Origin of the sequence: Enterococcus sp. 2STP (assembly GCF_032465635.1) — a bacterium.
Classification (GTDB): Bacteria; Bacillota; Bacilli; order Lactobacillales; family Enterococcaceae; genus Enterococcus_B; species Enterococcus_B lactis.
Genome location: NZ_JAWDJH010000037.1, coordinates 1 through 57,671, shown reverse-complemented (window position 1 = coordinate 57,671; position 57,671 = coordinate 1). Strand labels below are relative to the sequence as shown.

The following is a 57,671-nucleotide window of genomic DNA, read 5'->3' as shown; positions in this document are numbered from 1 at the left end:
TTGTTCTCATCCATTTTTTTCGATCCGCAATTTGGACATTTTTTCATCACTTAGCGATCGGCTCCTTTACTAGGTTTACGCTACCATTTAATCTATCATATTCTATACGTCACGCCAATAGCTTATTTTTAGGATTTACTTAAAAATAATGAATAAATTTTCTTCCTATAGAAAAAAAAGCTTGAGACCGCGTAGTCCCAAGCTTTTTTTCTTTTAAAATAAACCAAACCATTTGACTGATTTCTCTTCTGGTCAATAGTTCGTGCTTATTCTAAGAAGTCTTTTAATTGTTTCGAACGAGAAGGATGGCGTAATTTTCTCAATGCTTTAGCCTCGATCTGACGAATACGTTCCCGAGTAACACCAAATACTTTTCCTACTTCTTCCAGTGTTCTCGTACGTCCATCGTCTAGGCCAAAACGTAAGCGAAGGACATTCTCTTCCCGATCAGTCAATGTATCTAGTACATCTTCCAATTGTTCTTTTAGTAGTTCATATGCTGCGTGTTCTGCTGGACTTGTTGCTTCTTGGTCTTCGATGAAATCACCTAAATGAGAATCATCTTCTTCACCGATTGGCGTTTCAAGGGAAACAGGTTCCTGCGCGATTTTCAAGATTTCGCGGACTTTTTCTGTCGGAAGGTCCATTTCTGCACCGATTTCTTCCGGCGTAGGTTCTCTTCCAAGGTCTTGCAACAATTGACGCTGGATACGAATCAATTTATTGATTGTTTCTACCATGTGAACTGGAATACGGATCGTACGTGCTTGGTCGGCGATTGCACGAGTAATTGCTTGACGAATCCACCATGTAGCATAAGTAGAAAACTTGAATCCTTTGCGATAATCGAATTTTTCAACTGCCTTCATCAGCCCCATATTTCCTTCTTGGATCAAGTCAAGGAACTGCATGCCTCGCCCTACATAACGTTTAGCGATACTTACTACTAAACGAAGGTTTGCTTCTGCTAAACGCTGTTTTGCTTCTTGGTCGCCTTCTTCGATTTTCAATGCTAACGCTACTTCTTCTTCCGCAGTTAAAAGGGAGACACGGCCAATTTCTTTCAGATACATACGAACCGGGTCATTGATTTTTACACCGGTTGGCGCAGAGAGATCTTCTGTTTTTGCCTGTTCAGCTTTTTTCTCAGCACTTTTCAAGCTGTGAATTGATGGATCACCATTTTCATCCACCACACTGATACCTGCGTCTTCAATCTTTTGGATCAATTTGTCCATTTCATCTGCATTCAAAGTGAATGGTGTAGCAAGCTGATTGGATAAATCATCATATACAACTTGTCGTTTGGGTTTGTTTTCTTTGATGAAAGCTGCTACTGCTGCTTCATACTTTTTTTTATCTGTTCCATTTGCCATAAAAGAAGGCCCCCCTTGAGTAGCTATTTGGCTTGTTTTAACTGTTTCGTTAAATTGATGATTTCGATCGTCAATTCAAGCTCAAGCTGTTTGTTCCCAGTACGTCTGGCTTCTTGCTGCATTTGTTTTTTTAATGTTATTTCATCAGCTAAGCCAGATTTGCTGATCACATCTAGCAAGTCTTGGATTTCCCGTGGCGAACTTTCTTCTGCCACCGGTAGATATTCGATCTCCACCACCAACCGCCTTAAATTTTCATCTTGCAAAAAGTCTAAAAACTCTGCAAGGTTGAATTCATAATGTTGTGAGACATATGCATCGAATAAAAAATAAACTTCTGCATATGCGTCGTGGATAAACTGAAATTCTCGTTCTTTTAGAATATTGCGGACAGAAACTTCTTTAAATGCGCGGTACAACAGAATCTGCTCTGCCTTTTCTACCTGCGTCAACGGTCTCTTCTTCCGTGCAGTTTCTTGTCTCTTGGTCTGCGTATGTTGGTTTTCCTGAGGTTCTTGACGATTTTGCTGATTTGTTCTTCGGAGCTCACGCAATTGTTTTTGTATCGTCTCTCTGCTGACCTGAAACTCTGTGGACAGCTGCGATAAATACATATCTTGTTCAATTGGTGAAACGACTCGGCTAAGTTCAACTAATAATTCTTCAAGGTACTCGATTTTGTCTTTTTCATTCTCTAAATTTTTCCCTTGTTTCAAATAACGTGATTTAAAAGTAAAAACTGTTTCACGCCCATGAGCCACTAATTCTTGAAAAGATGCTTCCCCATACTTACGGAGATATTCATCAGGATCAAGCTTTTCTGGAACGACTACGACCGAAAGTCCTAAGCGACTATTTTGCCGAAGCAATTCAATCCCTCGATTGGTTGCTTCAAAACCTGCGTTATCTCCGTCATAACAAAAAACCAGTTCTTTCGTCAGTTTTTCCATTTGCTGGATCTGTTGAGCTGTCAGACTTGTTCCCATGGAAGCTAATCCAGTTTTGATACCAGCCTGCCATGCAGCAATCACATCCATAAAACCTTCGAACAACAAGATTTCTCCATTTTTTCGGATATCGCTTCTTGCTTTATCAAGATTAAATAAAACTTGTCTTTTATTAAACAATTCTGTTTCCGGACTGTTCAAATATTTGGGCTGATCTTTTTCCTGCCCTTTTTCAGGTGCAAGCCAGCGTCCTGAAAACCCGATTGTCTGGCCTTGAGGATTACGAAGGGGAAACATCACCCTTTGGTAAAAACGGTCCGACAGACGGCCATCATCATGTGTGACAAACAATCCAGAACGTTCTAACAATTCATTTGAGAATGATTCATTCTTGAAGACTTGCTGAAGAAACGAGCGTTCATTAGGCGCAAACCCGATATTGAATTCTTCAATCAATTCTAAAGACAACCCACGACTTTGCAAATATTCTAGGGCTGGCTGTCCCGCTTTTGTATGCAACAGCATGTGATGATAGATTTCCGCTGCTTTTTCATGAGCAGCAATCAATTTTCCTGTAGCAGATTCAGGATTTTGTACAGCTACCGTTCGCTGACGCCATTGATCTTCCAACGGAATCTGTTCGAAATCTGCTACTTTTATCACTGCTTCTGGAAAACTCAGTCCTTCTAGTTCTTGAAGAAAAGTAAACACGTTTCCGCCTTTGCCGCAACCAAAGCAATGAAAGATCTGCTTGTCTTCTGCAACAGAGAAGGATGGTGTGCGTTCTTCATGAAAAGGACACAGCCCTAAGTAGTTTTTACCAGACTTTTTCAATTGGACATATTGTCCAATCACCTCAACGATATTCGTTTGACTGCGTACCGTTTCGATAACTTCTTGAGGAATCCGTTGAGCCATTTTTCCACCCCCTGCTTTATTGATATCTTTTCGTTTTAACAAAAGATATTTCAGGAGAATAACCGGTAAAAAATCGCACTAACTGAAATCAGTGCGATTTTAAAGGACACAATTATACATGTTTGATTGTATCATATTTCAATTCTTTTTCAAGTATAACACATTTCTATTTAATTAAGCATCAATTTGCTACTCTTTTCAGTAGCTGATTTTGAATATCAGCCTTCCAGTACAATAATCGAAGGACAATATTTATGATCATGAACATAACGAAGTATCCTATGGTTTCTCCTAAACCTAAGTTTACTTCCAAAATTCCGTGGAACAGCATCGCAGCTACATATATCCCTACGATTGTCGTTACTGCTAAGAATATTCGCAACGGGTTGAAAGGATAACAAGCTTTTACAACTGCCATGCAGCTGATTCCAATTAGCAAGTAATACATCAACGTAGTGGTTTCACTACTTCCCCACGCGAACGTTTTTCCAAGTAGATACACTGCTATGATATTCACTACTACAAGCAAGGCATTCGGCAACGCGTTGATAAGTGCAGTAGGCAAGTAACGGTAAGTGATTTTGCGTTTATCTTGTTCAAATGATAAAAAGAAGGAAGGATACCCTTCAATCGCCAAATCAATCAGCGTAATCTGGATAGGGATAAATGGAAATCCAATAGCTGTAACGGCACAGATAATCGATAAAATAAAAGAATAAATCGTTTTGATGAAAAAGATACCGGAGACTTTCGTCACATTGTTGACTACCCGACGTCCTTCAAACAGGACTTCTGGCAATGTCGTAAAATCAGAGTCCAACAATACCAGATTAGCAATTTGACGTGTCGCTCCGTCACCTTCTGCCATGGCGATACTACAATCTGCTTCTCTTAATGCCAAAACATCATTTACGCCGTCACCTGTCATCGCAACCGTTCTGCCGCTATCTTTCAATTCATTTACCAGTAATTTCTTTTGCTGAGGACTCACTCGACCAAAAACGGTATATTGATGTGCAGCTTCTCGCACGTCCGATTCTTCAGTAACCTGAGAAAGGTCGATATACGCATCATAATTCGGTAATCCTGCACGTCTAGCAATATTGGAGACAGTAAATGGATTATCTCCAGAGATTACTTTCAGGTCAACGCCTTCCTCATGAAGATAAGCTAGTGTTTCTGGCGCATTTTTTCGGATTGGATCATCGATTTCAAACAGAGCAACTGGCTCAACAAACGCGGGGTTTTCTTCGTTTAATTGCTGATTTGGAGCAATCCCCAACATAAGTACGCGATAGCCATTCGCTTGAGCTGTTTTTAGACTATCTGGCAGCCGATCTTCTTCCACCAAGCGTTCAGGTGCTCCTACGTATACGACTCCTAATTCTGGAAACTCCATCGCACCCCATTTGCGATCAGAAGAAAATGCGACTTTGTTTGTTACATCATAACGATTAGAAAGCTCAAAATACTCTCTCATCGCCCGCATGGTGATGTTGTTATCACTGCTTTCTGCAAGATACGTTCCCATAATTTCTGGAATAGCTTTTTCATACAGCGGATGTAATGCTTCTACACGCTGGATACTCATTTTCCCTTCAGTAATGGTTCCTGTTTTATCCAAACATAATGTATCGACGTGAGCAAGTGTTTCAATGGAATACATGTCTTGAACAAGAATCCGTTTTTTTGCCAGTTTTGTTACACCTGTCGTTAACGCAATACTTATCAGCAATACTAATCCCTTTGGAAGCATCCCTAACAAAGCTGCTGCAGAGGCAATAACTGAAATCTTGATAGAAGCATCGCGAATGAACAGTGCCTCCAAAAATAGTATGATCCCTAAAGGAATAATCACGAAACTAGTGAACTTGGATACTTTACGAATCGAATCTACAAGTTCAGAATGAATAGCTTTGTGGGTTTTTGCCTCGCTAGTCAAGCGGACAGCATAATTATCTGCCCCTACTCGGATGACTTCAGCCATGACAGAACCACTTGTCAAAAAGCTCCCAGAAAGCAATTCAGCTCCAGCTTCTTTGACAATCAAGTCAGATTCACCTGTCAAAAGAGCTTCATTTGCTTCTGCCCGTCCTGATATGACCTGCAAATCGGCTGGTATCTGTTCTCCTGCTCCGATTTTTACCAAATCTCCTAATACCAGCTCTTTAGTAGAAATCGATTGTTCTTTACCGTCCCGAATCACTAGTACTTCTGATTGGGAAACAATCGATAATTTCCGTACAAGATTTCTTGCATGTATTTCTTGATAAATTCCAATAACGATATTCACGATAATAATTGCTAAATACGCCATGTTGGAATAAGCACCTACAAATAACAGGCAAATCCCGATACCGAAGTTCAGAAAATTGAATAACGTCAATATATTATCGCTGAATATTTGCTTTGTACTTTTTGATGCATCTTCCTGGTAGTCATTTTGCTGGCCAGAAGCCATTTTCTGAACTACTTCTTGCTGTGTAAGTCCATTCATTTTCTTTTTCTCCATTTTCCGCCAACTTTCAAAAATAATCACGTGTTTAAGTCTAGCGTGTTCCAAGATTAAAAACAACTTGTTTTTATAAAATTTATAGAAAAACACACGAATGATTCTTACGAAAAAGATGCTGATCTTTTTTGTATGAATCACCCGTGTGTTGTTTTTTTATTATCGAACTATCTTTACTTATATTGTTCTTCCAAACGGCTCATCCACCATCCTAGTGCTGTACCAGCTACAAAAAGAACAGGACAAGCTAGCACGCCAGCGACTCCCAATCCCGCGTAATCAGTAGGGATGATCATAATCGTTGAAGCAAAAACGACGCCTAAAATAAAATGGAATAGCTTACTGTATGCCTTTGAGAAAATATAATCCATGATTTTTGACAAGCCAAGGACACAAAGAATCCCACCAATTCCGATCGGCAAGATGACTTCAAACCGAACTTCTTTAAATCCGTCAGCCATCGCTTTGTACAATCCCATATATACCAAAAAATTAGAAGGACTCAATCCTGGGACAATCATCCCTAAACCAATCAATCCACCGGCGATCAGCCAAGTCCCAAAATTCTGATCGACTTGTCCATCAAATAATCGAGCACCGTATAATAAAAACAAATAAGCCAGAACAAAAGTAACAACCATGATGATTACATCAGAAGTATCTCGTCCTTTTTTTCCTGCTTCTTTCCATAACGCAGGAACAGTTCCGACGATACACCCAACAAAAAACCACAATATTGTTGTTTCATACGCCCCTAATAAAAAACTGACTAAAAAAGAAAGTAAAAAGATGCCTGTCACTCCGCCTAGACCAACAGGCAGGAAAAACAAAACATTTTCTTTGAAATTTTTTGTGATATGGGCTAGAAAAGAAATCAGTCGCTCATACATGCCAAAAACAGCTGCTAATGCACCACCGCTGACCCCCGGCAAGATAAATCCTGAACCGATAAACATTCCCTTCACAAACCGCAACATCCAATCTTTGGTTGTGTACCCCACTTTTTGATTTTCCATTTTTTGCCTTTTTTCCACTATTTGCGCACTCCTTCTTTCAACTCATTTTATTATGTTTGGATATTTCCTACTCGTTTATTTAAAGACTTTTTCGTAAGTCTCTATTATTTTTTCATTCATTTTGACAATATCAGGATAAAACATGTTACCTCCATTATGATAGAGATAGCCACCGTTGTAAAGCAAGGACTGGATCCGCCAATATCGGTACTGTTTTCCTTCTTCATTTCCTAAAAGTGGGCTTAACACATCTTTAGAATATGCTTCTGCTAGTTCTACTGTGTTTTCTCCGCCATGATTTTTTACATAGGCAATATAATCTTTCCCAAAATTATACGCTTGGACAGCGGTCCACAGATCACATCCTTGTTTTTTTGCTTCCATTATCATCTCCGCCAAATATTTGACCCCTTGATCAATACTGTCAGCTGGATTATCAATGATATCGGCTTCTCCATGCAAACTCTCTGAACTCTGCATGAGATCTGTGCCTTTTCCTTTTGATTCGGTCAAGATTATTGCCTTGATCAATTTTTCGTATGCTTCCATATGATAATTTTTTGCAGCTGTCGTTATTTCTATTTGATAGCTTTCCACCCGTTTTACTGAGCGATAAGTTCTTCCTCCTAAAAACAACACCGCACCAATGACCGTTAGAAGGATCATGTAAAAAAGAATACGGATAATAGATAATCGTTTTCGCTTCATTTCATCACCTAGTTATTTTGACATCTTTTTTATCTTACTATTTCTTTATCTTCTTGGCTATTTCTTCCTTAAATTCTGTGCACACCTTAAGAAAAAATGAATTTTCCTGTGTTTTTTATCATCTTACGAAAATGATCGTTGTTTTTCAGTAAAAACGATTGCCCAATGACTGTTATAATCGTTATACTTTACACAGTAGGTGATTATGTGAAAAAAGAAAAGAAATATGCAAAAATGTCAGACGGGAGCGAAATTTATTATGAAAAGAGTGGTCAAGGCTTCCCACTCTTTTTACTGCATGGCAATGATGGCAGCGGCCGCTTTTTTTCAGAACAGGTTCCCGTACTTGAACGCTACTATACCGTTTATCTAGTAGACAGCAGAGGACATGGCCGTTCAACAAATGAAGCATCTATATTGAATTTTCATTTGATGGCTGAGGATCTGAATACGATTATGTTGCTAGAAAAAATCAATCAGGCAGATTTTCTTGGATTTAGTGATGGCGCAAATCTGGCATTGGTATTTGCCAGCAGCTTTCCCCAAAAAGTTCATCGACTGATTTTAAATTCTGGAAACACGCTAGTTAAAGGCGTTCGTTTTTCTGCCAGAGTCATCAGCAATTTTCATTATGCATGGGTATGGTTGCTCTCTTTATTTCGCCCAAGCCTTCGCAAAAATCTGTTAGTTATTAAACTATTGCTGCATGATATCGGCCTTACAGAAAATGATTTAAAAAAAATCAACTCCCCAACTTTGATTATTGTAGGAAAAAAAGATGTGATCAAACTGAAACATTCTCTGTATATAGCTAAAACTATACCAAAAGCTTCTTTTGTACTTGTAAAAGAACAAGGACATGAATTAGCTAGAAAAGATCCTGAACGCTTCAACCGAGAAGTTCTTCAATTTCTTTCTGAAACATAATTATTAGGAATAGAAGGTGATTTATTTGTTAAAAACTACCATACAATGGCTGAAAAACCATCTAGGACTGTTCAAAACAATCTTTTTGATTTCTGTCATTGTCATTATTGTCGGTGAATTGATGTCCATCGGTAAGACTCTATCTATCCAGCAATTAGGAGAAACGTTTGCCACTATACCTATTTGGAAAAGCGGACTTATGCTGTTGATTGGTCTTGTCTCTGTGTTACCTATGATTGGTTATGATATTATTTTAAATCGGATGCTTGAACAAAAGCAGAATCCTCGTTACTTGTTTGAGACAAGCTGGCTGATCAATACAATCAACAATATTGCCGGTTTCGGCGGGTTTGTCAGTGTGGGGCTTCGCTCTGAGCTATATGGACAAAAGAAAGAGAGCAGAAACGTGATCCAGGCATTATCGAAAGTTTTCTTGTTTTTGATGGCTGGACTTTCTATTTACAGTCTGCTTTCTTTTTTACTTGTAGTCTTCACGCCAGTTGCTCCTTTTTTGAAGCAATATTGGATATGGCTAATTGGCGGCGGTCTGTATTTCCCTGTTGTCTTTTTATTCACTACTTTCAAAAAGAAAGGATTCCTTGGTGGTACCTCACTTAAAACGCAAGGACAGCTCTTGCTTGTTTCATTATTGGAATGGTCTGGTGTTCTGTTCAGTTTCCTTTCTGTTGGTTACCTAATGGAAATCCGAATCGATCTGTGGCAAACGATTCCGTTATTCATTGCTGCTTCAGTGATAGGGATTGTGTCTATGATTCCTGGCGAGATCGGCAGTTTCGATGTGATGATGATTATCGGATTATCTGCTATTGGTGTGCCAAGAGAAACAGTCGTTGTGTGGATCTTGCTTTATCGTCTGTTCTACTACATCATTCCGTTTTTGATTGGAATCGTCTTTTTCTTCAAAAATATCGGTTCCACTTTTGATCAACGTTATTCAGGGATCCCTAAGCAGTTAGCAACAGAAATCGCGCATAAAATCGTGGTTGTCCTCTTATACTTTTCTGGAATCATGTTGGTACTTTCTGCCACTATTCCGCAAGCTTTTACAGAGTTTCGCTGGCTTCATAGTTTGAACCCATTGAAATTCCACTTTATTATCCAATTTCCTAGTATATTATTAGGATTTCTTTTGATTGTTATGGGGAGAGGGATCGCTGCACGCGTAAAACGAGCCTATCTGCCTACAATTTTCTTGATCGCACTCGCTTTGTTTTATGTTTTATTAAGCGATTTTAGCTTCACACCGGTGATTTTCTTGTCTATTCTGCTTCTGATCATTCTTGCGTCCAAAAACGAACTGTTTCGGGAACAACTCATCTATTCGTGGGAATGGCGTACGATCGACGGAATCATTATCGGTGCATTGACATTGCTTTATATCGTTATTGGTGTATACAATCTGCCTGACTTTCCACATCGGCGTCACCATTTTATTTCCTTTTTCTTATTCCCTTCTGAAAAGATTTGGTTTTCAGGGTTGTTGGCCATTATCGCCGTTAGCTTCATGATCGTTCTATTTGTCCATTTTCTTCAAGGAGAAAAGAAACAGATTGGCGAAGCCTTTAATGAAGAAAAGGCACTGAAGATCCTCACAACTTATGGAGGAAACTCCGACAGTCAATTGATCTTCTTAAAAGACAAGCGGATGTTTGCCTACGAAAAAGACGGTGAACCAACTGTGCTTCTCCAATTCGCTTGCTTCAATAATAAATGCATCGTAATGGGCGATCCTTCTGGTAAGAAAGAAGATTTTCCAGAAGCAATTGAAGCTTTCATCGAAGAGACAGACCGATTATGTTATTTACCTGTTTTCTACGAAACAAGCGAAGAGATCGTTATGATTTTGCATGAATTCGGCTATGACTTCATTAAAATGGGGGAAGAAGCTTATGTAGACCTGAATAGTTTTACAACATCAGGGAAAAAAATGAAGGGCACTCGGGCTGTCTTGAACCGAATTGAACGAGAAGGATTTACATTTGATGTCTTACAACCGCCGTTTTCTGCTGAGCAAATGAGTATTTTCAAAAATATTTCTGATAATTGGTTGGGTTCACGAAAAGAAAAAGGTTTTTCTTTAGGCTTTTTCTCGGAAGATTATTTACAAAGAGCGCCTATTGCTGTAGTCAAAAATACTCAAGAAGAAATTGTCGCTTTTGCGACGATCATGCCTACTTACACGAACAACAAAGTAGGAACGATCGATTTGATGCGATATGATCCCAAAAAAGCCCCTTCCGGCAGTATGGATTTCTTGTTCCTGCATTTATTTGCTTATATGAAAGAAGAACATATCCAATGGTTCAATTTAGGGATGGCACCTCTTTCAAATGTTGGAACTTCCAGAAAGAGTTTTTTACAGGAAAGAATTGCTTACTTGGTTTACGAGTTTGGCTCTCATTTTTATTCTTTCCATGGATTAAGAGAATACAAAAGCAAGTACGCTACGAACTGGGTCTCACGCTACACCCTATATTCGCGAGATAGTTGGATTGCATATGTTATGATTGCTTTGCTGATTATTGATAATGCGCCAGTTGAGCAGACACAAGGTAGAATAAATGGTTTGAAAAAATGGATACGAAGAAAGTACTAAAAACTGCGTAGTTAGTAAGGAAACACTCACAATATAAATAAAAGAGACTGAACCAAAGCGTGAGGTACGGCTCCTGCCCTCTCTTATTGTACAATTGAAGAACAAAAAAAGCGGTCAAAACAAGATTTCTGTTTTGACCGCTTTTCATTTTAAACATTTTTCATTACCAAAATATTCGAGTCACGTTTCTTATGCTTCGATTTCTGTAACGATACCTGAACCTACTGTACGGCCACCTTCACGAATGGAGAAGGTCGTTCCGTTTTCAACAGCGATTGGGTGGATCAAGTCAACATCAATCGTCACATTGTCACCAGGCATGACCATTTCTGTATCTTCTGGTAACGTGATTGTTCCAGTAACGTCAGTTGTACGGAAGTAGAATTGTGGGCGGTAGTTGTTAAAGAATGGTGTATGACGTCCACCTTCTTCTTTTGTCAACACGTACACTTCAGCTTTGAATTTTGTATGTGGAGTAATGGAACCTGGTTTAGCAAGTACTTGTCCACGTTCGATATCGTCACGTTGGATACCACGTAACAGTACGCCTACGTTATCCCCAGCTTCCCCGTAATCTAACGTTTTACGGAACATTTCTACACCTGTGACAACTGCTTTTTGTGTTTCAGGTTTGATCCCTACGATCTCTACTTCATCACCGACACGAACAGCACCGCGGTCAATACGACCTGAGGCAACAGTTCCTCGTCCTGTAATGGAGAAAACATCTTCCACTGGTAATAGTAATGGTTTATCTGTATCACGTTCTGGTGTTGGGATATATTCATCCACTGTATCCATCAGTTCCATAATAGCAGCTTCAGCATCAGGATCGCCTTGCAATGCTTTTAATGCGGAACCTTTGATCACAGGAGTATCATCGCCTGGGAAACCATATTCGCTCAATAACTCGCGAACTTCCATTTCTACCAAATCGATCAATTCTTCATCATCGACTAAATCTACTTTGTTCAAGAAAACAATTAGGTATTTTACACCAACTTGACGTGACAACAAAATGTGTTCACGTGTTTGAGGCATCGGACCATCAGTTGCAGAAACGACTAAGATGGCACCATCCATTTGGGCTGCCCCTGTAATCATGTTTTTCACATAGTCCGCGTGTCCTGGTGCATCGATATGCGCATAGTGGCGTTTTTCTGTTTCATATTCTACGTGTGCGGTATTGATCGTAATCCCGCGTTCACGTTCTTCTGGAGCTGCATCAATACTAGCATAGTCTTGAGGATTTGCTAGGCCTTTTTTGCCTAATACTGTAGTGATCGCAGCAGTTAAAGTAGTTTTCCCATGGTCAACGTGTCCAATTGTACCAATATTAACGTGTGGTTTACTTCTGTCGTAATGTTCTTTTGCCATAATTTACAAACCTCCTAAATAATATAGATCACTGAAGGATTTCAGCTCTCACTTTTTTATTATAGTCCTTTTTTGAATAAATCAAAAAGAATACGTCCGGCTTACTTTTTGTAAGATTCGAACTAAGCTTATTATACGTCAAAATTGGTCAAAGTCAACTAAGAGCACTCGCCTGTCTTATACGCGAAAAAAGTACCTTTTATAAATAAAAAATTATGTTTTTGAGAAAAACTTCAAGCTCTTCTTTAACTTTCTTTTGAAGCAATAAGAACAAAATGAGGAAAAGTTTAAAATTCAGCTGTCGCCAACAACTTTCAATAGACGAAATCTTCTATTTCGTTAATAATAAGAAGAGAGGTGAAGTACATGAAAAAATTAATTGGCGTACTTGTCGTTTTAGGCATCTTTCTCGGCGGAAGTTTTGCAGCCTATCATTATTTTTACGGCGGCGAAGCCTATTATACAAAAATCACGACGAATGGCGAAATGTCAGCTTTCCGAACAGATAATGGAGAAAAATTTACGACTTATACCTACAAGCAAGCGGCTTATAACAAAGATGGAGAAAAAAAACAAGTGACGCTTCATGAAGTAAGAGAACATCCATTAAAGATGAATGCGTATCTCCAACTCAAAGTCAATCCTCGTAAAGGTGTATTAAGCTGGGAAGAAATAAAAGCTTCTGAAGTCCCTAAAAATGCGGCAGAAAAAATCGATCAATAATCGGTGGTCTTAAAATTTTATTAGATAAAAAGAGGCTGGGACACGAGCGTTTAACTCCAAGAAATAAGAAGAAATTCATGAAACTTGCTTTTCAAATTCTTGTGAATTTCAGCTTATTTCCGAAGGAGTTGCTTCTGCTTCCGCCGTTTATACGTGTTTAGAGCGTGAGACAAAAGTGTTCTTTACTTTTGTCTCACGCTCTTTTTTTGTTATATTCGTCTTTTCAGATCCTTCTCATGGACCATTCATTCAACTAAACATCGGTAGTTGAACATCTAATGTTCCAGTCACTTTTATAAACGATTCAATACTTCATCCACATTTTTGATCATCACAGATATCGTACCATCCGGATTATTCACAAATTCAATCAAATCTGGGTTGCGATATACATCGACTGGTACAATCAGTTCGATTCCGTTTGATAGTTTAAATTTTTGTTTTCCAAATTTTTTCTCAGAAATTTCTTGTACTTCTTTTACAGGGGGGGCTTCTGGGACAAACCCTTGCTCCTGTACTTCTTCTTTAAAAGCCAGTTTTGCCGTAATGTTTTCCTTGAAGACTTTTTCTGCGATCATCTCATGATCCAACCGTCCTTTTTCTTCTATCGTGTCATAGACAGCTTCTTTTAAATCAGCCATGATATCAAATTCTTCTGTCTCGAATTTTTTTCCGAGATGCTTGGCTACTTTTTGGATCACTTTTACGTTTTCCTCTAAAGAAGGTGCAGGAACACTTTCGATCACTCTTCCAGAAAAATAAAGCTCTTTTTTACCGGAAAACTCATATTTTTTTTCAATCAATTCGTAGGTCCAATCGGACAAGTTCACCGCGAAGGCTTCATCTGCTTTTTGTGTTTTCGCGCCTAGTATTGCTCGGTTCAAAATCAAACGGTTGTCAATCCCTACTTCGTCTGCTTCAACAAAATGCGTATAAGCCTCACGATAATTGACTTTCAATAAAGATAGGTACATCACTGTATCTAATTCATACAAAACAACAAATACATCTGCACTTGGCGCCTCTTCACTTTCTTGGTAAATATCGAACCATCGCTGAACGATTGCTTCACTTGCTTCCACAAAATTTTCTTGAGCGATTTTAAGTGATTCAACGATCATGCTTTCTTCTGCCAATTGTCCAGTTTTCGTTTGGGCAGAAGAGATTTTTTGGATTTTCTTTTGAAGAAAATCACGAATATATTCTTTTGTCAGATCCAGCTCTTTTTGTGAAAAGACCGGCGAACCCGTTTCTCTGTCAATAATATGCAGGATTGCTTTTTTTAAATAGATATCCATTTCCTCATTCCCTTCTGTCCTAGTTTACGGAAAAAAAATCAAAAATGCCAGAATCAAAATCATTTTCTTTTAAACAAAAATTTCAATAGTAGAAACAAAATGGATTCTTTTTTTTGGAAAATGCGCTAAACTTATAGATGAACGAATAAAAAAGGAGCTGAAAGTATGAATTCATTAACAAGCACGTATCGTCTATCAAATGGTTACGAAATTCCAATAGTAGGATTCGGCACATGGCAAACACCTGACGGGGATGTCGCTGTTTCCTCTGTTAAAGAAGCACTGGCTGCAGGTTATCGCCATATCGATACTGCCCAAGGATACAAGAATGAAGAAAGTGTCGGCCAAGCGATTAAGGAAAGTGGCATTCCTAGAGAAGAGATCTTCCTAACAACAAAGTTATGGAATGCCAATCACAGTTATGAACTTGTGATGTCTTCTTTTGAGGAATCATTAAAGAAACTCCAAACAGATTACGTAGATCTGTTCTTGATTCACTGGCCAAATCCAGTTGCTTTTCGTGATAATTGGGAACAAGCAAACGCAGATACATGGCGGGCATTTGAAGAACTGTATGAAGCAGGTAAAATCAAAGCAATTGGTGTCAGCAATTTCTTGCCCCACCATCTAGATACACTTGCTAAAACAGCAAAAATCATGCCAATGGTCAATCAAGTTTTCCTTGCACCAGGTGAATTACAGCCAGCTGTAGTTGAGTATGCAAAAAAACATGAGATGATCCTTGAAGCATACAGCCCATTAGGCACTGGGAAAATCTTCGATGTACCTGAAATGAAACAAATCGCTGAAGCGCATGACAAGACGATCGCACAAGTTGCTTTACGTTGGTCATTGCAACACGGATTCCTTCCTCTTCCTAAGTCAGTCACACCAAGCAGAATCAAAGAAAATACTGAACTGTTTGATTTTGAATTGACAGAAGAAGAAATGAAACAAATTGATCAGTTAGATGGTGTAGTTGGCAAGGCAAAAGACCCAGATACTACCCAATTCTAAGTCGAAAGGTGATTTTATGGATCCAATCGAACGCTTGAATTCTCTCTCGGAAGAAGTCATTCAGACTTTTCATTCCGATTTTGTCTTTTTGATCGATGCAGAGAAGATCCAACATTTTCCTGCAAGAAACTGGACACATAATCAAATTATCGAAGAGCTAAAAAAACGGTTCGATCATTCACTAATGGTCACAACTTGGCACGAACATGAAGTCATTTATTCACCTGAGTTACCTGTTTTTGCCTTGATACCGAAAAGATAAAAAGATTGGAACAGGTTATGTGAATAGATAACCTGTTCCTTTTTTTATTTTTCTTTCAAAAAATGGAAAAATAAGCAAATTTTTCTGTTGTAATTTGCGTATACGCAAGTTTTTTTGCATTACTCCTTTTCATTTGGCTTTTTTTTTCTTATAATCGAAAGGGTATGAGCGAAGGAGAGAACATATGAAGAAAAAACAGAAACAAAAATTATTAAATCAATTCCGTCCTTCATTGGATGGTGTAAGAGGACAGTTATTCCGTTCTCTAGAAGATGAAAGCTTGAGACGTTATGGTTTGCCATTACAAGTCATGCTTGATCCCAAAAACCGTCAAATCTTAACGATCGGATTAGCTGGAAAAACAAATGAAGATACACGAATCAACGTGCCTATCGATGATAATTTCAATACTGTATTAAAGCGGATCCGTTCGGGAGAAAACGGTATTTTCGAACGATTCCGTGACAATCTTCTTATTGAGATCGTATCTTACTGGAATGATCAACGATTGAAAAACGATGAACCAACTGCACAAACCGTTGCAACACCAGTGACAGAAGAAACAGTCAGTGTGCCAGAAGAAAAAGTGGAAGAACCAAAAGCGGACACAACTGAAAATACACGCTCAACTGATACGAATGCCGCTTTAAGTTTTGCTGATTTTTCAAAAGCTGTTGCTGAGTATCCTAAATTTTACACAGAACAAAATGAACAAGAAGTAGTTATTTATGAAAAAAATGCGGATGAACCTCGTAAGTTAGCAACTATTTCTATGACTGCTGAAAATGAATTTGTCATCGAAAAAGCACTTGAACGAAAATACAAAGTCAAATTGACTTTGATTCCTTTAATTGAACAATTTGCAGCGACAGCGATTACCGATAGATAAAAATTCTATTTGTCACAAAAGGCTGGAATCGAAGATTCCAGCCTTTTTAGTCATATAATAAATAGTTAATATTAAAAATATATATCCGAATATAACAATAGATTCGTGCTTTTTTCAATTTGTTTTTCTTGTCTATTGCATGTCCTCTCTGTGAATGACAAAGCGTTGTCTTTGCGCATGTTCCAAAGGTTGCATACGCAAAGGACGATTATCTAAATATATGTCGTTTTGCACAGTTAAGACTCGTTGGCTCCGAACACTTTGTAGATAATAAACATCCCCATTTACATGCTCTTCCCTAGCTGGTATCAATCGCCATCTTGCCCGAGTCAAGAAACCACCGATCATCTCTACGTCACGAGATGAGATATCTTCTGCTAGAAGATATCTTGGATTTGCCAGACTTCTTAGGATATATGATCTTGTCTGTTCATCATATTCGAAAATCCATTTTTGATTTGAATGACCTCGATTTCTAAATATGATCCCAGTATTGTTACTCTGATTCCAGTCTACTACTTTCCAAACATCTGCTTGACATTGAATAGAAGCGATATAGCCATGGTATTTGCCTCTGCTTTCAGTATCTTTTAATAAGCGATGATTGATGTCAATAATCGCATTGACGAGCTTTTCGCTTGGGTAATCGCTAGGAACGATTCCTATGTGTCTGATATTTCTATGTAATATACGACAATAGGTAAAAGGATTGGTTACTGCTGCCTACCCCTGTACGCCGCTCCAAAATCCGTTTGCACTTAAAAAATTGATATATTTAACACCATTCGTCCCTCTACTTTGATTTGCTCTATCAATTTGCTGCTCGACAGCCCATCGTTTATCATTTGGATTCACTGGATTCCAATAGTCTTGTATATCAAAACTTGACGGATATGGGATTCCGACATTATTTCCCAAGAAATTACGAAAAATGACGATTTTTCCTCGTGTCTCGCTAAGAGTCGGATTAGCGTTTCCATAATAAAAGTAATCTCTCCAGCGACTATCTTGTAAATATCGTGTATTAAGAATATGGTTGAATGTATGGTCATTTTCACTACTGTATTCTTGTTTCAATCTCATATAGACTACTTCTTCAGGATTGTCACGAAGAAAGGCCACTGTTTTATTAAGTACATCACCGAAATTCTGGTTTAGATAGTACCTGTCGTGATGCATCGTAAAAACACCATCAATGGCACGTGCACGTATATCTAAAAAACGTATTCCATTGTCAAGTTGCTTGCGGATGTCGATACTTTGTGTTCTCACATAATCACTGAGTCCTCCTCTATAAGTTGCTGTCGCTGAATTGTGTGTCCCTGGAATAGATAATTCTGATAGACGTACATCATCTCTTAACTGACTCATCCAATTCCGATTATATGTACGAGCTGTCCAAGATTCGGTAGTCATATTGGCATAAGAGATTGGGACTTTATAACCTAGTAAAAACACCCCAAAACAGATGCTCAGTAGTACGGTAAGTTTTTTCTTATTCATAAGTTCTCCATTCTTTTTTATTTTGTGCGCACACTTAATTATAGCTAGAAAAATATTCTAACAATGGACGCATTTTTCTCGTAAAAGAAAAAAAGGCAAGATCTGCAGTAAATAAAATAACTGCAAATCTTGCTTTCTTCCTCTAAAGATACTTTTTTATTTTTCTCGGATTTTTTCCAATAGCTGTATAGCTGTCTGCTGATTCATCTTTTCTGCTTCACGTAATTTTTGCGCAACTTGCTCGATTTCCTCACCAACTGCCCCAATTGAGATCGCTAATGAACGAGCTTGAAGCCCCATGTGTCCTTTTTGGATTCCTTCTGTAACTAATGCTCGCAAAGCAGCAAGATTTTGAGCTAACCCTACAGCAGCCATTACTTGCGCTAGTTCCTTGGCTGAATCGACATCTAGCATAGCTAAGGATACTTTAGCTTTTGGCAGGATATTAGAAGCTCCGCCCACTGTAGCCACAGCCAAAGGCACTGTTAACTTCCCAACTAGTTTATTTTCTTTAATCTGCCAGTCTGTTAATCCTTGGTATAATCCGTTTCTTGCCGCATAGGCATGGATCGAAGCACTTACCGCACGTGTATCATTTCCTGTAGCTGCTATTACAGCTTCTATACCATTCATGATTCCTTTATTATGCGTCGCTGCACGATACGGATCAAGCTTCGCGTATTCCCCTGCTTGCTGGATTTTTTTAGCAATTTGTTCACCAATTTCTTTACTTCTTCCTAAGCGTTCAAAGGGGATTTCACAACAGGCAGAAGCCAACGATTCTGTAGCAAAATTACTTAAAATACTGAATAGAATCTCCTCCTCAGGGAACCATTCCCGTAATTTGTTTGCTACGCTCTCAAGAATCGAGTTGATCATGTTGGCACCCATTGCATCTTTTACATCCACTAAAAAATCAATAGATAGGTAGGCATGGAAACTTCCCATAAATTCCCGTGTAGAGATATCTTGAACACCGCCCCCGCGTTTCACGATGGAAGGATAGCTTTCATTTGCACAAAGAATCAGTTCTTCTTTTCGATGATTCACTGCATTGATCACTGCTTGATACTCCGATTTTCCTGATAGAACGATTTGTCCGCGCATCAGCCGTTGAGGTGTTTCTGCACAGATATTTCCGCAGATTTTTGCGCCATTGCTTGCAGCTGCAATAACAGATGGTTCTTCTGTAGCCATCGGGATCCATTTTTTCTTGCCATTGATTTGGAAATTTTGTGCAATGCCCATTGGGATTTCCACTTCGCTCACTTGGTTTTCAATCATATGATCTGAGAGCTCTTCAGAAAGTGTTTGTTCCTCAAAAATCAGTGCATTTTCCTGTGTCAATACACCTTTTTCAACTAATTGACTGCGCCGTTCAGATGGCGTGAGCTGATAGAACTTTTTTTTTTGCAAATCCTCACGTGTTTGCTCCGTATTCGCTTCTAACAAGACTGCCAAGCCTAAACCTCCGCCAACACATAATGAAGCAATCCCGTATCTCTTCTGCTCACGAAGCAATCCGTAAGCTAACGTGGTCAAAATCCGTGCACCGCTTGCCCCAATTGGATGTCCTAATGCGATTGCTCCTCCATAGATATTGACCTTTTCTTCATCTAACTGTAGTTCTCGATTGACCACGATAGATGAAGCCGCAAATGCTTCATTGATTTCAAAAAGATCGATCGTTGGTAAAGCTATTCCTGCTTTATCTGTCAATTTTTGAATGGCTGTGATTGGAGCGATTCCCATGATGCTTGGATCAATACCAACTTCCGCTACTTCTTTGATGGTTGCCAAATAAGGCAGATTATTATTCTCTGCGTATTCTTTGGATGCAAGGATCACCACTGAGGCACCGTCATTCAATGGAGAAGCATTGCCTGCTGTTACTGTTCCTTCTTCCGAAAATACTGTACGTAATGTACCCAATTTTTCCAATGTACTATTTCCACGAACTGCTTCATCCTCAGATAACACGTCTTCAGCAGAAATCTTGAGCGGAATGATCTCCTCAGAAAACATGCCAGCTTCAACAGCTTGAGCTGCTTTCAATTGGGATGCCAAGGCATAACGATCCTGTTCTTCTCTGCTCACAGAAAATTGGGTTGCCACATTCTCTGCGGTTAATCCCATATGTGCATTTGAAAATGCGTCAGTCAATCCGTCGTTGACCATACTGGAAATTGGTTCGCCATATTCATTTGTTTCTGACTGATAGGGTTTCAGCATAGGTGCTTGTGACATACTCTCTGTTCCGCCTGCTACCACAAGCTCTGCTTCACCTAATTGGATCAGTTGACGTGCTAAAATCACTGCTTTCATACCAGATCCACAAACTTCATTGATTGTCATTGCAGGGACATCCACTGAGATACCGCTGTTCAAAGCAATTTGTCTAGCAACATTTTGACCATTACCAGCCTGCAGGACATTCCCGAATATTACTTGATCTATTTTATCTTTTTTCAGTTTTGTTTTATCTAATAATTCTTTGGTCACAAGTGTGCCTAATTCAACTGCAGTAAATGGACTTAAACTTCCGCGATACTTTCCTATCGGCGTTCTTGCAGCATCTATCATTACGACTTCTTTCAAGTAAGCCACCTCCTACAAAAATATACCATTCTTTGCTATAAAAACAAATAACTCTTGTTCCAGTTAGTTTTTTCTAAGATTAAATTTTAACAATCCTTAAATATTCGCTTTTTTATATTTCTTTTAATCTTTTTATGATACTTTAGTAAAGTAAGTTTTTTATCATGAGTAAAGAGGTGTTGAAATGAAAATAGGGATTGATCGTCTTTCCTTTTTTATTCCTAATTTATATTTAGATATGACAGAATTAGCAGAAAGCCGTGGAGATGACCCTGCAAAATATCATATCGGTATTGGTCAAGACCAAATGGCAGTCAATCGTGCGAATGAAGATATCATTACACTAGGGGCAAATGCTGCCAGCAAGATCGTGACAGAAAAAGACCGTGAGCAAATCGACATGGTCATCGTCGGAACAGAATCCGGGATTGACCATTCAAAAGCGAGTGCGGTAATTATCCACCATTTACTAAAAATCCAATCTTTTGCTCGTTCTTTTGAAGTAAAAGAAGCTTGCTACGGTGGCACCGCAGCTTTACACATGGCAAAAGAATATGTCAAAAATCATCCAGAACGAAAAGTACTAGTCATAGCAAGTGATATTGCTCGTTACGGCTTGGCAAGCGGGGGGGAAGTGACGCAAGGTGTCGGTGCTGTTGCGATGATGATCACTCAAAATCCGCGTATTTTATCGATTGAAGACGACAGCGTATTTCTGACAGAAGATATCTATGATTTCTGGCGTCCAGATTACAGTGAATTTCCTGTTGTCGATGGACCTTTATCTAATTCTACGTATATCGAATCGTTCCAAAAAGTTTGGAATCGACATAAAGAATTATCGGGTCGAGGACTCGAAGATTATCAAGCGATTGCTTTCCATATCCCATATACGAAGATGGGAAAAAAGGCATTGCAAAGCGTATTAGACCAAACAGATGAAGGGAATCAAGAACGGCTACTGGCTCGCTATGAAGAAAGCATTCGTTACAGCCGACGAATCGGTAATCTTTACACTGGTTCATTATACCTTGGACTAACTTCTCTACTGGAAAATTCGAAATCATTGCAGCCAGGAGACCGCATTGGTTTATTCAGCTACGGTTCTGGTGCAGTAAGTGAATTTTTTACAGGTTATCTGGAGGAAAACTATCAAGAATATCTCTTCGCGCAATCTCATCAAGAGATGCTGGATTCTCGAAAACGAATCTCTGTTGACGAATATGAAACGATTTTCAGCGAATCGCTTCCTGAACATGGAGAAAGCGCAGAATATACATCAGACGTACCTTTCTCGATTACAAAAATTGAAAATGATATTCGTTATTACAAAATATAATACACGCATAAAAAAGACCCTTTCACGAAATGTGAGGGGATCTTTTTTTGTCCTTGGACCAGAGAAGCAATCGATAGGTCAACCTAGTCGTACTGATGATTTCTTGTTTTTCACTGAATAGTTTGCGAATATATCTAGTCATAACAGGATCTTTTGCGTACTCTTCATAGTACATCTTCATCCACTCTTCAGTAATTGATTCCTGTGCAAAATAAGTAAAATCTTTTTTCTTTACTTTGAATCCTTTATCAATTAAATATGATTCAAATTGATCCATGATAAATGGGGTTGTATTAGGATCTTCTATCATTCCTAGTTGCTTTTCGATAGGATAAAAAACATCATCGATTGATTCCACTACTCTCATTATCACGCACCATTTGCTTGACTTTTTCATCAGTTTTTCTAATTGATTGGGATGTGTCAAAGCTGGGTTTGCTGCTGTAAAAACCACTTCATATGTCTCACTGGATTGGATAAATTCTTCTAATGATCGTTTGATAAAGGAAACATTTGATAAGTCAATTTTTTCTGCTTCTTTTTTTGCATTTGCTAACATTCCTGAAGAAAAATCAATCAAATCGTAGTGATTAACTTCTTTTGCTAAAGAAAGAAATCTGCCAGATCCTCCGGCAACGTCTGCTACTATTTCAGCAGGCAGGACTTTCTCCGACTTCAGATATTCTCTTACATCTTCTGCAATAGTTGTTTGTGATTCTTGCTGGATTTCATAATATTCTTCCGCAAAATCATCCCATTCTTTTTCATTCATTTGAATCCCTCTTACTTTTTGATTTTTGTTAGATATTTTCACTTTTCGGAATAAATAACTCTCCTCTTTTATCTATTATATCTCTTTTGATGAATAAAAAAATGTTTTGCTTTCCGTCTATTATAAATAAAAAAAGACTGTGACAAACGTCGTGTCACAGTCCCTTATTCCGAATAAACGGTGTTCAATCAGCTGACCTTCGGTATTAGCTCAACAAACGGCAAAATATGAGGAACTATTTTTCCGTTTGTTTCTCTAATACTCAGATCAGAACGCTGATTTCACAACCTCCTTGATTCGTTTTATTTATTTCCTTGTACTCGTACAATGATCAATTTCGTGATTTCCATCAAGATGATTGTCACAAGGGCGATTCCCATACATGTAAAGACTTCTGTCAATCCAAATGCTGATGGGATAGAGAAGACTTCTTTCAGTCCTGGAATCATTGTTAAGCAGTAAAGCGCGCTACATACAACTACAGCTAGTAAGACACTTCTGTTAGAGAAGAACCCTGCTTGGATAGCTGTTTGTGTATTTGAACGTGCTGGGAATGTTTGCAATGTCCGACACCAAATCAATGTTGAAAATGACATAGCTACACCGAATTCAGGTGAATGCTGCATACCAAGCCATTGAGCGAAGATAACAGCAATCCCAATCAGCACACCACGATACGTTACAGAAATCAATGTTTTGTCCGTAAAGATTCCTGAATTTGGATCTCTTGGCGGACGGTTCATCGTAGCGGGTTCTGCTTTTTCTGTACCTAATGCAATCGCTGGTAGTGAGTCATTGACTAAATTGATGAACAGCAGTTGTAATGCTGTAAATGGATTGGACCAGTCAGCAACTAAGGCAAAGATGATCGCAATGATCGCACCTAAGTTTCCGGCAAATAGATAAGAAATAGCTTTCTTGATATTATCAAACACGTTACGTCCTACTTCTACTGCGCTGACAATAGAAGCAAAGTTGTCATCCGTCAATACCATCGCTGCTGCATCTTTTGCCACATCTGTACCAGTTCCCATAGCAATCCCAATGTCTGCTTGTTTCAATGCTGGTGCATCATTTACGCCGTCACCTGTCATAGCGGAGATATGACCTTTATTTTGCCAAGCACGAACGATACGGATTTTATTTTCAGGAGAAACACGTGCATAAACGGTGACTTTTTCTAAAACTTCGTTTAGTTGCTCTTCTGTTAATTCATCTAATTCCGTTCCAGTCAGAGCTAAGTTTCCTTCTTCAAAAATCCCGATTTGTTTTGCGATAGCAACAGCTGTTGTTTTGTGATCACCAGTAATCATGATCGTTTTGATTCCTGCACTTCTTGCTTCTGTCACCGCTTGAGTGACTTCAGCACGTGGAGGATCGATCATAGCAAGCAAACCAACAAGGATCAAATCATCTTCATCTTCAAATGACAAATCAAAATTATCAAGTGGACGGTACGCAAAAGCTAGTACACGTAATGCTCGTGTTGAAAAAGCTTCATTTTGCTCTTGGAATTTTTTCATCAATTCATCCGTCATCGGAACAACTTCGCCATTCAGTAATACCTTTTTACTGCGTTGGAAGACGATATCTGGTCCCCCTTTGACAAATAAGTAATTTTCGTTATCGATCGTGTGTCCAGTAGACATCAATTTTCGATCTGAGTCAAAAGGAAGTTCTGCTTGTCTTGGGTAGTTGTTTCGAATTTCCTGATAAGGCTGGTTTAGTTTTTCACTAAAATCGATAAACGCTACTTCCGTAGGGTCGCCCAATTTAGTCCCATCTTCACTGATTGATGCATCATTCGCTAAGACACTGATTTCAATCAAACGACGTTCGTCAGCTGTCCACTTTGAAGGATCGTTTGTGAAATCTCCAGTATCGCCATTTCCTAAAAAGTAGTCAACAACTGTCATTTTGTTTTGTGTCAATGTACCCGTTTTATCTGTACAGATGATACTTGTCGAACCAAGTGTCTCAACTGCTGGAAGTTTTCGGATAATGGCATGACGTTTCGCCATTTTATTCGTTCCCAAAGATAACACGATTGTTACGATAGACTGTAATGCTTCTGGAATAGCAGCTACGGCTACGGCTACGGCAAACATCACTGCGCTGACGATATCTGCAGTCATATCTCCTGTACCTTCTCCAAGATAAATACGGAACAATTGGATACCTAAAATCAGTAGAGATAATGCCAAAATAGCCAGACTTAATTTTTTACTGAATTTATCCAGACCTCGTTGTAACGGAGTGACTTGCTCAGTTGTTGATTCCAAAAGACCAGCAACTTGTCCGATCTCCGTATTGTTCCCAGTTGAAGTCACTAAGAATTTACCGCGTCCGTAAGTTACGATCGTTCCACTGAATACCATATTCGTACGATCACCGATTGGAACAGTACTTGTGATATCCATTACTTCTTTTTCTGCGGAAGTCGACTCTCCTGTCAGCATGCCTTCATCTACTTTTAATGAACCCGCATCTAGTAATCGTCCATCAGCAGGTACATAATCGCCTGCGTCTAACAACACGATATCCCCTACGACAAGTTCGTTTGCCGGAATCGTTTTTTCTTTACCGTCACGAATCACTCGAGCATCAGGTGCTGAAAGATTTTTCAATGCCTCTAAAGAACCTTCTGCTTTTTTTGTTTGGATAACACTGATGATAGAATTCAACATCAACACTGCAAAAATAACTAAGAATTCGATGTAGTCTCCCATGACCATCTGAATCAGTGCGACAATCAGCAATACGATAACCATTGCATCTTTGAAGGTTTCTAAGAACAATTTCCAAGTTGGCTTCTTCGGCTTTTCTTTTAGCTGGTTCAAGCCATCTCTTTCTAATTTTTCCTTCGCTTGCGTGGTGCTCAATCCATCGGTTGAGCTCTGCGTTTGCTGCATCAACGAGTCGATCGTTTCTTTATAGACCGCTTGTTGTGCTTGTTCCTTGTTTTCCAAATTTCATCCCCCATTTTTTGATCTCGGTCCTAGTCCTGTCTGAAAAAAAAGAGACCTAAGACAAATACGCATTTGTCTTAGGTCTCACCATTTCATACAATACCAGAAAACCATTTGGTTAACTTACTGTTGATATTATCGCAACAAAATGTTGCCGGTTACTCCCCTAAGGAGATATTCAACTGTACTAATATCCTACCTTATTAAGCTACAAAAAGCAACTACTTTAGCCCGATTTACCTACATTTTCATGAAAAGAGTGAAAAGTATATTCACCTTGGTAGGCTTCTTTCTTCTATCATGCTATACTAATGTTATTGTATGTAAGGAGGAACATTTTTGTGGTATCTAGTATTATAACCGCCCTTTATCTATTGAATGCACTTATTGCTTTAGTGGCTATCTTGATCAAACCCCGAGATGTAGCAGCTATTTGGGCATGGCTCTTAGTATTATTTGCCCTTCCTGGGGTGGGTTTTGTATTATATTTATTTTTCGGACGTGGATTAACGGATAAGAAAAAATTCTATCTCCGACAAAGTGACTTGAAAGAATTAGAAAACTTTCAGTCTTTTAGAGGAGATACCATTGAACATTACGATCCTGACATGGGCGACAAAGACAAACAACAATTTGTCGACTTCTTCTCTTCATTAAATCGTATGCCGCTGACAAGAATGAATTCTGTCACTCTTCTCACAGACGGACAAAAAAAATTAGATTCACTGCTTCAAGATCTAAAAAAAGCCAAACATTCGATCCATATCGAATATTACGCATTTGTGACAGATACTATCGGTCAGCAAGTCTTACGCGTTTTAGAAGAAAAAGCCGCAGAAGGCGTAGAAGTTCGTATATTATATGATGCATTTGGCTCCCACGGCACAAAAGCAAAAGATTTCAATCGTCTAATCAAAAATGGTGGACATGTCCATACATTTGTTACCTCGCAAAAAGCATTGCTTCGTTTCCGATTGAACTACCATGATCACCGGAAAATCGTTGTGATCGATGGAAAGATCAGTTACACCGGTGGCTTCAACATTGCCAATCAATATGTAAATACGACAAAAAAATTCGGCTATTGGCGTGATACGCATATACGGATTTTCGGTGCCGCTTCTTCTTTGCTTCAACTTCGTTTTTTAACAGACTGGAACGTCTCAGTTCCTGAAGAAAAAAAGGTCGGCTATCATTTGAATTATTTCTTTAAAAAAGCCGATCGAGACGAATCCAAACTTGCTGATACGTCCATCCAGCTTGTCTCAAGCGGACCAAATAACGAACGCGAACAAATCAAGCTTTCGTTTATCAAATTGATTACTTCTGCTAAAAAACGTGTTTGGATACAGACACCTTACCTCGTTCCTGATGAAAGTGTCATTGCTGCTTTGAAAATCGCAACTGCTTCTGGTGTCGATGTGAAAATCATGATCCCCAATAAACCGGATCATCCTTTTATTTATCGAGCAACACAATATTATGCGCGTCAGCTCATCAAGGAAAACGTACAAATTCTTGTCTATGAGAATGGCTTCCTCCATGCAAAAACATTGATAATGGATGATGAAATCTGCATGGTAGGTTCAGCAAATCAAGATATTCGTAGCTACCGATTGAATTTTGAAACAAGTGCTGTCATCTACGATCCTGAGTTTTTAGAAGAACTTGCTACTCAGTTTAAAGAAGATGAGACACATTGTTCACCAATGACGACTGAAACAGTGAAGGAAATGTCTAATTGGCTGTTATTCAAGCAACAAATTTCTCGATTATTTTCTCCAATCTTATAATTTTTCCATTCAAGTAGAGAAAAGAGGCTGTGACAAAACGTGTCACAACCTCTTTTTCTGAATAAACGGTGTTCAATCAGCTGACCTTCGGTATTAGCTCAACAAACGGCAAAATATGAGGAACTATTTTTCCGTTTGTTTCTCTAATACTCAGGTCAGGACGCTGATTTCACAACCTCTTTCTTTTACTCTAATTCACCGGCTGCCCAATGATTGATTGGTCCATATTTATGCCCTACGTTTATTTCTTCACGAATCGCACGGTTTACATAGTCTTTTGCCAATCGGATCGCTTGTTCTACTGTTTTTCCTTTAGCTAATTCGGCTGCAATACATGCAGATAACGAATCGCCAGTTCCATTGATCCGGTCAGTAGGATAAAATGGCGCATTTAGCCAAAATGATTTTCCTGATTCAAGCAATACGTAGTCGTTGACTGTTTCTTGTTGCGCATCTTTTGCATGATGTCCTTTGATCATGACGTTTTTCGCACCCATCTCTTGCAGTTCTTTTGCTGCTTGCACAAAATCTTCTTCAGTTGCTAATGTCCGTCCAGTCAGCTTTTCTGCTTCGTAAAAATTAGGTGTCAGTACTTCGGCCAAAGGGACAAGTTTTTCTTTCAAGCTTTGCAAAGCAGATTCTTCTAGTAAAAGATTTCCATGTTTCGTTACGATCACGGGGTCCACGACTAATGGCCCAAAATCATATTTTTGATAATTTTTTACAACTGTCTCAATCAAATTTGAATCTGCTAGCATACCTGTTTTAGCTGCACGTATTTGAAAATCCTCTGCAATCAGTTCAAATTCTTTATCGATAAAATCGGTTGGCAAGGTCACACTTGCTCCGATTCCGTAAGAATTTCCTGCAACACATGCGGTCATGACAGAAACACCGTAAACACTTCTTGTAAAGAATGTATGCATATCTGCTTGCATCCCTGCGCTTCCATCGCTATCTGATCCTGCGATCGTCATTGCTTGTACATACTGCTCTTCCATTAAATCGATCCCTCCATTTTTATAAAAAATTTTTTTCATGATGCTGTTACTGTTTCTATCATATGTTTTTCAAAGTATCCCTCAGTAAATATACCACTACCTTTTCTTGGTAATCAAACTTATTTGAAAAAACATTTGTAATAAATCAGAAAATAGTTGTCATTTATTTGAACTAATTATTCTAATAACAAATACCTGCTATTCGTTTTGTATATATTTCAGTATCCTTCTTGTTTTCATATAACCAATGGCGCTATGATTTCCATATGATAAAAAATAAAGTCAGGTGAAAAAATGAAACTTGAGAATAAAAAAGTCATTTTGAAGAAAATCAAACGTCTCCCAGACCAAATAGAAAACTATACGATCTGTTCTTTCAAAAAAGACAGGAGTATAAAAGCTTATACGCAAAACACAGAAAAAGGAATAATCTATTTCCTAAATGAAGAAGGTTACGATACCCAAACCTTTATGTTTACTGAAAAAAAAGAATTTCATAAACAGATGAAAAAACTGATTGAAAAAGAATTTCCAAGAAGTCATAAACTCTATGTGCATCAGCAATTTTAACTTTTAACTATACGCTCTTAATTAAATATGCTCTGTAATAAAATAAAACTTTATAACAACTATAACAAAACAGAATACAAAACGACGGTTCTATAAGTTATAATCATAGTTGTTAGATGATTCATCTAGTAAAAACACCAGATTTCAAATTTCACACAATTGAAACTAGATGAATCATCAACCTTCTTCAAATTGTTAGAACCCTTTCCCGAGGAGCTGCAGCATAAGCAAGAAAAACAAACAGGAAGCCAAATGGCTGAGACATTCCTTCTATTAGTCTAGTTGTTTCTCGTCGCAAATTTAAGACTTTAGAAAGTTATTTCTATTGATGTTTGGGTTGTTTCACGCTTATACACAGCTCCTTACCTATTATTTATCTCAACAGATCGAACAAATTAATGGAAAATTTAAGGAGTTTTGTTATGCTTACGATCTATTCTTCTCGTACACATAGTTACCATCTGATGGCAAATTGGCTGAAAGACCACCAAATGCCTTACAGAGAACGAATTTTCACACCTAAACAGCCTTTAACCAGAAAAGAAATCTTTTATTTATTATCATTAACAGAAAACGGATTTGACGATCTATTAGCTAAACGCTCGATTGATTATAAAAATTTGAAAGATCAAATTGACCAATGTACGACCTCAGAACTTGTCGATTTAATCGTGTCTCATTTTACTTTGTTGCAACGTCCCATCATTACTGACGGAAAAAAATTATTAGTCGGGTTCAATGAAGATAGTATGCGTCTTTTTATCCCTGTACAATGGCGTAGAAGCCAGCTCAAATCTGTCTATAACGATTTCACGTGGGTAAGCGATCTAGACAATTCTATGGAATTAGATGATGAATTTTTAAATTATTATATATAAAAAGGACGGTGACAAAAAAGTGTCACCGTCCTTTTTTTCGAATAACTAGTGTTCCAGAAGTAGCTTCTACGAAAAATAAGCCGAAATTTCTTGAAGCTAATTCTTGAAGATAACTACTTCTGTCACAACCTCTGATTCATGGCGTTCAAATTTGTGCACACTTACCACGAATAAGTGCTTTGAGTGAACTGACGATAAGAATGACGAACAAGACTGCCATAAATAATCAAAAAGACACCCGTTCCTACTGTAACAAAAAATCCAGAGGCACCGATACTACCATCCATATACCACAAAATCGAAGCAAAAAGTGGGAAAAGTGAAAAAATACATAATCCGATTCCTGCAATCAACGAGAAGCCAAAACTTCGCTGATATGCTTCTTCTTTTTCTTTTGCTTCTGCTAATACTTTTTCAGGTATTTTTCTATTATACAAAAAGTGATTTAAGCGGGTGATTTTCATACCAGAAGCGATGAAAAAACCGACAGCTAATGCTATACCGAAAATCAGACAAGAAACACCCATGAATGCATAGCCTGTTGAACAGAAGAACAGAAATCCTGCAAAGGATAAACAAGTGAATAGGACACCTGACGCTACTTGAAGACTTGCTGCTCTGTATTCTTTCCAATAATTTTCTGCTTCGCTTAAATAAATCGAAGCTGGATTTGATTCCGTCTCGGGACTTGGATTTTCTTTTTTGACATCTAATTCTTCTAATAATTCGTCGATTGAACCAAATGTCGAGATGACTGTACCAATGGCCTCTTGTTCATTTTTCCCTTCTCCCATTAATTCATGATAATGATCTTCCATATTTGCCAACAGATCAGCTTTCAGCTTTTCTATCTCGTTACTTCGGGGTACTCCGATAAAAAGACTTTCTAAATAATTACGGATTGTATCCATTTACTTTCCCTCCAAAAATTGATCGACCACGTCTTTCGTCGTCAGCCACTCTTGCTTTTTTTCTTCTAAAAGATTACGTCCTATTTCAGTGATTTTATAATAGGTCCGTTTTTTTCCATGGGTCACTTCACCAGGGTACGAAACAATCAATTGATTCTTTTCTAAACGGGCAAAAACGGAGTAAAGTGTCGTCTCTTTGATTACATAGGAATCATTTGTCCTCTCACGGATCGTTTTAGAAATTTCGTATCCATAAGAATCGTTTTTGTTAAGGATCGATAAAATAATCGCATCATTGTATCCGCGTATTCCATCACTTGAAATCATGTTCTCTCCTCCATATTACTCCATCTGTCGTTGTAATCAGCATAGCATGATTACTTCATCAGGTAAAGTAATTTTTTGCAAAAAATAAAAAGGAACAGAAAGCAAGAGAAGCGTTATGCTTTTTTGCTTTCTGTTCCTTTAATTTATTTATTTTACAACCATGACGTTACATGATGCGTGGTTGACTACATAGGAAGTAGTGGAACCTACTAGCGCACGTTCTACCGCATTCAGACCTGTCGCCCCCATGACAATCAGATCGATTGGTTCTTTCGATTCATGGAAATTAGCAATCAGTGTCTTTGGATAACCGTAAAGAACATATGTCTCGATATCTGTCAGGCCTTTTTCGATTGCCAAGTTTCGATGTTCTTTCATCTGGTTTTCCGCAACCTCATCCAATTCTTCCTGTAGGCTTGTTGTAACAAATGCAAAATCACCAAAGTAATTGCCTGTTACTTCATTGACATACAGGATGTGCAACGTTGCTTGATTTCGTTTGGCAATCGTGATTGCCTCAAGAAATGCTTTTTCTGCCTTTTCAGAACCATCAATTGCTACTAAAATATTACGATAAGTGTCTACCATTGTAAACGCCTCCTTCACTGTTAGTGTAGCACGATTACAGTGTTAGGACAAACATTTTGTGAACGTTTTATCAAAAAATATCAGGCATCAAATCCGTTTTTTTCGGAGACCATTTTAAACCAGCGACCTGATTTTTTGATCGTGCGTTTGCCGTCTTGTGCCAAATCAACAGCGATAAAGCCATAGCGATTTTTGTAGGCATTTGTCCATGACCAGTTGTCCATACATGTCCACATGTGGTACCCCACACAATTCGTTCCTTCTTGGATTGCTTGATAGACATATTTCAAATGATCCGTCACAAATTCGATCCGATAATCATCTTCAATCATGCCTTCGCTGTTAACAAATCGTTCTTCTCCTTCGACCCCCATCCCATTTTCAGAAATATAGCATTTGATATTACCATAGTTTTCTCTTGTATTCGTTAAAATATCATAGATGCCTTTTTCGTAAATTTCCCATCCACGATATGGATTCATTTTTTTATTGGGCATGTCGTAATTATCAAAATAATCATCTGGCATGGGGCTATGTTCGTGATTGATCGGTGTTTCTTTTGCTTTGATCCGACGAGGCTGATAATAATTGATTCCTAACAGGTCAATCGTGTTTTCTCTGATGAGTTCTAAGTCTCCTTCATGAATGTCAGGCATTATACCCAATGTTTTGACAATCTCGATCAACTCTTGTGGAAACTCGCCTTTCACTGCAGGATCAAGGAATGATCTGTTGAAGAATGCATCCGCGATTTGTGCTGCTTTTACATCTTCTGGGTTCGTTTCATCTCTCGGATAACTTGGTGTCAGATTCAAGATGATTCCGATCTCACCATCATGACCGCCTTCATGGTAGGCTTTGATTGCCTTTGCACTTGCTAGATTCTCATGATAGCCTACTTGGACCGCTTCTTTCATATTGATATGATTTGGATAGTGGAATTGATACAAGTAGCCTCCTTCTACAGGTACGATTGGCTCATTATGAGTAAACCATTTTTTGACTAGGTCTCCAAACAATTCAAAACACGCGGCTGCATAAGAAACATAAGCGTCAACCGTTTCTCTTGATAACCATCCGCCTTTTTCTTGCAAGGACTGTGGCATATCAAAATGGTAAAGATTTACAAAAGGCTCGATACCATTGTTCAGCAATTCAGTAAAATAATCTCGATAAAAAGAAACAGCTTTTTGATTGATTTCACCTGTCCCTTCCGGAATCAAACGACTCCATTGGATAGATGTACGAAATGTGTTATGGCCAGTTTCTTTCATTAACTGAACATCTTCTTTGTATTTTGTGTAAACTTGCGAAGTTTTTTCAGGTCCTACTTGATCAAAGAATTTTTCAGGCTCTAATGCATACCAATGATCCCAAATATTTTCTCCTTTCCCGTCATTACTTACTCTTCCTTCTGTTTGCGGTCCGCTAGCAGCAGAACCCCACCAAAAATTTTCTGGAAATGTGTAGGTTTTCATTTTTTACTTCCTCTCTTTTCTTCTTGATATCGTAATCATAACGAACCTAAAAAAATAAATCAATACTTTTTATAAAAATGACTAGACATTTAAAATGTTCGGCGTTATACTTTGTATGTAATCGATTGCAAATAAATTCGAGGTGAATAAAAATGAACGGTTTTATGGACAAGCTTTCTGAGAAAATCATGCCCTTAGCTAATTTATTAGGGCAAAATCGTTACCTTACAGTTTTACGGGATGCGTTTATGCTTTCCTTCCCTTTAACGATGTTCGGTTCGATCGTTGTCGTTATCAATAACTTGCCTTTTTTCAGTGACGCAACAAAGGGAACTTTATCGAACTTATTCGGTAATGGGCAAAATGCAACAATGAGCATCATGTCGGTTTTTGTTACTTTTGGTATCGGCTATTATTTATCAAAATCTTATGACGTTGAAGGTATTTTCGGTGGTGCCGTGTCTTTTGCCAGCTTCTTGATTCTTACGCCTTTTGCAATGAAAACCGTTGGTGGTGAAGATGTAACTGGTGTTCTTTCACTTGATCGTCTTGGCGCAAAAGGAATGTTCATTGGAATGATCGCTGCTTTCTTAGCTGGAGAAATTTACTGCAGAATCACGAAACGCGGCTGGCAGATCAAGATGCCTGATGGAGTTCCACCTGCAGTAACAAAATCATTTGCCGCTTTGATCCCTGCTGTAGTGACACTAACTATTTTCTTAGTAATCAACGCTGTGATGACTGGTATTTTCAATGCTAACTTACATGATGTCGTTTATGAAGTGATCCAAAAACCATTAACTGGTTTGGGAAGTAGTTTACCTGCAACATTGATTGCTTTGTTCTTTGTCCAATTCTTATGGTTCTTCGGACTTCACGGACAAATCATCGTCAACTCTGTAATGGACCCGATTTGGAATACACTGATGCTTGATAACTTAGAAGCTTATCAACATGGAAAAGAATTACCACACATCATCACAAAACCATTCATGGAAACCTTCACTGTTGGTATTGGTGGCTCTGGAATGACTTTAGCTGTCGTTTTATTGATGGCCTTTGTTCTTAAAAAGAAACAGTATCGTGATGTTGGTCGATTAGCTTTAGCACCTGGTATTTTCAATGTAAATGAACCAGCGATCTTTGGTCTGCCGATCGTATTGAATGCAACAATCCTTATTCCTTGGGTCGTGGCGCCTCTAATCGTAACGACGTTCAATTATTTGGTAATGGCTGCTGGACTTGTCCCTGCACCAACTGGCGTCTCTGTTCCATGGACTGTGCCAATCATTGCAAGCGGTGTCTTAGCAACAAATTCATGGCTTGGCGGTATGCTGCAAGTCATCGACTTTGTCATCGTTGCCTTTATCTGGTACCCGTTCTTGAAAGTATTAGATAAACAACCAGATTTAGATATTGCTTGATGGATCATTAAGGGGATGTGACAAGAAACTTGTCATATCCTCTTTTTTCGAATAAACAATGTTCCAGATGCTACTTCGAGTTGTCGGAAGCATAATCTTTCGTTATACTTTAGAAGAGGTGAATAACGTGCCGAAATACGAAGAAATCGCAAATATTTTAAGGGAACGAATCCGTTCAAAAGAGTATCCTCCCGATAGTTTTTTGCCTAATCAAGTGGACTTGGTCAAAGAATTTGGTGCGAGCCGGATGACAATCAAAAAAGCCATCAATATCTTAGCGATGGAAGGACTTGTCTATTCGCAACGAGGATCAGGAACGAAAATCTTGAATCATCCATTCATGCAAAAAGACACATCGCCCGCTAACGAGTATGAAGGTTTGAGTCTCCAAATGAAACGCAGACATCGTTCTTTGAAAAGTCAAATCATTCATTTTGATGTTGAATTCCCTGATCAATATATCCAAGAACGATTGATGATCGATGCCGAGCAACCTGTCTACAATATTCACCGGTTAAGGATCTTAGATGGCGAGCCTTATGTTTTAGAGCATACCTTTATGCCAGTCCATCTTGTGCCGGGTTTAAAAAAAGAACATTTGTTAGCCTCTATCTATGATCATCTTCATCAAGAATTGAATGTCCATTTTGCAGGGGCTTATCGTGCTATTTCTGCAGATAAAAGTGATGAATATGATCAGCAATATTTGAACTGTGCAGAAAACGATCCTGTACTGGAAGTTCAGCAAGTCGTCTATCTCAAAGATGGCCAGCCGATTGAATATTCTTCCAGCCGAAACCGATTTGATGTTCGGAACTATTCTGTGCTGGATGTGCGTTCAACTTAACCAAAGAGGTTGTGAAAAAGTCGCTTAGTTTCGAGTAGTAAGAAAAATTTTGTGAAAATGGCTTTCCTCATTTTTGCATAAATTTGACTTACTACCGAGAAACTGGCTTTTGAACACCGTGAATCAGAGGTTGTGGAAAAGCCGCTTAGTTTCAAGTCGACTGATTGTCACAGATACAATCTTTTGAATAACATTTACTAAGTACTTTCAGAAGCTCGTTTCCATCTAATCATAAAAAGACTTATGACCACTCGCAATGATTCTAAAGTTAGCTTTTTAAAGCTAATTTTTTTGAAATCGATGCAACTAGTCGTAAGTCTTTTTATTTTATTGATCCGTTCCTCCTCTTTTCCATTCTAGATTCCTTCCTGATACTTTAGAAGACAAATTAATTGCAAAATAGAGATGCACCCTCTATACTATGTCTAAATCAACTACTTACTTTTTGTAAGTTAACAGGAGGAAATTTATCATGGATACACAAATCAGAGGAATTCACCACGTCACAGCAATGACATCTAGCGCAACAAAAATCTACCGCTTTTTTACAGATATTTTAGGAATGCGCTTAATCAAAAAAACCGTTAACCAAGATGACATCGAAACTTACCATCTTTACTTTACAGATGATACTGGTGCGCCAGGAACAGATATGACTTTCTTTGATTTCCCAAATCAGCCAAAAGGAAAAAAAGGAACAGATACGATCTCCCGTGCTTCTTTCCGTGTGCCAAGTGACGCTGCATTAGACTTTTGGTTAGAACGATTTGAAAAATATGACGTTACTCATTCAGCAATCAACGAACGTTTCGGCAAAAAATATATCGAATTTGAAGATTTCGATAATCAATATTATCAATTGATCTCTGACGAAGATAATCAAGGTGTAGCAGCTGGCATTCCTTGGAAAAACAGCAATGTACCGACAGAGTTTGCGATCACAGGACTTGGACCTGTCTTTGTCCGTGTCAGTCAATTAGAGCATATCCGCTTGATTCTTGAAAAAATCTTAGGGTTCAAAGAAACAGATCATTCAGGAGATTTCTACTTATTTGAAATCGGTGAAGGCGGAAATGGTGCAAGCATCATTATTGAACATCGGACAGACTTGCCAAAAGCAATCGAAGGATTTGGAAATATCCATCACTTAGCATTCCGTGTAGCAGACAAAGAAGCATTGGAATACTGGATTCAAGTAATCAATAAGATCGAATTGCCAAATTCTGGTTTCGTCGATCGTTTCTATTTCCAATCTGAGTACTTCCTAGCCGCTCATCACGTACTGTTTGAACTAGCAACTGATGGTCCTGGATTCCTTGAAGATGAACCAGCAGAATCAGCAGGAGAAAAACTATCTCTTCCTCCATTCTTAGAAGAACGTCGTGAAGCCATTGAAGCCTATGTCCGTCCTTTCGATACAAGTGATGCAAATAAAAAACGTGAATAATCTCTTCATGCTACTTCATTTGCATCTATAGAAACAGAAAAGAGGGAACAAAATGACCTACATTTTTGAAAAAGGAACAAGTGGCAAGCATTTGATCTTACTTCATGGCACAGGTGGCGACGAACATTCTTTACTAGATATCGCTCACTTTCTTGCACCAAACAGTACGTTGCTTTCTTTTCGTGGCACGGTCCAAGAAGATGGGATGAATCGTTTTTTCAAGCGTAATGGATTGAATCAATTCGACCTGGACAGTTTGGAAAAAGAAACAGATAAACTCCATGAAAAAATCAAAGAAATCAGCGAAAAAGAACAGATACCTTTAAGCGATTGGCTACTTGTCGGCTATTCAAATGGCGCAACCATCGCTGCTCATTTATTATTGGAGCGTGAGACCGAGCTAAATAAAGGGTTGTTTTTCCATCCGATGTCTCTAGGTGTTCATCAAAGCCGTTCCACATTAGAGGATAAAACCGTCTGGCTTTCTTATGGTGATAACGATCCAATCGTTTCCCCTGCTTCCTTTAAAGAATTGGCCGATCAATTCGAAACACGCCAAGCAAATGTGACGATTCAGCTAACTGTAACAGGTCATCAGTTGACGATGGACGAAATCGAGCAAGCGAGGGAATGGTCAGAGCATCTTCTAACTAAATAAAAGAAAAGAACTACGACTTACATGACACAACCTGAAGCAGATATCCATCTGGATCATAGTGTGTGAAAGTCGTAGTTTTTTGTCGAATAAACGGTGTTCAAAAGCTTGCATCTGCGGTAATGAGTTCAACCAAGTCAAAAATGAGGAGCTTTTTTGGCTGGCCTTATTACTTGATGCAGGGCAGCTTTTTCACAACCTCTTTTGGTTACACAAGGTTCTCTTCAAAGAATGTTGCCATTTTTTCAAATGGAATGATATCTGTCTGGTCGTATAGATCTGTATGGGAAGCTCCTGGAATGATCATGAGTTCCTTGTTATCGCCTTTCAGCTCATTGAAAGCATCCTCCCCAAAGTAACGTGAGTGAGCTTTTTCCCCGTGAATGACTAATACTGCATGACGGATTTCTGGAATATAATGCAATAGTTTCGCATTCATAAGTGATAACCCTGATGTCCTATTCCAACCGTCGTTAGAATTTAAAGAACGAACATGGTATCCGCGATCTGTTTTATAATACGCATGGTAATCTTTAACAAACTGAGGAGCATCTTCAGGCAATGGGTCAACCACTCCTCCAGCACGTGCGTAGTCCCCTTGTTTGAAATCAATGATACGTTGTGCATTTAATTCTTCACGCATTTTATATCGGGCATCTTCATCCATAGCATCGAAGTAGCCATTTGCTGTTACTCGAGTCATATCGTACATTGTTGAGACGACTGTTGCTTTGACCCGTGTATCGATCGCTGCCGCATTCAATGCCATACCTCCCCATCCACAAATACCGATGATTCCGATTCTCTCAGGGTTTACATTTTTTTGTACAGATAAAAAGTCTACTGCCGCTTGAAAATCTTCCGTATTGATATCAGGCGAAGCAACATATCGTGGTACTCCTCCGCTTTCTCCTGTAAACGATGGGTCAAATGCAATCGTTAAAAAGCCTCTTTCAGCCATCGTCTGCGCATATAGACCAGACGATTGTTCCTTTACTGCGCCAAATGGTCCGCTCACAGCAATTGCTGGCAATTTCTCTTCACTTACTTCTTTTGGTTCATATAAATCAGCGACTAATGTGATACCGAAACGATTGGGGAAGGTCACCTTTCGATGATTGACTTGCTCGCTTTTTGGAAATACTTTGTCCCATTCTTGGGTGATATTTAATTCTTTACTCATATTCTAAACGCTCCTTTGATCAAAATTGACATTTGTTTTTGAATGTATTATCATGATAAAACTTAAACCTGACTTTAGGTCAAGGATAAAATTTTAATTTAGGAGGATTTTTTTATGTATTCCATTGGACAAGTGTCTGAAATGTTTGGATTGCCTGTTTCTACTTTACGTTATTACGACAAAGAGGGATTATTTCCTGATATCCAGCGTGTTTCCGGTATTAGAAAATTTTCAGAGAGTGAATTAGAGGCTTTGAGAGTCATTGATTGTTTGAAAAAATCTGGTTTAGAAATAAAAGACATCAAGCAATTCATGAAATGGAGCAAAGAAGGCAGTAAGACATTTGCGGTTCGTAAAGAACTATTTGAAAAGCAAAAAGAAGTTGTAGAAGAAGAAATAACAAAATTAGAAAGAGTACTCGCTATGCTAAATTACAAAAGCTGGTACTATGAAGAAGCAATAAAAACCGGCAATGAAGAAGCCGTATTGAAACTGATTCCTGATGATTTACCCCAACATGTAAAAGAAGCTTATGAACATTCTCATTGAACAAACGGATAACTCACTTTCCTTCTCTATGAACTTCATGAAAACATGAATAAACACCTCTAACTGATTGTTAGAAGTGTTTATTTTTTCACTCAAGTATCCTGCACTTACAGAAATATCCTTTTTACCGCCATCCTAATTCTGGAGCGATATCTTTTACGATTGTTTCAAGCAAATGCATGTTATATTCTACCCCCAAAGTATTAGGAATCGTGACAAGTACTGTGTCTGCTTCTTTGATTGCTTCATCTTCAGCTAGCTCCTTGATTAATTGATCAGGTTCACCAGCAAAAGTTTTTCCAAAAATCGTCGGGTTCCGGTGATAAGCAAGATAGCCGACAGCATCTTGTTGCGGACTACCGTCTTGTCCAAATAAGCGTCGATCCAAATCAGTGGTGATTGGCTGGATCGAGCGAGTGACCAATGTTCTTGGTTCAAAATCATGACCTGCTTGCTTCCACACTTCTTTATACGTACGTAATTGGTTTGCTTGTTGGATATGGAACGGCTCATGGGATTCGTAATTGACTAATGTAGATGATTGCAGATTCATTCCATGTTGTGCTGCCCAGATTGCCGTTTGCTGCGAACCAGCTCCCCACCAGATTCTTTGTCGTAATCCTTCTGAATAAGGTTCGATCCGTAATTTTCCTGATCCTTGTGGGAACATTGGTTGAGGATTTGGTTCTGCAAATGATTTTCCTTCAAGTAATTCCAAGAATTCAAGGGTGCGTTCCCGTGTCACCTCTTTGATTTCTTCTTCACTGTAATCATACCCAAAGTATTTCCAGCCATCTAGAACTTGTTCAGGTGAACCACGACCCACTCCTAGTTGCACTCTTCCTTGTGTGATGATATCTGTCAATCCGGCATTTTCTGCCATATAATAAGGGTTTTCATAGCGCATATCGATAAGTCCTGTGCCGATTTCGATCTTACTCGTCTTTGCGCCGATTGCCGCTAGCAAAGGAAACGGCGACCCAATCTGAGGGGCAAAATGATGTACGCGGAAAAACGCTCCGTCTACTCCAATTTTTTCTGCTTCCACTGCTAAATCGATGGATTGCAAATAAGCATCTTGAGCTGTTTTCACGAGTGATCCTTGCTCCATCCAATGTCCAAAGCTTAAAAAGCCGATTTTTTTCAAGGTAATGACCTCCTCCAACCCTACAAAAATGGAAGGTTTTTTATTTTTAATATGAACTGATTCTACTACTTTTTTTCTTAAAAGACGAATAATTGTTCTCGCGTTATATTCAAGAAATTTATCGGCTGACTATACCCCTACTTCCTTCATCATCTGCCATGTCTTAATCTCTTTTAATAGTCTTTCCCATCGTTGTTTTTTGACTCAAAATGATTGTTTCTAACGTGTATTTATGGTAAAAAAGACAGGATGAGTTCTTTGTACACATCAATTTATACGCTGAACAACAAGAAATATATAAACTAAGAAACCCATTATTTTTTCGCTCCATCATATAGAGTTTTCTTTAGATAAACAATTACAGTTACTAATCCATAACGGAGGAAATCAAATGAAAAAAATCTATTTTTTATGTACGGGTAATTCTTGCCGCAGTCAAATAGCAGAAGGCTACGCGCGTAAATATCTGCCTCCTTCAAAGTTTGAGATCAGAAGTGCGGGGATCGAGACACATGGTTTGAATCCAAGAGCTGTTATTTTCAAGCAGAAGACGGCATACGAGATTTCCAAACAGACGTCTGATTTGATTGATAGAGATTACTTTGCTCAGGCAGACTTGATCATTACACTTTGTGGTGATGCCAAAGACAAGTGCCCTGCCATTCCAAACAATCACGAACACCTTCACTGGGACCTAAAAGATCCTGCACAAGCTGTCGGGAGCGAAGAAGAAATATTAGCGGAATTCAGAAAAGTCAGAGAAGTAATCAAAACAAAGGTTTCTGACTTAAATCAATATGCTCCAAGTTTATAAAGGAATTCTCAAAAATGTTTTTACAATTAACTGATAAATAGAATTGTTCTCTAGCAAAAACTTCTTCTCTTCTTTTTGCTAGATCAATCGTTCCTCCCGTTGACAAATGGATACTTCTCTGCTATTTTATTAGCAATCAATGAAACGCGATGACAAAGAAAGTAAAGTAATGTTAGACGCCAAAGAGAGTTCCTGCTTGGTGAAAAGGAATGCGTATCTGTTACTTGAAAATGGCTTTTGAGCGGATTTCCCGAATATTTAAGGAAATACGGATGTCTACCGTTAACAAGGCACAGTTTCCAAAAGATGATTTTTTTGGATACTGATCGAGGTAAAGTCTGTGAGGATTTTATAACCAAAGGTGGTAACGCATATCTATGCCCTTAGCAATTTTTTGCTAGGGCATTTTTTTGTACCCACTTTTGAATCGACTATCGATACTAATAAAGTCCATCCACTACTTGACCTTGGATACTATCGAAAGGAAGTGAATTTTCGGAAAATTTCGAATCATCCAACAAAATTTTGACATGATGTGGTCAAAAATTGGAAATGCGTATTCATAAATAAACAATTGGGGGAAAATAGAATGAATAAAAAATTTACAGTAAAGCATATTGTAGCTATCGGTATCGGAGCAGCTGTCTTCTTTATCTTAAAACGTTTCGTCACCATTCCAACAGGTGTTCCAAATACGGATATCGCGACCGCTTACCCTTTTCTAGCGCTGCTAGGCGTAGTTTACGGGCCAGTCGTTGCAGGATTAGCTGGTTTTATTGGCCATGCACTGGGTGATTTAACTACTTATGGTGCTTGGTGGTCATGGATCATTGCATCTGGGATTTTAGGTGTGTTTTTTGGTTTACTGACCAAACGTATCCCGATTGAAGAAGGCATATTTGGTAAAAAAGAAATCACGCTCTTCCTCGTGGGTGAAACGATTGCCAATTTAGTGACATGGGTGATTATTGCGCCTGTGGGAGATATTTTGATTTATGCAGAGGCCCCAAGTAAAGTCTTCACGCAAGGAATCGTTGCTGGAATCACAAATGCTATTGTGACGGGAATTATCGGCATTATTTTATTGAAAGCTTATGCACAGACAAAAGTCAAAAAAGGAAGTTTGAACAAAGAAGCTTAGAACGTGAGGAACTAAAATGATTGAGTTTCGTAATTTTACATTTCAATATGACAGCCAAGCTGAAGCAACATTAAAAAATATCGATTTGATTATCCATCCTGGGGAAAAAATTTTGATCATAGGACCTAGCGGCTCAGGAAAATCAACTTTGGGAAAATGTTTGAATGGCATCATTCCACAAAATGAAAAAGGAAGTTTTACTGGTCAATTAACGATCAATGGTAAAAATTTCAGTGAATCTTCTATCTATGATCTTTCATTAGAAGTAGGCACCGTTTTACAAGATACTGACAGCCAATTTGTCGGATTAACAGTAGCTGAAGATATCGCTTTTTCTCTTGAAAATGAGATGATCGAACAAAAAGAAATGCAAGAAGCAGTCAATTTCTGGGCAAAAAAGACAAATTTACTGGCCCAATTAGACAAACGTCCGCAAGATCTATCTGGCGGACAAAAGCAGCGGGTAGCAATGGCTGGTGTTTTGATCGATGAAACACCTATTCTCTTGTTTGATGAACCATTAGCTAATCTTGATCCACAGACAGGCTATGAAGCAATCCAGATGATTGACCGTCTCTATCAATCGCAAAAATTTACGACGATCATTATTGAACATCGTTTAGAGGAAGTGCTAGCTGCACCAGTCGATCGCATCATCTTGATTGATGAGGGAAAGATCATTGCGGATATAGCTCCTACTGAATTGCTGAAAAGTGATTTATTGTCGAAGTGCGGAATTCGTGAACCCTTATACATCACAGCATTAAAACGATCTGGACTCTCATTGACAGAATTCCCAGATTTAACACAAGTCGATCAGCTGGTTTCCCCAGAGATTGCTGCTGCTTTAGCAAAACAACAAGGGACTTTTTGTTCTCCTTCTAAAAAGAAAACGCCGCTATTGATATTGAAAGATGTATCCTTCCACTTCGGTAAGGAACCAATCATCAAAGGAATCGATATAACTCTTCATCAAGGAGAAATGGTTAGTTTAGTCGGACATAATGGAGCAGGAAAATCCACATTGTCCAATCTCATCACCGGTTTCCTTCCTTTCCAAAAAGGCGAACTGTTGTGGAAAGGCCAATCTATCATATCTGAAAGCATCAAAGAGCGCGCAGACAAAATTGGCTATGTACTGCAAAACAGTAACCAAATGCTTTCTAAAAACATAGTTTTTGAAGAAGTTGCTTTGGCTTTAGAAAATCGCGGTGAAGATCCGATAAACATCCAAGAAAAAGTCTTGGAAACTTTGAAAGTATGCGGATTGTATGAATTTCGTAACTGGCCGATTTCAGCGCTGAGCTATGGACAAAAACGACGGGTAGCAGTTGCATCTATATTGGTACTCGAACCAGAATTGCTGATTCTTGATGAACCGACAGCTGGACAAGATTACTATCACTACACTAAAATGATGAAATTTTTGAAAAAATTGAATCAGCAAGGCCTCACGATTTTGATGATCACTCATGATATGCACTTGATGCTGGAATATACAGAACGGACGATTGTTTTGAAAGAAGGACAAATTATTGCAGATGAAATACCTTCGAAGGTACTATCTTCAACCGATTTAGTTACCTCGGCAAGCTTGCGGAAAACTAGTTTGTATCATTTGGCAAAAAGCAATCAGCTGACAGATGCTAGCGGATTCGTTTCGGCTTTTATTCAGCATAAGGGGGACCCTTATGACAGAGAATAATCTCATCGGTTATGTACCGAAAAAAACAATCATCCATCAACTCAGCGGTTTTACCAAACTTTTTTGTTTTCTATTACTTTCGATTATTGGGATGGTCTCTTATGACACACGATTTTTGCTTTGCCTTGCTGTGTTTTCGGTTCTCATTTTTCGGATAGCCAGAATTAGTTATTCTGAGATCTCTTTTGTATTGAAGTTCATTGCTTTTTTCTCCATTTTGAATTTATTGACTGTTTATTTATTTGCCCCAGAATACGGAGTAGCTATCTATGGTACTCGCCATGTCATCTTTGATGGAATCGGTAGATATACGCTCACTCAAGAACAGGTTTTTTATGAATTCAATTTACTGATTAAATATTTCGTTACCATTCCTCCAGGTTTGATTTTTATTTTAACGACGAATCCAAGTGAATTAGCTTCTAGTATCCATCGAATCGGTGGCTCTTATAAAATTGCTTATGCCTTTTCTTTAGCGCTACGCTACATTCCAGATATCCAAGAGGATTTTCGAACGATTTCCAAAGCCCAGCAAGCACGAGGAAATGAACTCTCTGGTAAAGCCTCTCTCATGAAACGGGTACGAGGAAATTTGACGATTGCGATCCCATTGATTTTTTCTAGTTTAGAACGTATTGAGACGATTTCTTCTGCCATGGAACTTCGGCGTTTTGGAAAGAAAAAAGGACGGACATGGCTGTCGGCAAAACCATTGCAACGGAATGATTATCTTGCACTATTTCTCGTTGTCCTCTTTTGTTCAATAGGGATTTTATTAGTTATCCTAAATGACGGACGATTCTATAATCCATTTCATTAAATAGAGGTTGTGGAGAAGCTGTTCTGCATCAAGTAATAAGTCCAGCCAAACAAAAACAGCGTTTCATGTTTTTGAATTGGCTGGACTTATTACCGCAGGTGCAAGCTTTTGAACACCGTTATTCGGAAGAAGGAACTGTAACAAGACTTTTGTTACAGTCCCTTTGTATTTAGTTTTTCAACTTCAAATAAATAGATAGAATTATTATAGATATAAAGGCAGTTTTTTAATATCTGCCTATTCATAACTAGACAACAAGGTTAAAATCTCTAGTGGATGATTGGATTGCATCAACTGTGCCATTTGTTCTGGCTGCTTTTCTAAATAGTGAATAACAGAAAAAATTTTTTTGAACTCTGCATGTTTCAAATCCTTTCTCTTTATTGCCAACAGCAGTACGATACGTATCTGTTCCCCATGCCATAGGATTGGTTCTTTCATTGTAGCAATAGAAATCATCGAATGTTTTACATACAGCGGATTACCGTGAGGAATCGTTACAAATGGTGCCACTCTAGTACTGGCGTGACGGTCTCGTTCCAAGACAGAATCGACGAATTCCGGCTCCACATAATGATGTTCTACTAAGACATTCCCCATAAAATTTAAAATATCTACTGGGTCAGTCCATTCAAGCTGAGGAAAGATCAAAAATGGATGAGTAAAGCTTGCTAGATCAAACGTTTTTTTCTTCTTGATAGGTACATGTTCCAGCATATATTTTGTCAAATAGGCCAGATCAGTTTCTGTGATCATTGGTGAAATCTCGATTACTGGAATATTTTCATATTTAAACGGTAATGTAGTCAAAATAAAATCAACAGGTGGAAAATCTTCCCTCTCTAGTTCTGGCTTATATTCAATTAAATCTATAATCGTTAATTCCGGAAGTTCTCTGTTCAGCCGTGCTTCAAGAAAAGTAGCCATAGCTTTTGAATATTCACTGACTAGAACTGTTTGGTATCTTTTACTTTTCTGATGTTTGTGTCGCTCGATCGCCGCTTGGAAATGGATCGTTAAATAAGCTGTCTCATCTTGCGGAACATAAAAATTTTCTTTCTCAAAATAATCTTCTAGAATCAACTGTAAAACTAAAAAAAGCTGTGTGTACGTACTAAATACATTTTTCGTCAGTGGATTAGAAATCTGCAAGCCATAATGGAGTCGAAAATAGGTCGAAGATAAATGAGACCTTAAGTTTTGTTTCAGTAACTGATCTTCTTTCAATGAATAACCTAAAAACTGCTCCACTTGTACAATCAAATGATCAGCAAGTGTACTAGATTCCTTTTGAAATCGTGTGGCTGCTTGTGAGTTTGTAAAAAGATTGGCGATACGCAAAGCCAGATAATTGATTTCATCAGGAGAAAATTCAATTGGGTAAATAGTGGCTAGTTTTGCTAAGATCTGACTACTTAACTGCTGTGCTTGGGTATGCTCAACGACTTCATTTTCGTCTTTACTTAATTTCACTTTCTGGTACTGTTTCATTCGCTCAAGCATAAAATAGATATGAATCTCCACACTAGCCAGTCCTCCTGGCTGTTCTAGATGATTTTCATAGAAAACTTCTTTTAATGTATGTTGGATGACTTTTAATGTATCTTTGGCAAAAAACTCTTTCAACGAAGGACTTTGCGGATCTTCTTTCTGCATATTGCGTAGCGTCTTAACAAGCAGCTGTCTTTTTTCTTGTTCATCGCCTTTAAGAAAAGTGCCAAGTTTTGTTTTGGATACTAGCTGTAAATGATGGTACTCAAAAAAGCTTTTCAGCTCTGTCAATTCTTTACGAATCGTACGTTTTCCAACATATAGTTTTTCTGAAAGCTCTTCAAGACTAAATCCGTCTTTTGCTACTAGCAGATGGAAAATCAATAATTGACGAAGCTGGTTTTTATCCATTTCTGTTTGTGCCTCTTCATTAAGTGCTCGTTTCAATTGTTCCTTTTCGTGAGGCAGACCATTCAACAAGATCCCTGTCCCCTTTTTTCTTTCAATCATCAAAGGCAGCTGTTTGTCTCTGAACCAAGTTTCAATGACATTCAAATCGCTATGAACCGTTCTTTCCGACACACGGAAATGCTCTGCTAGCTTTTTTATTGTGATATAATTATTCGTTTCAATTAATTGGTAAATCAAAGATTGCTGACGCTGATTCATAATAAGCAGAAACTCCCTTCCAAATAAAAAATCGATCATGATAACACATCTATTATGTCTCATCACGGTCGATTTTTCATCTTATGTTATTACATTTCACTTAATAATTGGTGAACCGCTGCTTTATCTGGCGCATCCATCAATGCTTGACGGAAATCATCATCCATCAATTTACGTGAAAGACGTTGCAGTATTTTCAAGTGCATATCTCCTTGGCTGTTTTCAGGTACAGCAATCATAAAGATCATATGTGCAAGTTTTCCATCTAAAGAATGCCACTCTACTCCATCTTGACTTCTGGCAAAAGCCACTGTTGGTTTACGAACATAAGCTGATTTTCCGTGTGGAATAGCGATTCCCATGCCGATTCCCGTCGTACTTTCCTTTTCTCTATCATAGATGACTTCTTTAAACCCGTTTTTATCTGTGATCGCCGCTGTTTTTTCTAAACGTTGGACTAAATCTTCGATTACTCCGTCTTTTGTTGTTGCTGTTTCTCCTAGAACGATGGCTTCATCTGACATAATCTCCGTAATAGAATCAAAAGTTTCAGGTTTTGTATAAACACCCCTTGTTTCAGATTCTGATAAATCCGCTACCGCTACCCCATTTGCTGCAGCAACTGCAGTATGTTGTAATGTTGGTTTCAAGATTCTTAACATTAACACGGTGACAGCAATACCTGCAATCACTGCTACAAAAAACATGGCTACATGATCGACTGCTCCTAAAACTGCTACGATTGGACCGCCATGAGCGACATGATCTGTCACTCCTGAAAGCATCGCGATCACACTTCCTGTCATCGCTCCGACTACAATGCTTGGAATCACTCGTAATGGATCTGTTGAAGCAAACGGAATCGCACCTTCTGTGATCCCGAACAGCCCCATGGCTAAGGATGCCTTACCAGCTTCTCGTTCTGTTTTTGTGAATTTGGTTTTCAAAATCAATGATGCCAACCCTAATGCTAACGGAGGAATACAGATAGCTACAGCAATTGGACCCATGATGGAATAATTTCCTTCTGCAATCAATCCAGATCCAAACAGAAAGGCTACTTTATTGAACGGTCCACCCATATCAAAAGCAATCATTGCTCCTAAGATCATAGCTAAAACAATTTCACTTCCTCCTTTCATCCCTGCTAAAAAGTGAGTCAATGAACTAAATAGAAGAGCTACTGGTTCTCCAATAACATAGATAAACACAAAACCAACTGCCAATGACCCTAAAATTGGGATAACGATAATTGGCATGATCGATTGTAAAGCTTTCGGTACTCGTACTTTCTTGATTCCTAAAGCAATGAAACCTGCTAAAAATCCAGTGATGATTCCGCCTAAGAACCCCGCATTCGCATCACTACCATATAATGCACCATTTGCTGCTAACATCCCACCAACAAATCCAGGAACAAGTCCTGGACGATCTGCAATGCTTTGCGCAATAAATGCAGACAAGATTGGAACCATCAACCCCATAGCAATACTTCCGATACTATTCATCGTTGCCCAAATCGTTCCTTCTGGTATCTTGATTCCTTCAGGTGTCGCTGTTCCACCCAATGTTAATGAAATCGCGATCAATAATCCTCCTGTAACTACGAATGGCACCATATATGAAACACCATTCATCAAACTCTTATAGATTTTCTTACCTAAATTTTCTGATTCACTTTTATTTTCGGCAGAAATAGTGGTCTCTGTACTTTTATAGATTGGCGCTTTTCCTGCTAAAATCTCTCCTACCAATTCATCTGCATGATGAATTCCTTCTTGCACGCCTACGGTTATCAATGGTTTGCCGCCAAATCGTGATTTATCTATTTTAGTATCCGCTGCGATGATTACACCAGCTGCTTCTTCGATATCTTTTGCAGTCAATTCATTTTCGATACCGATAGAACCATGTGTTTCGACTTTTACCTCGGCGCCAACTGCTTTCCCCGCTTTCTCTAAGTTTTCTGCTGCCATGTATGTATGGGCAATGCCAACTGGACAGGATGTAATTGCAATAATTTTTTTCATTTTCCTACCGCCTTTCTTTCTACACTTACAGTATATAAAAACGGTTTCTTTTTATTAAGCACAAAATGATTCCGTAATAACTGAAATTTTTGGAATAAATAGAAATTTCGCTAAATAAATTGATACACAATTTATTATGTTGAATAAAATACTATTGGAAAATCTTACATTTCTGTACTTCTGCTTACGTACATCTAAATTATTATCTACATTAACAATTTCCGTAATTAATTATAAAAAGCTTATTCCATTTAATTTCATTCTGGAATAAGCTTCTTATTTTCTAATGAGTTAGTGAATAATTTTTTTTACCATGCTTAATAGTATCCTTACGTCTCCTATACGCGTATCTCCTGTTTCTTTATCTATAATTGAACTGTAAACATGAGGAATCACTTTTTTTACACCTGCATCGATTGCAATTTTCAGAATTTCTTCAAAGTTTGAAAGATCAATTCCTCCTGTTGGCTCTAAATAGAAATCATATTTTGCGCAAGCTTCCGCAACTGCTTTAAATTCTTCCCTATGTGCTAAGCCTTCCATCGGGAAATACTTGATTGAAGTACCTCCCATGTCTTGCAGCATTTGAATGGCAGTTTCAATAGGCACTTCAGCTGCTGGCGCTTGTGAACTTAACGGACCTGTAGCAATATTGACATAGCCGATCTTACCTGTTGGTGAAACCAATCCATTGATGACCGTATCATTTTGGCCCAATAAAGCACGAGAAGTCCCCACGCCAGTAAATACTTGATTGACATGTTGTGGTTGTAAAACCCTAGATAAACGCGAAACCATCTGACTTTGGTTTGGATCTCCAGCGCCTAATCCAACTGACAACGCATTATTGGTTGCGTCTTGGTACCTTTTCATATCTTCGATTGCTGCTTCATCGCTAGCATAATTTTTCGATAGCACACCTAGTACGACATGCCCTTCCGCTGCTTCATAGCATGCTTTTGCATTTTCAACTGAATGAGCTAATACATTTAAACATACACGATTTTTATAATAATTTGGGATAACTGACAATTTAAAAGCCTCCTACATGATTTCTCTCAATCTTTTTATAATTTTTTCCATTTCGCTTTGGCTGACGGAACGAATGTCGAACTCAATGATTCCATTATTTGCTTGATATTCTCGGGTGTAGACTGCTGGATTTTGTGCTTTTAATTCCTGAATGACTTCTTTCGCACTTTTATCGCCACTAATCGTTACACTTGCTCGATAAATATCTCTGCCGGCACCATCTTGAACTATTTTCGCTGATAGGCCAGGAAGTTGATTGATTGCTTTAACAAAAGGTGCTAATCGTTGCTTCATGGAGTCACCGGATTCGCTCCCATTTTTTAAATAATCTTCTAAGGCCTGGGTAAAGCCTAAAATATTATCTTTACCGATTTTCATTGCTCGGCCAATACCTTTAGACTGTAGCCGAATCCATTTTCTAAACTAACAACAATATGAAATGTTTGCACTTAACTAAGTGCAACTTATAGCTTTTTAACTAAACTTACAGAGTTTATCTATTATAAAGACGACTACATGTACTGTTAAAATGCGTTTTTTATTGCACTAAGTCGCAATATAAATAATCAAACGCTTTTTCAAATTTTTTTAATTAAAAAGTTGAGAATAGCTTTCAATATCTTAAACCATATATCTCTAAAAATATCATGGCTTACACGTTCTATCCTAAATAAAGTTTGACTGGATCACCATACAAAAATTAAACTCCATGTAGAATAATACGCGGCTGACGAATTCCTACATGAAGCTTATCTATGACTATAAATATTTAAAAATAATGAATAAAACTAATCAATGATACACGTTTATTGGTATTGATCATACTCAAATAAAAAATATCCAAACAGATGGATTCATACTTTCTATCCCGCTAAAATTTCATAAAGTATATATAGTTCCCATGTCGATATTTTGATTTTATAAAACTGTTCCAAGGTATAGAAAATCGTTTGTGTATTTTGATAAAACAATTTGTTGTTGATTTTCAGCTGGTTGATATCTTCTGGGACTGGATAGTCTTCTGCACCAAGTATCGTTCGTTCGACCATCAAAGCTAGATGCATCATTAAATTGAACTTCATTTTAGCATTCAACTGAAGACTGAATCTTTTCTCGCACTTTTCTACTACATCTTCTACTTGTCGGATAATCACATCAGGGTTTAAAAATTCGAGTTTTTCAGATAAACCTTCTTTTGAAAAGAAATGGATGAATTCGTTCGTTAATAATGGAACACTACTAGGATGAATTAGGTTTCTCAATTGTCTATTCAATTTATTCTCTGCATCTTCATCCAAAACATCAATTAGATTAATACTAGGAACCGGGGTTGTGTTATCCAGATAGGAAGTTGTCAAGATCAACGCCGTCTCTTTCAAATATCCTTCTTCCGAAGAAGCTCGTTCTAATGTGCTCACTAATTCTCCGTAGTTTAATACGATTAGTTTAATGTCAGGATTAAAGTATTTTTCACAGATCATTTTTATTTTCTTAGCAATATCACGACCAGATATACTAGAAATAATGACATTTTTTTCTACAGCAAAACCTTCAAAATACTGGATATTCGTTACAAAATCACTTTCTGCCGTTTTTGCAATCTCATAAAAAAGATTTCCATTGATTAGTTGCTGTCCAATCTCTAGTGCATAAGAGGTAGTTAAATTATTAATAACTAATAATTCTCCTAAAATTTGAGGCTTCAAGCTCTTATATAAATGAGTTAATGAGCCCATATCCACAAGCATGATCACTCCTTCAGATGTATCTCTTTCTGAAAGCCAATCATTCACTTTTGTGATAATATCTCTAGCAGAAGATGATAAAGGCATATTGATAGCATCAAAAACGTAATCTCCACACATTTTATTTGCCACAGCTTGAATACTACTAGCAGTCGCGTTTCCATGAGCTACTAGTAATGCTTGGTAACGGATGTCTTCTGAGACCTTGCCGATCAGCATTACACCTAAGAAGAAAGTAACAAAGGGGCGAATTTCTAGAGGAAGCTCTCTTGTGAGATTAGTAGTTAAAAGTATAGTTCTAGGATACTGTTTTGATAGTAGATGTATTTTTTCTTTTAAATTTTTTTCTGGTAGTTTTCCTTTTAAGATTTGTAGTAACCTGCAAACAATTTCAAGGGGTTCTAGCGTCATCGCTTCATTGTCAATGATTCTACGATTTTGTTTTTGGATGCTTGTTTTCATACTTAAAGACAAACTATCATTTGACAAAGCCCCTACATTTTCTAAGTATTGACTATCAAATTTTTGTAATTTTTCTTTTAATTCAGCAAATTCATTTATATCTAATATAGGCATCAGTCTCTCTGCAAAAATCTGGTATTCCTCAATAGATGGACTAGATGTAGAGGGGTAAGTTATTTTAACTGTTGTTTTCTTATCTTGACCTATAAATAATGTTTGACTATGAGGCGTCAGCCTTAATGCATCAGCACAACTCATCCTTACCTGATTTGATAAGCTTCCAATATTACCTGAAAGTTCTTGTGTTGTTAAAGCAAAAAAATTATCGTTTGAAACAACTATATTCTTTTTTATTCGCTTTGCTTCTCGCTCAAACAAATATCTGACTAGCTCTATACGCTCAAATATTGGCCGTTCATGAAAAGTTGGTAATTCAACAATAACGGAAATACGTCGATAAAATGTCGGTAATAGTGCTTCTTCAGGCGTTTCAGTCGTTGCAAATAATAATCGAACATTCGAAGAAATCATTTCTGCTTCTTCGCCGATAGGCCGAAAATTCCCTGTATCCATAAATTGAAATAGTTTTTCCTGATTCTCGTGAGATAATCGATGTACTTCGTCTAAAAATAAAACACTATCATCAGCTTGCGCTAAAAGACCAACCTTTTCTTTTTCTGCTCCTGTAAAAGCACCTTTTGTGTGTCCGAATAGAATAGAAGATAATAACTCAGGATTATTAGCGTAATCTGCACAATTGAAGACAAAAAATTTTTTTGTTCCTTTACACTTATTTTCTTTAAGATATTTAAAAATTAAGTGTGCTAAAAAACTTTTTCCAACTCCACTTGCTCCGTGCAAAAGAAGTGGTAATCCTAATGGTGGATACAATACTGCTGCCTTACACGTCTCAATTGCTCGTTTAGCACTACCATTATTTCCAATATACTGAGCAAACGCATCTTTCACGCCTTTATTTTCTGATTCGGCAATTGACCAGTACACTGGTTTTGTTCCGCTTTTTTGTATTTCATTTTTATCTAATAATTCATTCAAATATAAACTTGTTGCTGAGCGGCTTAATGAGATAGAATCAGCAATCTCCTGTGTTGTCAAGGTAGTTGCTTCAGATAATAAATTCAGTAACTGCTCTCTCGTTTCTTGTCGCATACTCAAACCTCCCTCATAAAAAATACAGTATATGATAAGAAATGGAAATGCCATATTCTCCAAAAAGACTTACAGCAGATGGAATACTAAAAAATCAAAACTACTGCAGTCAGAGTGTATCAAATCATACTCTTAGCTACAGTAGTTTTTCCTATGGGACATGGCTCTACTTATTTCGAACGTAGTAATTGAGATAATATCAAGGTGGCTGCTTCATTGTCGGTTTTAGCTTGTAGAATCTCTGCTGCTTCATCATCAACAAAATGATTCAACCAGATCGGACACCAGCCGGCTAATCTAGATGGAATAACATCATTTTGATAACTATCCCCTAAATAATAAATTTTTGTTATCTTTTCTGGCAATTGTTTAGAAACTTTTCGAAAACAGCTTACACTTGGTTTTGCATCACCTAACTTTTCTGAAATAAATTGCCATCTCGGTTCGATAAAACGATCAAGTTCTAATTGATCTAGTTTACTTTGCTGTTGCTGAGTGAATCCATTTGTTATAATTCCGCATAGAATTCCACTTTTTTTCAAAACACTTAAAAGTAAAGACATTTCGACTGACAAAGTCTGTTTGCTTTGGCATAAATGATAGTAAGCATCTAATTCAGATAAATTGGTATTCTTCTTTGAATTTAATGTTTCCATCACTAGTAACCATCGTTCGTCTTTCTTTTTTTTATCTAATTTTCCTTCTTGATAAAACTTATAAATCTTTTCGCTATGACAGCGGAATTCATGATAAAGACGCTTTAAAAAAGGTTCTTCGAGGAAAGAATCAGGATAGTACTTTCGGATGGTACATTTGAAGGCACTATAATTGTCTAATAATGTATCATCAACATCGAAAAAAACAGCAGTGTTTTCTAGCATATCCCTAACAGTCCTAATATAATACCTAAAAACATAATACCAAACATTACTACATTTACGTTGACTTTTTTCCGTAATAACCAAAATGCAAATAACGTCACCGCTAATGGTACGATGCCTATAAATAATTGATCAAGGTAATCTTGAATTTTCATCACTTCTTTGCTGCCTTCCACGCTCACCTCTAAGATGGTCTTGAATTTGACATTCGATGCTGTCATTGATCCCATCATCATTAAGCCCAACATACTTGAAGCTTTTGTCAAAATTTTCATTCCACCTGATTCATACATTCGTTGAATAAAACTGGCACCCACAGAATAACCGCTATACAGTGCGTAATAGTGAATGAGAAAAGCCGGAATATTATAAATCAATAAAAATATGATTGCACCTAGCGGAGAACCAGTTGCTGCTAAAGAGATACCGATACCCGCTGCGATTACCCGTAAAATTCCCCAGAAAAATGAATCTCCAATACCTGATATTGGTCCCATTAATGATGCTTTAACAGCAGTGATTGAACTGGCGTCAAAATGTTCATCTTCACTATTTTGCTTTTCCATTGAAGCAACTAATCCCATAATGAAATTATTAATATGCATCGTTGCATTGAACCAGGTTGTATGGCGAACAATTGCCTCTGCACGTTCTTCTTTTGTTTGATAAAAACGATTGATAACTGGCAGCAGCGTATAAATGACGCCTACTGCGTGGTATTGCGTTGCTCCAGTACGACTGGCATTCATCGTCCATGAACGCCAAAAGACAGAACGCATCATTTTCTTTTCTTCTTTTGTCAAGTTTTCTTGGAATCTCATGCGAAAAAGTCCTCCTCTTCTTCTGCTTTTGTCATTAGCCCTTTGTCATGCCTATTACCATTTTTACCAGCCTCTCTAATTTCAATATCCCGCTGAGCGCTGACAACACAGATAACAACCCCAATCACAGCAACAGCCACTGCCGGCAGTTGTAAGTAAGCGGTTAGAACAAACCCAAGGATATAAAAAACAGCTAACTTATTGTTCCATAAGAGCTTCATCAACATGGCAAATCCAACAGCAGGCAACAACCCTCCAGCTGCACTAAGACCATTCATTAGACTTTGAGGGATATGTTCAACAAAGGAATTTACCGGACCACTCCCAGCTAAAATTCCAATGAAAGAAATAGATGCAATGATTAAATAATAGATCACCCATGTACCAAAATGCAGCGTAAGGATCATTTTTTGGTTATTTTCACGTGCAGCTTTATCTAAAGCTGGAGCAAAGATATTCATGAAAACATTTTTCAAAAACATAACGACAAATGCAGCTAACATACCAATTGGCACAGCGAGAGTCATTGCTGCTTTTTGTTCTACATTAGAAATGATGGCGAAAGTTGTAGCTAAAGTTGTGGCCGTTACTGGCTCTGCTGCTATCACTCCGCCAATATTTACATTTCCTAAAAATACGGCTTCCAAAGAGGCTCCCATCAAAATACCCGTTTTCATGTCCCCCATTAAAATACCTGTAACGAGACCTACTACTAATGGACGTTCCATCATACTTTGTCCAGTCAAATAGTTACCCGCAAAACAGATAAATACTGCTAAAGCTGCCATAGTTGCGTGCATTAACATATTTTATTCCTCCCTATTCTAATGCATCTTTTAAACTTAATTGCGGATTTGACGGCAACACCTGGTTGTAACTATTTACTCGATCTAATTTAGCTAATTCCTTTGCTGCAGCTAATTCATTAGGATTCAACTGCACACTAGGAAATATCATTTTTTTCGTTGATGGATCAGATTTGTCAAATCTACCTGCGTTAGCAACATTGACTGTTTCTATGTTTTCTACATTTTGAGCTATTTTATTTGCATCGGATACGCTATTTACAATGACAAAAATTCGTTTGTCGGCTCCTCTTGGATCATTGAATATATTGATAGCATCATCCACCGAACGAATCAATAGTTTCATTCCATTTGGTACAGCCATCTTCAATGTCATTTGCATGACCTCATTTTTTGCTGCTTCATCATTAGCAACCACTAATAATGGCGCATTTAATTCTTTCGTCCAAACTACAGCTACTTGACCATGGATTAGTCGATCGTCCACACGTATTTGAGTTATCATTCTTTTTTCCTCCTTATTTTGTATCAAATTACTATAATAGTTTCTTCTTACACTTTTGATTTAAAAAAATGTCTCTTCTGTAGGCAAATCTGTTGATACTAAACGAACCTGACTTATCTCAATTGCTTCGTTTATATTTTGTTTTGTAAAGACTTCATTTTCCGGTGTTAGGACTAAAGATAATATAATTGCTAAATTACTATTAGAAATGACAAACAATTGATCTTTTTTTTGTTTTATCAGTTCTGCTACCACTGTTTGATTTACACTTCCGCCAAACAGATCGGTAAAGATAATTCCTTGTTCTCCTTCTTCGATAGAATCTATAAAGTTAGAAATGATGGGCGTATAGTCTTCATTTGTTAAATATGCATTAATGACTTCAAGTTCTGCTCCTTTATCAGCTAAAATCGCCATTGAATTTTGAAAGCCGCTTGCTAGTCGCCCATGTGTTGCAACTAAAAATTTTTTTTTCATATTTTTCACCTCACTTTATATTAAGCAAATACTATGCCAAAAAATAAAAGTATAAGAAAGTCCCATTCCTTGAGCTTTCTAATACTTTTCAAACTGTTTAAACAGTTTGATTTACTTCTAAACAGATGCTAATAGGTGATAGAAAGCTTGATAATAAATTTGTCTAAACCAGTACTTCGAACCTAATTAACTATACAGATGCGTTTTCGCTCATGTTAACTTTCATTCAATATATGAGAGAAAGCTCTATTTTCATAAAAATTTTGAGGTAAAACTACTAATAAACCAAAATGTAAAAAATCATTTTTATTATCCTGAAAGATGAATCTTCTGATTACAAAAAAGCCACCTTTCTAAGTGGCTTTTGAACAGAAGGTCATTATCATAATCATAGGAGAATGGTTTAGTGCTAGCAGAATAATGATAATGAGAAGAGTACTATCACAAATACTCCTGAGAATCGTTTTTAAAAGGAAGATAGTTGTCAACGGTCTGTGATAGTGACTTAATTATGTCACGATAATAGAAATAAAAAT

At 37.9% G+C, this 57,671-nt stretch carries 47 protein-coding genes, 1 pseudogene and 1 other annotated feature (1 of these 49 running past the window's edge); of the genes and pseudogenes, 19 read left to right on the top strand and 29 right to left on the bottom strand.

Annotated elements, in window-relative coordinates:
* From RWU19_RS13575 to RWU19_RS13550, 6 genes are all read right to left on the bottom strand, one after another.
* Positions 1–47 carry the 5' end (the start) of a cell division site-positioning protein MapZ family protein gene (locus RWU19_RS13575; RefSeq protein ID WP_123838002.1) on the bottom strand. It extends 2,059 nt beyond the left edge of the window, so 47 of the gene's 2,106 nt are visible here — the first part of the coding sequence; its start codon is at positions 45–47; its stop codon lies off the left edge, out of view.
* A 219-nt stretch (positions 48–266) separates the two neighbouring features.
* Complete coding sequence (rpoD, locus tag RWU19_RS13570; protein ID WP_002290142.1) at positions 267–1,376, bottom strand: RNA polymerase sigma factor RpoD; 1,110 nt, start codon at positions 1,374–1,376, stop codon at positions 267–269.
* 23 nt (positions 1,377–1,399) lie between these two features.
* Positions 1,400–3,241, bottom strand: a complete 1,842-nt coding sequence (gene dnaG / locus RWU19_RS13565) for a DNA primase (RefSeq protein WP_002290141.1) — start codon at positions 3,239–3,241, stop codon at positions 1,400–1,402.
* Between the two features lie 181 nt (positions 3,242–3,422).
* Complete coding sequence (locus tag RWU19_RS13560; RefSeq protein WP_024634656.1) at positions 3,423–5,738, bottom strand: cation-translocating P-type ATPase; 2,316 nt, start codon at positions 5,736–5,738, stop codon at positions 3,423–3,425.
* Positions 5,739–5,926: 188 nt separating this feature from the next.
* Positions 5,927–6,787 carry a DUF368 domain-containing protein gene (locus RWU19_RS13555; protein ID WP_070770703.1) on the bottom strand — a complete coding sequence of 287 codons (861 nt, stop codon included), beginning with the start codon at positions 6,785–6,787 and terminating at the stop codon, positions 5,927–5,929.
* A 57-nt stretch (positions 6,788–6,844) separates the two neighbouring features.
* Positions 6,845–7,477 (bottom strand): lysozyme family protein, encoded by a 633-nt coding sequence (locus tag RWU19_RS13550; protein ID WP_002290135.1) that lies wholly within the window; start codon positions 7,475–7,477, stop codon positions 6,845–6,847.
* A 165-nt stretch (positions 7,478–7,642) separates the two neighbouring features.
* On the opposite strand from RWU19_RS13550, the gene RWU19_RS13545 reads away from it, so the two are divergent.
* A complete protein-coding gene (locus RWU19_RS13545; RefSeq protein ID WP_002315226.1) occupies positions 7,643–8,404 on the top strand; it encodes an alpha/beta fold hydrolase in 762 nt (253 codons plus the stop codon).
* Between the two features lie 25 nt (positions 8,405–8,429).
* Positions 8,430–11,021: a bifunctional lysylphosphatidylglycerol flippase/synthetase MprF gene (gene mprF / locus RWU19_RS13540; protein ID WP_002290133.1), complete on the top strand. Its 2,592-nt coding sequence runs from the start codon at positions 8,430–8,432 to the stop codon at positions 11,019–11,021.
* Between the two features lie 189 nt (positions 11,022–11,210).
* Here mprF and tuf read toward each other — a convergent pair whose 3' ends face one another.
* Positions 11,211–12,398 carry an elongation factor Tu gene (gene tuf, locus RWU19_RS13535; protein WP_002289463.1) on the bottom strand — a complete coding sequence of 396 codons (1,188 nt, stop codon included), beginning with the start codon at positions 12,396–12,398 and terminating at the stop codon, positions 11,211–11,213.
* Between the two features lie 366 nt (positions 12,399–12,764).
* On the opposite strand from tuf, the gene RWU19_RS13530 reads away from it, so the two are divergent.
* Positions 12,765–13,121 (top strand): YxeA family protein, encoded by a 357-nt coding sequence (locus RWU19_RS13530; protein ID WP_002290132.1) that lies wholly within the window; start codon positions 12,765–12,767, stop codon positions 13,119–13,121.
* 293 nt (positions 13,122–13,414) lie between these two features.
* On the opposite strand, the gene RWU19_RS13525 is transcribed toward RWU19_RS13530, so the two are convergent.
* Entirely contained in the window at positions 13,415–14,419 is a 1,005-nt protein-coding gene (locus tag RWU19_RS13525) for a nucleoid-associated protein (protein ID WP_002290131.1), read from the bottom strand.
* Between the two features lie 165 nt (positions 14,420–14,584).
* Between RWU19_RS13525 and RWU19_RS13520 the strand changes: the two genes are divergently transcribed.
* The 3 genes from RWU19_RS13520 to RWU19_RS13510 all read left to right on the top strand — a co-directional run bounded on the left by RWU19_RS13520 (position 14,585) and on the right by RWU19_RS13510 (position 16,587).
* The gene (locus tag RWU19_RS13520; RefSeq protein WP_070770701.1) at positions 14,585–15,436 is read left to right on the top strand and encodes an aldo/keto reductase; all 852 of its coding nucleotides are present in this window, start codon (positions 14,585–14,587) and stop codon (positions 15,434–15,436) included.
* 16 nt (positions 15,437–15,452) lie between these two features.
* Entirely contained in the window at positions 15,453–15,698 is a 246-nt protein-coding gene (locus RWU19_RS13515; protein ID WP_086286113.1) for a hypothetical protein, read from the top strand.
* A gap of 184 nt (positions 15,699–15,882) precedes the next feature.
* Positions 15,883–16,587, top strand: a complete 705-nt coding sequence (locus RWU19_RS13510) for a hypothetical protein (RefSeq protein ID WP_002290126.1) — start codon at positions 15,883–15,885, stop codon at positions 16,585–16,587.
* A 723-nt stretch (positions 16,588–17,310) separates the two neighbouring features.
* On the opposite strand, the gene RWU19_RS13505 is transcribed toward RWU19_RS13510, so the two are convergent.
* Positions 17,311–18,090 (bottom strand): phosphatidylinositol-specific phospholipase C, encoded by a 780-nt coding sequence (locus RWU19_RS13505; RefSeq protein ID WP_229507545.1) that lies wholly within the window; start codon positions 18,088–18,090, stop codon positions 17,311–17,313.
* A 156-nt stretch (positions 18,091–18,246) separates the two neighbouring features.
* Complete coding sequence (locus RWU19_RS13500) at positions 18,247–20,688, bottom strand: hydroxymethylglutaryl-CoA reductase, degradative (RefSeq protein ID WP_123837989.1); 2,442 nt, start codon at positions 20,686–20,688, stop codon at positions 18,247–18,249.
* 184 nt (positions 20,689–20,872) lie between these two features.
* Here RWU19_RS13500 and RWU19_RS13495 point away from each other — a divergent pair, with 184 nt between their 5' ends.
* Positions 20,873–22,027, top strand: coding sequence for a hydroxymethylglutaryl-CoA synthase (locus tag RWU19_RS13495; protein WP_002335590.1), 1,155 nt, complete (start codon positions 20,873–20,875; stop codon positions 22,025–22,027).
* Between the two features lie 22 nt (positions 22,028–22,049).
* Here the strand turns inward: RWU19_RS13495 and RWU19_RS13490 are convergent, their stop codons facing one another.
* Both RWU19_RS13490 and RWU19_RS13485 read right to left on the bottom strand, forming a co-directional pair.
* Positions 22,050–22,799 (bottom strand): class I SAM-dependent methyltransferase, encoded by a 750-nt coding sequence (locus tag RWU19_RS13490; protein WP_123837987.1) that lies wholly within the window; start codon positions 22,797–22,799, stop codon positions 22,050–22,052.
* Positions 22,800–23,101: 302 nt separating this feature from the next.
* Complete coding sequence (locus tag RWU19_RS13485) at positions 23,102–25,768, bottom strand: cation-translocating P-type ATPase (protein ID WP_070770698.1); 2,667 nt, start codon at positions 25,766–25,768, stop codon at positions 23,102–23,104.
* A 341-nt stretch (positions 25,769–26,109) separates the two neighbouring features.
* Here RWU19_RS13485 and cls point away from each other — a divergent pair, with 341 nt between their 5' ends.
* On the top strand, positions 26,110–27,561 hold the full coding sequence (cls, locus tag RWU19_RS13480; RefSeq protein WP_002329090.1) for a cardiolipin synthase: 1,452 nt from the start codon (positions 26,110–26,112) through the stop codon (positions 27,559–27,561).
* A gap of 185 nt (positions 27,562–27,746) precedes the next feature.
* Here cls and thiD read toward each other — a convergent pair whose 3' ends face one another.
* Positions 27,747–28,562, bottom strand: a complete 816-nt coding sequence (gene thiD / locus RWU19_RS13475) for a bifunctional hydroxymethylpyrimidine kinase/phosphomethylpyrimidine kinase (protein WP_010727841.1) — start codon at positions 28,560–28,562, stop codon at positions 27,747–27,749.
* A gap of 294 nt (positions 28,563–28,856) precedes the next feature.
* Between thiD and RWU19_RS13470 the strand changes: the two genes are divergently transcribed.
* Positions 28,857–29,132: a hypothetical protein gene (locus tag RWU19_RS13470; protein WP_024634714.1), complete on the top strand. Its 276-nt coding sequence runs from the start codon at positions 28,857–28,859 to the stop codon at positions 29,130–29,132.
* A gap of 422 nt (positions 29,133–29,554) precedes the next feature.
* Positions 29,555–30,010 (top strand): Spx/MgsR family RNA polymerase-binding regulatory protein, encoded by a 456-nt coding sequence (locus RWU19_RS13465; protein ID WP_002291831.1) that lies wholly within the window; start codon positions 29,555–29,557, stop codon positions 30,008–30,010.
* A gap of 161 nt (positions 30,011–30,171) precedes the next feature.
* On the opposite strand, the gene RWU19_RS13460 is transcribed toward RWU19_RS13465, so the two are convergent.
* The 4 genes from RWU19_RS13460 to RWU19_RS13445 form a co-directional block, all read right to left on the bottom strand.
* Positions 30,172–30,921 carry a permease prefix domain 1-containing protein gene (locus RWU19_RS13460; RefSeq protein ID WP_002315237.1) on the bottom strand — a complete coding sequence of 250 codons (750 nt, stop codon included), beginning with the start codon at positions 30,919–30,921 and terminating at the stop codon, positions 30,172–30,174.
* Complete coding sequence (locus RWU19_RS13455; RefSeq protein WP_002291828.1) at positions 30,922–31,248, bottom strand: PadR family transcriptional regulator; 327 nt, start codon at positions 31,246–31,248, stop codon at positions 30,922–30,924.
* Between the two features lie 147 nt (positions 31,249–31,395).
* The gene (locus RWU19_RS13450; protein ID WP_002289467.1) at positions 31,396–31,836 is read right to left on the bottom strand and encodes a universal stress protein; all 441 of its coding nucleotides are present in this window, start codon (positions 31,834–31,836) and stop codon (positions 31,396–31,398) included.
* Between the two features lie 80 nt (positions 31,837–31,916).
* Positions 31,917–33,314 (bottom strand): glycoside hydrolase family 1 protein, encoded by a 1,398-nt coding sequence (locus tag RWU19_RS13445; protein WP_123837986.1) that lies wholly within the window; start codon positions 33,312–33,314, stop codon positions 31,917–31,919.
* Between the two features lie 152 nt (positions 33,315–33,466).
* On the opposite strand from RWU19_RS13445, the gene celB reads away from it, so the two are divergent.
* The 4 genes from celB to RWU19_RS13425 all read left to right on the top strand — a co-directional run bounded on the left by celB (position 33,467) and on the right by RWU19_RS13425 (position 37,690).
* The gene (gene celB / locus RWU19_RS13440; protein ID WP_002315239.1) at positions 33,467–34,738 is read left to right on the top strand and encodes a PTS cellobiose transporter subunit IIC; all 1,272 of its coding nucleotides are present in this window, start codon (positions 33,467–33,469) and stop codon (positions 34,736–34,738) included.
* Between the two features lie 127 nt (positions 34,739–34,865).
* Complete coding sequence (locus RWU19_RS13435) at positions 34,866–35,585, top strand: GntR family transcriptional regulator (protein ID WP_002315240.1); 720 nt, start codon at positions 34,866–34,868, stop codon at positions 35,583–35,585.
* A gap of 472 nt (positions 35,586–36,057) precedes the next feature.
* Positions 36,058–37,032 carry a ring-cleaving dioxygenase gene (locus tag RWU19_RS13430; protein ID WP_123837985.1) on the top strand — a complete coding sequence of 325 codons (975 nt, stop codon included), beginning with the start codon at positions 36,058–36,060 and terminating at the stop codon, positions 37,030–37,032.
* Between the two features lie 52 nt (positions 37,033–37,084).
* Positions 37,085–37,690, top strand: coding sequence for an alpha/beta hydrolase (locus RWU19_RS13425; protein ID WP_123837984.1), 606 nt, complete (start codon positions 37,085–37,087; stop codon positions 37,688–37,690).
* A gap of 205 nt (positions 37,691–37,895) precedes the next feature.
* Here the strand turns inward: RWU19_RS13425 and RWU19_RS13420 are convergent, their stop codons facing one another.
* A complete protein-coding gene (locus RWU19_RS13420; RefSeq protein WP_002315245.1) occupies positions 37,896–38,870 on the bottom strand; it encodes an alpha/beta hydrolase in 975 nt (324 codons plus the stop codon).
* A gap of 114 nt (positions 38,871–38,984) precedes the next feature.
* Between RWU19_RS13420 and RWU19_RS13415 the strand changes: the two genes are divergently transcribed.
* The gene (locus RWU19_RS13415; protein WP_123837983.1) at positions 38,985–39,419 is read left to right on the top strand and encodes a MerR family transcriptional regulator; all 435 of its coding nucleotides are present in this window, start codon (positions 38,985–38,987) and stop codon (positions 39,417–39,419) included.
* A 124-nt stretch (positions 39,420–39,543) separates the two neighbouring features.
* Here RWU19_RS13415 and RWU19_RS13410 read toward each other — a convergent pair whose 3' ends face one another.
* A complete protein-coding gene (locus tag RWU19_RS13410) occupies positions 39,544–40,566 on the bottom strand; it encodes an LLM class flavin-dependent oxidoreductase (protein WP_123837982.1) in 1,023 nt (340 codons plus the stop codon).
* Between the two features lie 391 nt (positions 40,567–40,957).
* Here RWU19_RS13410 and arsC point away from each other — a divergent pair, with 391 nt between their 5' ends.
* The 4 genes from arsC to RWU19_RS13390 all read left to right on the top strand — a co-directional run bounded on the left by arsC (position 40,958) and on the right by RWU19_RS13390 (position 45,046).
* Complete coding sequence (gene arsC, locus RWU19_RS13405) at positions 40,958–41,380, top strand: arsenate reductase (thioredoxin) (protein ID WP_316032202.1); 423 nt, start codon at positions 40,958–40,960, stop codon at positions 41,378–41,380.
* 140 nt (positions 41,381–41,520) lie between these two features.
* Positions 41,521–41,768 (top strand) — a binding site (T-box leader).
* Between the two features lie 201 nt (positions 41,769–41,969).
* The gene (locus RWU19_RS13400) at positions 41,970–42,521 is read left to right on the top strand and encodes an ECF-type riboflavin transporter substrate-binding protein (RefSeq protein ID WP_002315249.1); all 552 of its coding nucleotides are present in this window, start codon (positions 41,970–41,972) and stop codon (positions 42,519–42,521) included.
* A gap of 16 nt (positions 42,522–42,537) precedes the next feature.
* The gene (locus RWU19_RS13395) at positions 42,538–44,226 is read left to right on the top strand and encodes an ABC transporter ATP-binding protein (RefSeq protein ID WP_123838264.1); all 1,689 of its coding nucleotides are present in this window, start codon (positions 42,538–42,540) and stop codon (positions 44,224–44,226) included.
* Entirely contained in the window at positions 44,213–45,046 is an 834-nt protein-coding gene (locus RWU19_RS13390; RefSeq protein ID WP_070770689.1) for an energy-coupling factor transporter transmembrane component T family protein, read from the top strand. Before RWU19_RS13395 ends, RWU19_RS13390 begins: the two co-directional genes overlap by 14 nt.
* Before the next feature lie 237 nt (positions 45,047–45,283).
* On the opposite strand, the gene RWU19_RS13385 is transcribed toward RWU19_RS13390, so the two are convergent.
* From RWU19_RS13385 to RWU19_RS13340, 10 genes and pseudogenes are all read right to left on the bottom strand, one after another.
* The gene (locus RWU19_RS13385) at positions 45,284–47,206 is read right to left on the bottom strand and encodes a BglG family transcription antiterminator (protein WP_123838272.1); all 1,923 of its coding nucleotides are present in this window, start codon (positions 47,204–47,206) and stop codon (positions 45,284–45,286) included.
* Between the two features lie 89 nt (positions 47,207–47,295).
* A complete protein-coding gene (locus RWU19_RS13380; RefSeq protein ID WP_316002775.1) occupies positions 47,296–49,236 on the bottom strand; it encodes a PTS fructose transporter subunit IIABC in 1,941 nt (646 codons plus the stop codon).
* A 291-nt stretch (positions 49,237–49,527) separates the two neighbouring features.
* On the bottom strand, positions 49,528–50,268 hold the full coding sequence (gene dagF, locus RWU19_RS13375; protein ID WP_086286132.1) for a 2-dehydro-3-deoxy-phosphogluconate aldolase: 741 nt from the start codon (positions 50,266–50,268) through the stop codon (positions 49,528–49,530).
* Between the two features lie 12 nt (positions 50,269–50,280).
* A pseudogene (locus RWU19_RS13370) lies at positions 50,281–50,685 on the bottom strand (SelA-like pyridoxal phosphate-dependent enzyme); the annotation flags it as partial.
* 446 nt (positions 50,686–51,131) lie between these two features.
* The gene (locus RWU19_RS13365; protein WP_123838273.1) at positions 51,132–53,645 is read right to left on the bottom strand and encodes a sigma 54-interacting transcriptional regulator; all 2,514 of its coding nucleotides are present in this window, start codon (positions 53,643–53,645) and stop codon (positions 51,132–51,134) included.
* 170 nt (positions 53,646–53,815) lie between these two features.
* Positions 53,816–54,526 (bottom strand): HAD family hydrolase, encoded by a 711-nt coding sequence (locus RWU19_RS13360; RefSeq protein ID WP_002342712.1) that lies wholly within the window; start codon positions 54,524–54,526, stop codon positions 53,816–53,818.
* Complete coding sequence (locus RWU19_RS13355; RefSeq protein WP_065772728.1) at positions 54,520–55,347, bottom strand: PTS system mannose/fructose/sorbose family transporter subunit IID; 828 nt, start codon at positions 55,345–55,347, stop codon at positions 54,520–54,522. The genes RWU19_RS13360 and RWU19_RS13355 overlap by 7 nt, the downstream gene beginning before the upstream one ends.
* Positions 55,344–56,153 (bottom strand): PTS mannose/fructose/sorbose/N-acetylgalactosamine transporter subunit IIC, encoded by an 810-nt coding sequence (locus RWU19_RS13350; protein ID WP_123838266.1) that lies wholly within the window; start codon positions 56,151–56,153, stop codon positions 55,344–55,346. The genes RWU19_RS13355 and RWU19_RS13350 overlap by 4 nt, the downstream gene beginning before the upstream one ends.
* 13 nt (positions 56,154–56,166) lie before the next feature.
* The gene (locus RWU19_RS13345) at positions 56,167–56,658 is read right to left on the bottom strand and encodes a PTS system mannose/fructose/N-acetylgalactosamine-transporter subunit IIB (protein ID WP_002306991.1); all 492 of its coding nucleotides are present in this window, start codon (positions 56,656–56,658) and stop codon (positions 56,167–56,169) included.
* 60 nt (positions 56,659–56,718) lie between these two features.
* Positions 56,719–57,135 (bottom strand): PTS mannose transporter subunit IIA, encoded by a 417-nt coding sequence (locus RWU19_RS13340; protein ID WP_123838267.1) that lies wholly within the window; start codon positions 57,133–57,135, stop codon positions 56,719–56,721.
* Between the last annotated feature and the right edge of the window lie 536 nt (positions 57,136–57,671).

Bases quoted from the DNA above. Each gene is read 5' to 3' on its own strand.
- rpoD (WP_002290142.1), bottom strand. From the start codon at position 1,376: ATGGCAAATGGAACAGATAAAAAAAAGTATGAAGCAGCAGTAGCAGCT.
- dnaG (WP_002290141.1), bottom strand. From the start codon at position 3,241: ATGGCTCAACGGATTCCTCAAGAAGTTATCGAAACGGTACGCAGTCAA.
- RWU19_RS13560 (WP_024634656.1), bottom strand. From the start codon at position 5,738: ATGAATGGACTTACACAGCAAGAAGTAGTTCAGAAAATGGCTTCTGGC.
- RWU19_RS13550 (WP_002290135.1), bottom strand. From the start codon at position 7,477: ATGAAGCGAAAACGATTATCTATTATCCGTATTCTTTTTTACATGATC.
- RWU19_RS13545 (WP_002315226.1), top strand. From the start codon at position 7,643: ATGACTGTTATAATCGTTATACTTTACACAGTAGGTGATTATGTGAAA.
- tuf (WP_002289463.1), bottom strand. From the start codon at position 12,398: ATGGCAAAAGAACATTACGACAGAAGTAAACCACACGTTAATATTGGT.
- RWU19_RS13530 (WP_002290132.1), top strand. From the start codon at position 12,765: ATGAAAAAATTAATTGGCGTACTTGTCGTTTTAGGCATCTTTCTCGGC.
- RWU19_RS13525 (WP_002290131.1), bottom strand. From the start codon at position 14,419: ATGGATATCTATTTAAAAAAAGCAATCCTGCATATTATTGACAGAGAA.
- RWU19_RS13520 (WP_070770701.1), top strand. From the start codon at position 14,585: ATGAATTCATTAACAAGCACGTATCGTCTATCAAATGGTTACGAAATT.
- RWU19_RS13515 (WP_086286113.1), top strand. From the start codon at position 15,453: ATGGATCCAATCGAACGCTTGAATTCTCTCTCGGAAGAAGTCATTCAG.
- RWU19_RS13510 (WP_002290126.1), top strand. From the start codon at position 15,883: ATGAAGAAAAAACAGAAACAAAAATTATTAAATCAATTCCGTCCTTCA.
- RWU19_RS13505 (WP_229507545.1), bottom strand. From the start codon at position 18,090: ATGAATAAGAAAAAACTTACCGTACTACTGAGCATCTGTTTTGGGGTG.
- RWU19_RS13495 (WP_002335590.1), top strand. From the start codon at position 20,873: ATGAAAATAGGGATTGATCGTCTTTCCTTTTTTATTCCTAATTTATAT.
- RWU19_RS13490 (WP_123837987.1), bottom strand. From the start codon at position 22,799: ATGAATGAAAAAGAATGGGATGATTTTGCGGAAGAATATTATGAAATC.
- thiD (WP_010727841.1), bottom strand. From the start codon at position 28,562: ATGGAAGAGCAGTATGTACAAGCAATGACGATCGCAGGATCAGATAGC.
- RWU19_RS13470 (WP_024634714.1), top strand. From the start codon at position 28,857: ATGAAACTTGAGAATAAAAAAGTCATTTTGAAGAAAATCAAACGTCTC.
- RWU19_RS13465 (WP_002291831.1), top strand. From the start codon at position 29,555: ATGCTTACGATCTATTCTTCTCGTACACATAGTTACCATCTGATGGCA.
- RWU19_RS13460 (WP_002315237.1), bottom strand. From the start codon at position 30,921: ATGGATACAATCCGTAATTATTTAGAAAGTCTTTTTATCGGAGTACCC.
- RWU19_RS13455 (WP_002291828.1), bottom strand. From the start codon at position 31,248: ATGATTTCAAGTGATGGAATACGCGGATACAATGATGCGATTATTTTA.
- RWU19_RS13450 (WP_002289467.1), bottom strand. From the start codon at position 31,836: ATGGTAGACACTTATCGTAATATTTTAGTAGCAATTGATGGTTCTGAA.
- RWU19_RS13445 (WP_123837986.1), bottom strand. From the start codon at position 33,314: ATGAAAACCTACACATTTCCAGAAAATTTTTGGTGGGGTTCTGCTGCT.
- celB (WP_002315239.1), top strand. From the start codon at position 33,467: ATGAACGGTTTTATGGACAAGCTTTCTGAGAAAATCATGCCCTTAGCT.
- RWU19_RS13430 (WP_123837985.1), top strand. From the start codon at position 36,058: ATGGATACACAAATCAGAGGAATTCACCACGTCACAGCAATGACATCT.
- RWU19_RS13425 (WP_123837984.1), top strand. From the start codon at position 37,085: ATGACCTACATTTTTGAAAAAGGAACAAGTGGCAAGCATTTGATCTTA.
- RWU19_RS13420 (WP_002315245.1), bottom strand. From the start codon at position 38,870: ATGAGTAAAGAATTAAATATCACCCAAGAATGGGACAAAGTATTTCCA.
- RWU19_RS13415 (WP_123837983.1), top strand. From the start codon at position 38,985: ATGTATTCCATTGGACAAGTGTCTGAAATGTTTGGATTGCCTGTTTCT.
- arsC (WP_316032202.1), top strand. From the start codon at position 40,958: ATGAAAAAAATCTATTTTTTATGTACGGGTAATTCTTGCCGCAGTCAA.
- RWU19_RS13400 (WP_002315249.1), top strand. From the start codon at position 41,970: ATGAATAAAAAATTTACAGTAAAGCATATTGTAGCTATCGGTATCGGA.
- RWU19_RS13395 (WP_123838264.1), top strand. From the start codon at position 42,538: ATGATTGAGTTTCGTAATTTTACATTTCAATATGACAGCCAAGCTGAA.
- RWU19_RS13390 (WP_070770689.1), top strand. From the start codon at position 44,213: ATGACAGAGAATAATCTCATCGGTTATGTACCGAAAAAAACAATCATC.
- RWU19_RS13385 (WP_123838272.1), bottom strand. From the start codon at position 47,206: ATGAATCAGCGTCAGCAATCTTTGATTTACCAATTAATTGAAACGAAT.
- RWU19_RS13380 (WP_316002775.1), bottom strand. From the start codon at position 49,236: ATGAAAAAAATTATTGCAATTACATCCTGTCCAGTTGGCATTGCCCAT.
- RWU19_RS13365 (WP_123838273.1), bottom strand. From the start codon at position 53,645: ATGCGACAAGAAACGAGAGAGCAGTTACTGAATTTATTATCTGAAGCA.
- RWU19_RS13360 (WP_002342712.1), bottom strand. From the start codon at position 54,526: ATGCTAGAAAACACTGCTGTTTTTTTCGATGTTGATGATACATTATTA.
- RWU19_RS13355 (WP_065772728.1), bottom strand. From the start codon at position 55,347: ATGAGATTCCAAGAAAACTTGACAAAAGAAGAAAAGAAAATGATGCGT.
- RWU19_RS13350 (WP_123838266.1), bottom strand. From the start codon at position 56,153: ATGTTAATGCACGCAACTATGGCAGCTTTAGCAGTATTTATCTGTTTT.
- RWU19_RS13345 (WP_002306991.1), bottom strand. From the start codon at position 56,658: ATGATAACTCAAATACGTGTGGACGATCGACTAATCCATGGTCAAGTA.
- RWU19_RS13340 (WP_123838267.1), bottom strand. From the start codon at position 57,135: ATGAAAAAAAAATTTTTAGTTGCAACACATGGGCGACTAGCAAGCGGC.